The 57,671-nt window shown below is 65.9% G+C and carries 44 protein-coding genes (2 of these 44 running past the window's edge); 31 read left to right on the forward strand and 13 right to left on the reverse strand.

All coding sequences use genetic code 11. The features are described 5' to 3' along the window. The 6 genes from FHW58_RS14325 to FHW58_RS27945 form a co-directional block, all read left to right on the forward strand. A protein-coding gene (locus FHW58_RS14325) for a CpaF family protein (RefSeq protein ID WP_179673808.1) crosses the window boundary here: on the forward strand, positions 1-1,012 show its 3' portion. Its footprint begins 338 nt before the window's first position; 1,012 of the gene's 1,350 nt are visible here — the last part of the coding sequence; its start codon lies beyond the left edge, outside the window; its stop codon occupies positions 1,010-1,012. A gap of 2 nt (positions 1,013-1,014) precedes the next feature. Then, positions 1,015-1,989: a type II secretion system F family protein gene (locus FHW58_RS14330; protein ID WP_179673809.1), complete on the forward strand. Its 975-nt coding sequence runs from the start codon at positions 1,015-1,017 to the stop codon at positions 1,987-1,989. Positions 1,990-1,999: 10 nt separating this feature from the next. Beyond that, positions 2,000-2,938 (forward strand): type II secretion system F family protein, encoded by a 939-nt coding sequence (locus FHW58_RS14335; RefSeq protein WP_179673810.1) that lies wholly within the window; start codon positions 2,000-2,002, stop codon positions 2,936-2,938. A 17-nt stretch (positions 2,939-2,955) separates the two neighbouring features. Then, positions 2,956-4,893: an Ig-like domain-containing protein gene (locus FHW58_RS14340; protein WP_179673811.1), complete on the forward strand. Its 1,938-nt coding sequence runs from the start codon at positions 2,956-2,958 to the stop codon at positions 4,891-4,893. Between the two features lie 46 nt (positions 4,894-4,939). Then, a complete protein-coding gene (locus tag FHW58_RS14345; protein WP_179673812.1) occupies positions 4,940-6,967 on the forward strand; it encodes a methyl-accepting chemotaxis protein in 2,028 nt (675 codons plus the stop codon). Positions 6,968-7,107: 140 nt separating this feature from the next. Beyond that, on the forward strand, positions 7,108-7,677 hold the full coding sequence (locus tag FHW58_RS27945; protein WP_373996677.1) for an alpha/beta hydrolase: 570 nt from the start codon (positions 7,108-7,110) through the stop codon (positions 7,675-7,677). 202 nt (positions 7,678-7,879) lie between these two features. On the opposite strand, the gene FHW58_RS14355 is transcribed toward FHW58_RS27945, so the two are convergent. The 3 genes from FHW58_RS14355 to FHW58_RS14365 all read right to left on the reverse strand — a co-directional run bounded on the left by FHW58_RS14355 (position 7,880) and on the right by FHW58_RS14365 (position 11,740). Continuing rightward, complete coding sequence (locus FHW58_RS14355; protein ID WP_179673813.1) at positions 7,880-9,403, reverse strand: sensor domain-containing diguanylate cyclase; 1,524 nt, start codon at positions 9,401-9,403, stop codon at positions 7,880-7,882. A 64-nt stretch (positions 9,404-9,467) separates the two neighbouring features. Then, positions 9,468-10,511, reverse strand: coding sequence for a lipopolysaccharide heptosyltransferase II (gene waaF / locus FHW58_RS14360; RefSeq protein WP_179673814.1), 1,044 nt, complete (start codon positions 10,509-10,511; stop codon positions 9,468-9,470). After that, positions 10,508-11,740: an O-antigen ligase gene (locus FHW58_RS14365; protein ID WP_179673815.1), complete on the reverse strand. Its 1,233-nt coding sequence runs from the start codon at positions 11,738-11,740 to the stop codon at positions 10,508-10,510. The genes waaF and FHW58_RS14365 overlap by 4 nt, the downstream gene beginning before the upstream one ends. A gap of 52 nt (positions 11,741-11,792) precedes the next feature. Between FHW58_RS14365 and FHW58_RS14370 the strand changes: the two genes are divergently transcribed. Together FHW58_RS14370 and FHW58_RS14375 are read left to right on the forward strand one after the other, a co-directional pair. Beyond that, on the forward strand, positions 11,793-12,605 hold the full coding sequence (locus FHW58_RS14370) for a glycosyltransferase family 2 protein (protein ID WP_179673816.1): 813 nt from the start codon (positions 11,793-11,795) through the stop codon (positions 12,603-12,605). After that, entirely contained in the window at positions 12,602-13,684 is a 1,083-nt protein-coding gene (locus FHW58_RS14375) for a glycosyltransferase family A protein (protein ID WP_179673817.1), read from the forward strand. The genes FHW58_RS14370 and FHW58_RS14375 overlap by 4 nt, the downstream gene beginning before the upstream one ends. Before the next feature lie 82 nt (positions 13,685-13,766). Here the strand turns inward: FHW58_RS14375 and FHW58_RS14380 are convergent, their stop codons facing one another. After that, a complete protein-coding gene (locus FHW58_RS14380) occupies positions 13,767-14,381 on the reverse strand; it encodes a response regulator transcription factor (protein ID WP_229265324.1) in 615 nt (204 codons plus the stop codon). Further along, entirely contained in the window at positions 14,368-15,984 is a 1,617-nt protein-coding gene (locus tag FHW58_RS14385) for an ATP-binding protein (protein WP_179673818.1), read from the reverse strand. The genes FHW58_RS14380 and FHW58_RS14385 overlap by 14 nt, the downstream gene beginning before the upstream one ends. Before the next feature lie 234 nt (positions 15,985-16,218). Between FHW58_RS14385 and FHW58_RS14390 the strand changes: the two genes are divergently transcribed. Both FHW58_RS14390 and FHW58_RS14395 read left to right on the forward strand, forming a co-directional pair. Then, positions 16,219-17,193 (forward strand): VirK/YbjX family protein, encoded by a 975-nt coding sequence (locus FHW58_RS14390; RefSeq protein WP_179673819.1) that lies wholly within the window; start codon positions 16,219-16,221, stop codon positions 17,191-17,193. Between the two features lie 42 nt (positions 17,194-17,235). Further along, positions 17,236-17,469 (forward strand): DUF6139 family protein, encoded by a 234-nt coding sequence (locus tag FHW58_RS14395; protein ID WP_179673820.1) that lies wholly within the window; start codon positions 17,236-17,238, stop codon positions 17,467-17,469. An 83-nt stretch (positions 17,470-17,552) separates the two neighbouring features. Here FHW58_RS14395 and dnaE read toward each other — a convergent pair whose 3' ends face one another. After that, entirely contained in the window at positions 17,553-21,095 is a 3,543-nt protein-coding gene (gene dnaE / locus FHW58_RS14400) for a DNA polymerase III subunit alpha (protein ID WP_179673821.1), read from the reverse strand. A 125-nt stretch (positions 21,096-21,220) separates the two neighbouring features. On the opposite strand from dnaE, the gene FHW58_RS14405 reads away from it, so the two are divergent. Genes FHW58_RS14405 through FHW58_RS14440 form a run of 8 tightly spaced genes read left to right on the forward strand, consistent with a single transcriptional unit; the run spans position 21,221 to position 28,440 of the window. Beyond that, positions 21,221-22,840 (forward strand): hypothetical protein, encoded by a 1,620-nt coding sequence (locus FHW58_RS14405; RefSeq protein ID WP_179673822.1) that lies wholly within the window; start codon positions 21,221-21,223, stop codon positions 22,838-22,840. Beyond that, positions 22,840-23,265, forward strand: coding sequence for a GtrA family protein (locus tag FHW58_RS14410; protein ID WP_179673823.1), 426 nt, complete (start codon positions 22,840-22,842; stop codon positions 23,263-23,265). The genes FHW58_RS14405 and FHW58_RS14410 overlap by 1 nt, the downstream gene beginning before the upstream one ends. A 4-nt stretch (positions 23,266-23,269) precedes the next feature. After that, entirely contained in the window at positions 23,270-24,094 is an 825-nt protein-coding gene (locus tag FHW58_RS14415) for a glycosyltransferase family 2 protein (protein ID WP_179673824.1), read from the forward strand. Continuing rightward, positions 24,091-24,957, forward strand: coding sequence for a lysylphosphatidylglycerol synthase domain-containing protein (locus FHW58_RS14420; protein ID WP_179673825.1), 867 nt, complete (start codon positions 24,091-24,093; stop codon positions 24,955-24,957). Before FHW58_RS14415 ends, FHW58_RS14420 begins: the two co-directional genes overlap by 4 nt. A gap of 1 nt (position 24,958) precedes the next feature. Then, entirely contained in the window at positions 24,959-26,431 is a 1,473-nt protein-coding gene (locus tag FHW58_RS14425) for a hypothetical protein (RefSeq protein WP_179673826.1), read from the forward strand. Further along, on the forward strand, positions 26,415-26,813 hold the full coding sequence (locus FHW58_RS14430; protein WP_218892764.1) for a capsular biosynthesis protein: 399 nt from the start codon (positions 26,415-26,417) through the stop codon (positions 26,811-26,813). Before FHW58_RS14425 ends, FHW58_RS14430 begins: the two co-directional genes overlap by 17 nt. Further along, complete coding sequence (locus FHW58_RS14435) at positions 26,810-27,553, forward strand: glycosyltransferase family 2 protein (RefSeq protein WP_179673827.1); 744 nt, start codon at positions 26,810-26,812, stop codon at positions 27,551-27,553. Before FHW58_RS14430 ends, FHW58_RS14435 begins: the two co-directional genes overlap by 4 nt. A gap of 32 nt (positions 27,554-27,585) precedes the next feature. After that, the gene (locus tag FHW58_RS14440; RefSeq protein WP_179673828.1) at positions 27,586-28,440 is read left to right on the forward strand and encodes a sulfurtransferase; all 855 of its coding nucleotides are present in this window, start codon (positions 27,586-27,588) and stop codon (positions 28,438-28,440) included. Positions 28,441-28,442: 2 nt separating this feature from the next. Here the strand turns inward: FHW58_RS14440 and FHW58_RS14445 are convergent, their stop codons facing one another. Further along, positions 28,443-28,646, reverse strand: a complete 204-nt coding sequence (locus FHW58_RS14445) for a DUF6447 family protein (RefSeq protein ID WP_179673829.1) — start codon at positions 28,644-28,646, stop codon at positions 28,443-28,445. A gap of 131 nt (positions 28,647-28,777) precedes the next feature. On the opposite strand from FHW58_RS14445, the gene FHW58_RS14450 reads away from it, so the two are divergent. After that, complete coding sequence (locus FHW58_RS14450; protein WP_179673830.1) at positions 28,778-29,461, forward strand: transposase; 684 nt, start codon at positions 28,778-28,780, stop codon at positions 29,459-29,461. Here FHW58_RS14450 and FHW58_RS14455 read toward each other — a convergent pair. Beyond that, on the reverse strand, positions 29,414-31,462 hold the full coding sequence (locus tag FHW58_RS14455; protein ID WP_179673831.1) for an acyltransferase: 2,049 nt from the start codon (positions 31,460-31,462) through the stop codon (positions 29,414-29,416). The two genes, FHW58_RS14450 and FHW58_RS14455, sit on opposite strands and share 48 nt — an antisense overlap. Positions 31,463-31,626: 164 nt before the next feature. Here FHW58_RS14455 and FHW58_RS14460 point away from each other — a divergent pair, with 164 nt between their 5' ends. Beyond that, positions 31,627-32,721 carry an acyltransferase gene (locus tag FHW58_RS14460; protein ID WP_179673832.1) on the forward strand — a complete coding sequence of 365 codons (1,095 nt, stop codon included), beginning with the start codon at positions 31,627-31,629 and terminating at the stop codon, positions 32,719-32,721. A gap of 62 nt (positions 32,722-32,783) precedes the next feature. Here FHW58_RS14460 and FHW58_RS14465 read toward each other — a convergent pair whose 3' ends face one another. The 5 genes from FHW58_RS14465 to FHW58_RS14485 all read right to left on the reverse strand — a co-directional run bounded on the left by FHW58_RS14465 (position 32,784) and on the right by FHW58_RS14485 (position 42,301). Further along, positions 32,784-34,148, reverse strand: a complete 1,365-nt coding sequence (locus FHW58_RS14465) for a TolC family outer membrane protein (protein ID WP_373996678.1) — start codon at positions 34,146-34,148, stop codon at positions 32,784-32,786. Between the two features lies 1 nt (position 34,149). Next, positions 34,150-35,511 carry an HlyD family type I secretion periplasmic adaptor subunit gene (locus tag FHW58_RS14470; RefSeq protein WP_179673833.1) on the reverse strand — a complete coding sequence of 454 codons (1,362 nt, stop codon included), beginning with the start codon at positions 35,509-35,511 and terminating at the stop codon, positions 34,150-34,152. A gap of 2 nt (positions 35,512-35,513) precedes the next feature. Further along, on the reverse strand, positions 35,514-37,337 hold the full coding sequence (locus FHW58_RS14475; protein ID WP_179673834.1) for a type I secretion system permease/ATPase: 1,824 nt from the start codon (positions 37,335-37,337) through the stop codon (positions 35,514-35,516). A gap of 234 nt (positions 37,338-37,571) precedes the next feature. After that, complete coding sequence (locus FHW58_RS14480) at positions 37,572-40,589, reverse strand: DUF4214 domain-containing protein (protein ID WP_179673835.1); 3,018 nt, start codon at positions 40,587-40,589, stop codon at positions 37,572-37,574. 353 nt (positions 40,590-40,942) lie between these two features. Continuing rightward, a complete protein-coding gene (locus FHW58_RS14485) occupies positions 40,943-42,301 on the reverse strand; it encodes a FecR domain-containing protein (protein ID WP_179673836.1) in 1,359 nt (452 codons plus the stop codon). 247 nt (positions 42,302-42,548) lie between these two features. On the opposite strand from FHW58_RS14485, the gene FHW58_RS14490 reads away from it, so the two are divergent. The 11 genes from FHW58_RS14490 to FHW58_RS14540 all read left to right on the forward strand — a co-directional run. Beyond that, positions 42,549-44,411, forward strand: a complete 1,863-nt coding sequence (locus tag FHW58_RS14490; RefSeq protein ID WP_179673837.1) for a CHASE2 domain-containing protein — start codon at positions 42,549-42,551, stop codon at positions 44,409-44,411. Further along, on the forward strand, positions 44,408-45,619 hold the full coding sequence (locus tag FHW58_RS14495) for a tetratricopeptide repeat protein (RefSeq protein ID WP_179673838.1): 1,212 nt from the start codon (positions 44,408-44,410) through the stop codon (positions 45,617-45,619). Before FHW58_RS14490 ends, FHW58_RS14495 begins: the two co-directional genes overlap by 4 nt. Before the next feature lie 102 nt (positions 45,620-45,721). Continuing rightward, positions 45,722-46,471, forward strand: coding sequence for a Crp/Fnr family transcriptional regulator (locus FHW58_RS14500; protein ID WP_179673839.1), 750 nt, complete (start codon positions 45,722-45,724; stop codon positions 46,469-46,471). Positions 46,472-46,597: 126 nt separating this feature from the next. Continuing rightward, positions 46,598-47,398 carry an ABC transporter permease gene (locus FHW58_RS14505; RefSeq protein ID WP_179673840.1) on the forward strand — a complete coding sequence of 267 codons (801 nt, stop codon included), beginning with the start codon at positions 46,598-46,600 and terminating at the stop codon, positions 47,396-47,398. Continuing rightward, complete coding sequence (locus FHW58_RS14510) at positions 47,395-48,630, forward strand: ABC transporter ATP-binding protein (protein ID WP_179673841.1); 1,236 nt, start codon at positions 47,395-47,397, stop codon at positions 48,628-48,630. The genes FHW58_RS14505 and FHW58_RS14510 overlap by 4 nt, the downstream gene beginning before the upstream one ends. Further along, positions 48,627-49,919, forward strand: a complete 1,293-nt coding sequence (locus tag FHW58_RS14515) for an FkbM family methyltransferase (RefSeq protein ID WP_179673842.1) — start codon at positions 48,627-48,629, stop codon at positions 49,917-49,919. The genes FHW58_RS14510 and FHW58_RS14515 overlap by 4 nt, the downstream gene beginning before the upstream one ends. Positions 49,920-49,928: 9 nt before the next feature. Then, complete coding sequence (locus tag FHW58_RS14520; protein WP_179673843.1) at positions 49,929-52,853, forward strand: glycosyltransferase; 2,925 nt, start codon at positions 49,929-49,931, stop codon at positions 52,851-52,853. Beyond that, a complete protein-coding gene (locus FHW58_RS14525; RefSeq protein WP_179673844.1) occupies positions 52,843-54,042 on the forward strand; it encodes a glycosyltransferase family 1 protein in 1,200 nt (399 codons plus the stop codon). The genes FHW58_RS14520 and FHW58_RS14525 overlap by 11 nt, the downstream gene beginning before the upstream one ends. Positions 54,043-54,154: 112 nt before the next feature. Further along, positions 54,155-56,212 carry a hypothetical protein gene (locus FHW58_RS14530; RefSeq protein WP_179673845.1) on the forward strand — a complete coding sequence of 686 codons (2,058 nt, stop codon included), beginning with the start codon at positions 54,155-54,157 and terminating at the stop codon, positions 56,210-56,212. Further along, positions 56,212-57,162, forward strand: coding sequence for a glycosyltransferase family 2 protein (locus tag FHW58_RS14535; protein WP_179673846.1), 951 nt, complete (start codon positions 56,212-56,214; stop codon positions 57,160-57,162). The genes FHW58_RS14530 and FHW58_RS14535 overlap by 1 nt, the downstream gene beginning before the upstream one ends. Positions 57,163-57,166: 4 nt before the next feature. Next, positions 57,167-57,671, forward strand: partial view of a GNAT family N-acetyltransferase gene (locus FHW58_RS14540; RefSeq protein WP_179673847.1) — the 5' portion only. Its footprint extends 230 nt past the window's final position; 505 of the gene's 735 nt are visible here — the first part of the coding sequence; the start codon lies at positions 57,167-57,169; its stop codon lies off the right edge, out of view.

Raw genomic sequence — 57,671 nt, forward strand, 5'->3', positions numbered from 1 at the left:
GGTCAACACCTACCGCCAGATCTACGTCGAGCGGCGCGGCAAGCTGGAGCTGACCGACGTCACCTTCAGCGACGACGCCCACCTGATGAAGATCATCGACAAGATCGTGTCGCGCGTCGGCCGCCGCATCGACGAGTCCAGCCCGATGGTCGACGCCCGCCTGCCGGACGGCTCGCGGGTCAACGCCATCATCCCGCCGCTGGCCATCGACGGGCCCATCATGTCGATCCGGCGCTTCTCGGCCGACCCATTGCGGCTGGCCGACCTGGTGGCCTACGGCAGCATGACGGCCGACATGGCCGAGGTGCTGCAAGGGCTGGGCAAGGCCAAGGTCAACATCGTCATCTCCGGCGGCACCGGTTCCGGCAAGACCACCATGCTGAACGTGATCTCCGGCTTCATCAGCCCGTCCGAGCGCATCGTCACCATCGAGGACGCGGCCGAGCTGCAGTTGCAGCAACCTCACGTGGTACGGCTGGAAACGCGCCCGCCCAACATCGAGGGCAAGGGCGAGGTCACGCAGCGCGCGCTGGTGCGCAACGCGCTGCGCATGCGGCCCGACCGCATCATCCTCGGCGAGGTGCGCGGCGCCGAGGCGCTGGACATGCTGGGCGCCATGAACACCGGCCACGAGGGCTCGATGGCCACCATCCACGCCAACACCCCGCGCGACGGTCTGACCCGGCTGGAAAACATGGTGTCGATGGCGGCCGCCAGCCTGCCCACCAAGGCCATGCGCCAGCAGATCAGCAGCGCGGTCGGCGTGGTGATCCAGGTGTCGCGCCTGACCGACGGCAAGCGCAAGGTGATGTCGATCCAGGAAGTGACCGGCATGGAGGGCGAGATCATCACCATGCAGGAAATCTTCGCCTTCAAGCAGACCGGCCTGTCAGACGACGGCAAGGTACTCGGCCACCACACCGCCACCGGCATCCGCCCGCGCTTCATCGAGCGCCTGCGCAACTTCGGCGTCAACATCGGCTCGACCGTGTTCGACCCGTCGGGGCACTGATCATGGACCTGCGGCTGCTGCTGTTCATCGTGCTGATCTTCGCCGCCGTGGCGCTGGCGGTGTGGGGCGCCTACACCGGCTGGAACAACGCCCGCGGGCCCGAGGCCGAACGCATCGCGCGCCGGCTGCGCAACGCCATCGGCGACAGCGGCAGCGAGCTGGCGGTGTCGATCACCAAGGAGCGCACGCTGGCGCAGGACCCGTCGATGCAGCAATTCATCGCCGCCCTGCCGGGCATCCAGAAACTCGACCGGCTGCTGTTGCAGACCGGGCGCAAGATGAACGCCGCGCAGCTGGTGGCGCTGATGGGCGGCTGCTTCCTGCTCGGTTTTATCATCGCCAGCGCGCTGGCGCTGCCGTGGTTCGGCCGGCTGATGATTGGCGCGCTGGCGGCCGCGCTGCCGGTGCTGGAAGCCATGCGCGCCAAGCGCAAGCGCATCCTGCGCATCGAGACGCTGCTGCCGGACGCGCTGGACATGATGGGCCGCGCCATGCGCGCCGGCCACGCCTTCCCCACCGCCTTGAAAATGGTCGGCGAGGAAATCCCCGATCCGCTGGGCGCCGAATTCCGCATCGTCTTCGATGAAGTCAATTTCGGCGTGTCGATGCCGGACGCGCTGATGAACCTGGCGCTGCGCGTGCCCAGCACCGACCTGCGCTACTTCGTCATCGCCGTGCTGATCCAGCGCGAGACCGGCGGCAACCTGACCGACCTGCTGGCCTCGATCAGCGCCATCATCCGCGACCGCCTCAAGCTGCTCGGCCAAGTCAAGGTGATGTCGGCCGAGGGCCGCATGTCGGCCTGGGTGCTGGGGCTGATGCCGTTCGCCGTCGGCGGGCTGGTGTCGGTGGTCAATCCGGGCTCGCTGCAGATCCTGTTCACCGATCCCGGCGGGCGCAAGATGCTGGGCGTGGCGGCGCTGCTGATGGTGATCGGCATGCTGGCCATCCGCAAGATCACCACCATCCGCATCTGAGGGGCTGGCCATGACCATCATCCAGATCATGTTCCTGGTCGTCGTTTTCATCGCCGTATTTGGCGGCGTGGTGCTGGCGATCCGGCTGTTCACCGTCAACCCGGTCAAGGACCGGCTGGAGGCGCTGCACGAACGCAGCCAGGTGACGCGCAAGAGCGCGGTGTGGCTGGAGTCCATCGTCAACCTGGCGGCGCCGCTGGCGCGGCTGTCGCTGCCCACCGAGGGCTGGGAAAACTCCCCGGTGCGCATGCGCTTCATCAACGCCGGCTGGCGCACGCCGTCGACGCCGGCGCTGTTCTTCGCCGGCAAGACCGGGCTGGCGGTGCTGCTGCCGCTGATCGTGTTCCTCTACCTGAGCAGCAAGGCGGTGGCCACCGACGGCAACGTCAAGCTGTTCTGGATGGTGGTGGCCGGCGGCCTTGGCTACTACGTGCCCAACCTGGTGCTCAACCACGTGGTCAAGACGCGCCAGCGCGACATCTTCGAATCGTTCCCCGACGCGCTCGACCTGATGACCGTGTGCGTCGAGGCCGGGCTGGCGATGGACGCGGCGCTGGCGCGCGTGGCCAACGAGATCGGCCTGAAAAGCGTGGTGCTGGCCGAGGAGATGCAGCTGGTGACGCTGGAGCTGCGCGCCGGCAGCGCCAAGGACAAGGCGCTGCGCAACCTGGCGCTGCGCACCGGCGTCGAGGACGTGGACGCGCTGGTCACCATGCTGATCCAGGCCGATCGCTTCGGCACCAGCATCGCCGACTCGCTGCGCGTGCAATCCGAGCAGCTGCGCACCAAGCGCCGCCAGCGCGCCGAGGAGCACGCCGCCAAGATCTCGCTCAAGCTGCTGTTCCCGCTGATCTTCTTTATCTTCCCCAGCCTGCTGGTGGTGCTGCTTGGCCCGGCGATACTGAATTTGTATCGCAACCTGCTGCCCGCCATGGCCGGCACGAATTGACCAACCCAGGAGTGACCATGACTGCACGCCGGATCGACTGTTTGACGCATTATCTGCTGGCCCTGTTGTGTGCGGCGCTGCTGGCCGCCTGCGGCGGCGGCGGCAGCGGCGGCGGCGGCTGCACCACCATCGATCCCAACCGCGACCCGGCGCTGCCCGGCTGCGGCACCGGCGGCAACGGCGGCGGCACCACCGGCAAGGCAGCCATCACGCTGAGCATCACCGACGCCAGCGGCGCCGCGCTGACCACGCTGCCCACCGGCGGCAGCGCCACGCTGACCGCGCAGCTGAAGGACGCCAACAACGCTGCCGTGCCCAACACGCTGGTCACCTTCACCAGCACCGACAAGAACGCCGTGTTCTCGGCGGCCGGCGGCGCCGTCGTCAGCGACGCCAGCGGCAAGGCCACGGTGCAGCTCAGTCCCGGCGCCGCCAGCACCGCCGGCAACTACGTGATTACCGCCAGCGCCAACATCGGCGGCAGCGCCGTCAGCGCCAGCGCCAACTACACCCAGGGCGCCGCGCCCGGCGCCAGCGCCAGCCAGCTGACGTTCGTCTCGGCCACGCCGCAAAACATCGCGCTCCGGGGCACCGGCGGCGCCGGCCGCCAGGAGACCGCCACCGTCACCTTCCGTGTGCTGGACAGCGCCGGCAACCCGGTCGGCGGCCAGCAGGTCAGCTTTGCGCTCAACACCAGCGCCGGCGGCCTGACGCTGGCGCCAGCCAGCGCCATCAGCGGCAGCACCGGCCTGGTCACTACCATCGTCTCGGCCGGCACCGTCAACACGCCGGTGCGCGTGACCGCCACGCTGAACGGCGGCATCAGCGTGCCGTCCGACCAGCTGGTGGTGTCGACCGGCGTGCCGGAGCAGAACAGCTTCTCGCTGGCGGCGGTGATCCGCAACGTCGAGGGCGGCCAGTACAACGGCTGCACCGCGCCCACCGGCACCACCGTCACCGCGCGCCTGGCCGACCACTTCCACAACCCGGCGCCGGACGGCACGGCGGTCAGCTTCACGGCCGAGGGCGGCAGCATCGACGCTTCCTGCCTGACCGGCCTGATCCAGACTACCCAGCCGGACGGCAGCGTGGTCACCAGCAAAGGCACGCCGGGCGAGTGCACGGTGCGCTATTGCGCCGGCAATCCGCGCCCGGCCGACGGCCGCGTCACCATCCTGGCCTACGCGCTGGGCGAGGAAAGCTTTAGCGACACCAACGGCAACAACCGCTACGACGCCGGCGAACCGTTCACCGACCTCGGCGAGGCGTTCCGCAACGACCGCGCGGTCAGCGACGCCAATGCCAACGGCGTCGACGACGCCAACACCAGCGGCAACGCGGTGCGCGCCGCCGGCGAGCAGTACATCGACTCCAACGGCAACAGCGCGTGGGACCAGAACGGCAACGGCATCTACAACGGCGTGTTGCAGGCCACGCCCAACATCAGCGGCGGCAACACCGTGCACGTGCGCCAGGCGATGGTGATGGTGCTGTCCAACAGCACCGCCGCCGTCAGCCTGCTCGACAGTCCTAGCGGCAGCGGCACGCTGGCGCTCGACCGCTGCGTCAACAACGTCGCCTTCAACAACACGCTGCGCACGTTCAGCTTTGCCATCCGCGACAACAACCCGACCGTGTTTGCCACCAACCGCCGCAGCGCCCATCCGGGCGACCCGCTGTGGCTGTACGACCGGCCCGGCAACCCGCTGCCGGCCGGCACCCAGATCAGCTTTACCACCACCAACGGCATCCTGCAAAGCCCCGCCAGCATCACCGTGCCCAACACCAGCAGCGCCGATTCCAGCGCCTGGGTGTACACGGTGGCGCTGCTCAGCGACGCCAGCCAGAATAGCGGGCTGATCTGCACCAACCTGCAGAACAGTGGCGTGCTGACCATCACCGTCACCACGCCCAACGGCACGGTGACGCAATTCAGCTATCCAGTGGCGGATTAAGTGCTACATTGAAAAGTCGTGACTTGCTCATGTGGAGGCTTTCACCATGCGATTCTCTGATCTTGGCATCACCCGCAAACTGTATCTGGGCTTTGGCGCGGTGGTGGTGATCCTGGCGCTGTTGCTGGGCACCGCTTACACCAATTTCTCGCGGCTGGCCCAGGCCAACGGCTGGAACACCCATACCCACCAGGTGATCACCGAAACCAAGTCGCTGCTGGAAAGCCTGCTGAACATGGAAACAGGCGAGCGCGGCTATGCGCTGACCGGCGAGGCGGCGTCGCTGGCGCCGCTCAAGGCCGGCCAGGCGGCGTTTGCCGAGCACCTGAGCAAGACGCGCGCGCTGACTGCCGACAATGCGGCGCAGCAGGACCGGCTGCGCAAGCTGGAGCAGGCGCAGCAGGCGTGGTATGGCGACGCGGTGGCGCCGGTGCTGGCACTGCGCGCCAAGGCCAACGACGGCGCCAGCATCGATCCGCTGCTGCAGTTCGAGCGCGAGGGCCGCGGCCGCGCCGGCATGGACGCGATGCGCGCGCTGCTGCGCGAGATCGGCGGCGCCGAGGAAGCCTTGCTGGCACAGCGCGCGGCCGACGCGGCGTCGCTGCAGAGCCTGACCGCCAACACCATCATCATCGGCGGGCTGCTGACGGTGGCGCTGGCGGCGGTGCTGGCGTGGATACTGAGCCGCAGCATCGTCGGCCCGCTGAGCGAGGCGGTGCGCATCGCGCGCACGGTGGCGTCGGGCGACCTCAGCAGCCGGATCGAGGCGCGCACCCGCGATGAGACCGGGCAGATGCTGCAGGCGCTGGGCGAGATGAACCAGAGCCTGCTCAACATCGTCGGCGAGGTGCGGCGCGGCACGGACACCATCGCCACCGCCACCGGCGAGATCGCGCGCGGCAACCAGGATTTGTCGAGCCGTACCGAGCAGCAGGCCAGCTCGCTGGAGGAAACCGCGTCGTCGATGGAGGAGCTGACCGGCACCGTGCGCCAGAACGCCGACAATGCGCGCCAGGCCAACCAGTTGGCCGCCACGGCTTCCGAGGTGGCCAGCAAGGGCGGCGCGGTGGTGGCGCAGGTGGTGCAGACGATGCAGTCGATCAGCCACTCGTCGCAGAATATTGTCGAGATTATTTCGGTGATCGACGGCATCGCTTTTCAGACCAATATCCTGGCGCTGAACGCGGCGGTGGAGGCGGCGCGCGCCGGCGAGCAGGGACGCGGCTTTGCAGTGGTGGCGTCGGAGGTGCGCACGCTGGCGCAGCGCTCGGCGGCGGCGGCCAAGGAGATCAAGGCGCTGATCGATGATTCGGTCGGCAAGGTGGAGGCCGGCGGCAAGCTGGTGGAGGAAGCCGGGGCCACCATGCAGGAGATCGTCGGCAGCGTACAGCGGGTGACGGCCATCATGCAGGACATCGCCTCGGCCAGCGAAGAGCAGATTGCCGGTATCGAGCAGATCAACCATGCGATCAGCCAGATGGACCATGTGACGCAGCAGAACGCGGCGCTGGTGGAAGAGGCGGCAGCGGCGGCAGCGGCGCTGCAGGAGCAGGCGGCCAGCCAGGCCGGCGTGGTCAGCGTGTTCACGTTTGACGAACGCGCCCTGGCGGCGGCAGGCGCCACGTCGACGGCGGCGGCGCCGCACGCCACGGCCAGCGCGCCAGCCGCGCGACTGACGGCCACCGCGTCGCGGCCAGCGATCGGCAACCGTTCGTCGGCCAGCCGGCACCGCGCGACCGCGGCCCCATCCGCCGCCGCGTCCGCTACCGGCACGTCCGCGACCGGCACGTCCGCTACCGGCACGTCCGCTACCGGCATGTCCGCGACCGGCACGTCCGCTACCGGCACATCCTCGGCAGCTTCGCCCCCCTCCACGGCGGCCGCATCCGCCGGCGCGCGCGTGACGGCGGGCGGCGCAACGGCCAGCGCGGCCATGGCCCACGGCGCGGCGACAGCCCGTGCGGCCACGACGGCCACGACAGCCGTCGGCGCGTCCCAGTCGGGCGCCAGCCGCGCCAGCGCGCCGCGCGCGACGCCGGCCGCCGCCATTGGTGACGACTGGGAGGAGTTCTGAACACGCCCGCGTCCTACGCCGACGGCCGCCTGCACGCGCGGCCCGATCTGCTGCGCCTGATTCCGCACCAGCGCCACGCGGCGCTGGATTGCGGCACCCACCAGCTGGCGTTCGCCGATGGCCGCAAGGCGGTGCTGCACGTGCCGCCGCACCTGGACTCCGGCGCCGGCGCCAGCGGCGCGCCGCTGCACCTGCTGGTGCTGCTGCACGGTGCCGGCGGCCAGCACGGCGGCGGCGACCATATCGCGCTGGCGCACGCCATCCGCCACGGCGCGCTGCTGCTGATTCCGGACGCGCTGTCGACCAGCTGGGACTTCCTGCGCGGCGGCTTCGGCCCCGACCTGGCCTTCCTCGACCGCGCGCTGTTGTGGACCATGCAGCGCTACCAGGTCGACGAGCAGGCGATGGCGCTCGCCGGCTTTTCGGACGGCGCCTCGTACGCGCTGTCGGTGGGCTTGATGAACGGCCACCTGTTCAGCGACATCCTGGCGTTCTCGCCGGGCTTCATGGCGCCGCTGCGGCGCGAGGGGCAGCCGCGCATCTTTGTCGCGCACGGCAAGGAGGATCCGGTGCTGGCGGTGCAGCGCGGCCACGACATCGCCCAGCGGCTGACGCAGGAGGGCTACGATGTCAGCTACGAGGAATTCGACGGTGCCCACATCGTCTCGCCGCCGGTCGCCCGCGCGGCGCTGCAACGGCTGGAAACCTGACCGTCGTACCGGCGCAGGCCGATACCTGACTGTCGTACCGGCGTACGGCGATACCTGACTGTCGTACCAGCTCAGGCCGATACCTGACTGTCGTACCAGCTCAGGCCGATACCTGACTGTCGTACCGGCGTACGCCGGTACCCATGCTGAGTCGGCTGTGCAGGCGTTCTATGGGTACCGGCCTGCGCCGGTACGACGGGATTCAGGCCGGGCTGACGCGGTTGCGGCCGGCCGACTTGGCCGCGTACAGCGCCTTGTCGGCCGCCTCCACCAGCATGCCGGCCACATGCTCGCCGCGCCTGGGCGCCAGCGTGGCCACGCCCGCGCTCAGCGTCACCACTCCAAATCCACTGCCGTTGTGCGGCATCTGCAGATGCTCCACCGCCGCGCGGATGCGCTCGGCCACCGCCCGCGCGCCGGCCAGGTCGGTGTTGGGCAGCAGAATCCCCACCTCCTCGCCGCCGTAGCGTGCCGTCAGGTCGCCCGGCCGCTTGGGCGTCAGCGCGCGGATCAGCTTGCTCACCGCGCGCAACACCTCGTCGCCGGCGCTGTGGCCGTACAAATCGTTGTACTGCTTGAAGTAATCGACGTCGATCATAATGAAGGCCAGCGTGCTCTGGTGCCGCGTCGCTCGGCTGAATTCATTGGCCAGCGTAACGTCGAACTGGCGCCGGTTGGCCAGCCCGGTCAGGCCGTCCGACATCGCCTGCCGCTCCAGCGTGCGGTTGGCGCTTTCCAGCGCGTCGCGCGCCTGGCGCAGCTCGGCCTCGGCACGCTCGCGCAGCTTGATCTGGTCCACCAGCCGCTTGCCGAAAAAGCCCAGCAGCGCCGCCAGCACCACCACGCCGACCGAGCGCGTGAACGTGTCGCGTCGCCAGTGCTCCAGCATCTCCTCGCGCGACAGCGCGGCGGTGACAAACAGCGGGTAGTGCGCCAGCGGCCGGTAGCTGTTGAGCCGCACCGCGTTGTCGTGGAACGAGCGGAAGAAACCGCTGCCGGTGCGCGCCGGTCCGGACAGCCGTGCGTAGTGGCGGAACAACTCGCTGTCGCGCATGCTGCTGCCGACGCGCGTGGTGTCGAACGGCTGGCGCAGCATCAGCACGCCGCCGTCGGTCATCAGCGCCACCGCGCCGTGCTGGCCCAGCTCGAAGCTCTGGTAGAAGCGGCGGAAGTAGTCGATGTCCAGCGTGGCCAGCACCACGCCGCCAAAGCTGCCGTCCGGCTTGTCGAGGCGGCGCGACACCGGCATGATCCACTTGCCGCTGGAGCGGCTGATGACCGGATTGCCGACGTGCGGGCCGCGTCCGGCGTGGGTGCGGTGGTAGATGAAGTATTCGCGGTCGGCGTTGTTGTAGGCCTGGTTCAGCACGCCGCGCGAGTTGACGATCCAGCGGCCCGTGTCGTCGTACACGAACAGGCCCACCAACTGCGGCAGGTTGGCCACCTGCGCCGCCATCTGGCGCTGCAGCCGCGCCAGCGCGGCGGCGCCCTGCCCGTCGGTCTCGATGCGCTCGACGATGTCGGCCAGCGCGATGTCGGCCGCCTTGATGGTGTCGTCGGCCTGCTGCGCCATGGCGCGCGCCAGGTTGGCGCCCTGGTGCGCCTTTTCCGCCAGCTGCTCGCTGCGGGCGTTCAGGCTGCGCCAGACGTCCACGCCGACCAGCGACAGGCACACCACCGTGACAAACACGGTGGCCCAGAAGGTGATGGAAAATCGCTTGAACATGCGCTGGAAGCAATCGTTGCCCTGACTGCTTTATACCGTAAATCCGCCCGCCCTGCAGCCTGGATCAGCCGGCCTCCAGCATCGGCCGCAGCCGCTGCCAGGCCAGGTCCGGCGTCAGCTTGACCATGCAGTCGTGGTGGCCCAGCGGGCACTCACGCTGCTTGCACGGCGCACAATCGAGGCGCAGCGAGATCGACGCCGCCAGGTCGGAGAACGGCGGCGCGTGGTCGGGATCGGTGGGGCCGTACAGCGCCAGCACCGGCCGGTTCAGCGCCGAGGCGATGTGCAGCAGGCCAGAGTCGTTGGCCACCACGGCGGCGGCGCCGGCGATCAGCGCGATCGCCTCGGCCAGGCTGGTGGCGCCAGCCAGGTTGAACACCGCCGCGCCGTCCGGCAGCCGGGCCGCCACCTCGGCGCAGGCGTCGCCGTCCTTGGGCGAGCCGAGCAGGACGATCTGGGTCGCCGCGTCGCGCGCCAGCACCGCCGTGGCCAGGCCGGCGAAGTGCGCCGCCGGCCAGCGCTTGGCGGCGCCGAACTCGGCGCCCGGCGCCAGCGCCACCAGCGGCCGCGCCGGATCGATGGCGTGGCGCCCGAGCACCGCCGCCCGCTGCGCCGCGTCGACCGTCAGGCGCGGACGCGGCAAGGCGGCGCGCAGGCCCGGCCCCTGCACCGTCACCGGTGGTTTGGCCAGCGCCGCATAGAACGGCACCATCGGCCGCGGCGGCACCTCGTCGTGGTGCATCACGTTGATCAGGCCGTAGCGGCTCTCACCCTTGTAGCCGACCCGCCGGCGGACGCCGGCCAGCCACGGGATCAGCGCGTACTTGATGGTGTTGGGCAGGATGTAGGCGTCGGCGTAGCCGCGCTGGCGCAGCAGGCGGGCGAATTGCCAGCGCTGCCGCAGTTGCAGGGCGCCGTGGCGGAACGGCGTTTCCAGCACCTCGTCCACCTCGGCCACCTGGCGCCACACCGGCGACACCGCCGGCGGCGCCAGCACGTCGATCGGCCGCTCCGGGTGGGCGGCGCGCAGCAGTTGCAGCAGCGGCTGTGCCATCACCGCGTCGCCGATCCAGTTGGGCGAAATAATCAGGGTGCGCGGCTGGCTCATGGCTGCTCCTCGCGCGCGTTCAGGCACAGGCCGGCCAGCAGGAACAGCATCATCGCGTAGAACATGCAGCTGCGCACCGACCAGAAGATCACCTCGGTCAGGCCGAAGCTGAAGTAGCTCAGCACCAGCAGCATGCCGGCCAGCGCCGGCGCGTTGCGGGCGCCGCCGCCGTGCCGCAGCTGGCCGAGGAAGAACAGGAACGGCGCCACCAGCATGGCGCCGAACACCAGCAGGCCGAGCACGCCGCCGAACACCAGCGACTGCAAAATGTCGTTATGGAAGTGCTCATACTCCAGCACGTACGGGTGGGCCCGCCCCTGCGCCACCAGCTCCGCCATCTCGCGCTTGACGGTGGGGATGCTGGCGCCCAGCAGCGGGCGGCGCTCGATCAGCTGCAGCGCGCTGCGCCACAGCTCGAAGCGCACGCCGACGTTGGTGAAGGTGTTGCCGCCGCTGACATACTGCTGGACGTCGCTGATGCCCTGGTCGATGCGGGCGCGGGTGCCGGTCTGCGGAATGAAATAGGTGCTGACCAGCAGCGCCAGCGCCAGCAGCGCCAACACCTTGCGCCAGCGGCCGCGCAGCACGTGGCCGTAGCGTCCCAGCAACAGCGCCGCCAGGATGATGGCCACCCAGCCGCCGCGGGTGCCGGTGGCCACCGAGCCGGTCAGGCCGGCCAGCGCGCCCAGCGCCGGCCAGATGGCGCTGCGGCCGGCGAAGTCCAGCGTGGCGGCCAGGCACATCAAGCCCATGCACAGCATGATGTCGCCGAAGGTGATCGAATTGATCAACCCGCCGGGGCGGTCGAGACCGATCACCCAGCGCTGGTAGGCGATGAACACCGCGCCGGCGGCGGCGCCGGCGATCAGGCCCCACCACAGCGCCTTGCGGCTGGGGCGGCAGGCCAGCACGGTCAGCATGACGGTGGCCGAGGCCAGCATGCGCGCCGGCTTTTCCAGGTCGCGCAGGCGGCTGTCGCCGCTCAGCGCGAACCACAGCAGCGCCAGCAGCAGGACCGCGCCAAACGCTATCAATACCCCGCGAATCTCAGTAAGATGGCGCATCAGCACCGGCCAGCCGGCGCGGCGGTAGACGATGGCCGCCAGCAAAAAGGCGAAACTGCACAAGCCGACCCCGAAGCGGGTGATCAGCAGCAGAAAGGGAAACAGAAAGATCAGGCTGTGGATAAAGACAGTGCTGGCAGTGGACTGGGCTGATGTATTATTCATTCATGTTATCGTTTATTGCAAAGAAGCAATCCGCTACAGCAAGTTGCCTACCATGTCACCCGTGCTCATTTCCGTCATCGTCACCACGTACAACCGGCCGGACGCGCTGAGCGCCGTTGTCGAGGCGTGTTTTGCCCAGGATGACCTGGGTTTCGAAATCATTATCGCTGATGACGGCTCGGGCCACAACACGCAACAGGCGGTAGCGGCGCTGCAGGCGCGCGCGCCGGTGCCGCTGCGCCATGTGTGGCAGGAAGACCTGGGCTTCCGCGCCGCCCGCGCCCGCAACCTGGGCACGCTGGACGCGCGCGGCGACTACATCGTCTTCCTCGACGGCGACTGCGTGCCGCAGCGCAATTTTATCAGCCAGCACCGCAAGCTGGCGCAACGCGGCCACCTGGTGCAGGGCAGCCGCATCCTGCTGGACGAGGCCGCCACGCGACGGGTGCTGGACCAGCACATCGACCTCGGCGCGCTGGACGCCGCCACCAAGCTGGCGTGGCGCCGCCAGGGCGGCCTCAACAAGGTGCTGCCCCTGCTGCTGACCTGGCCGGACCTCGGCCGCACCAGCAAGCGCTTCAGCTGGCGCCGCATCAAGAGCTGCAACCTGGCCGTGTGGCGCGACGACCTCGAGCGGGTCAACGGCTTCGACGAGAGCTTCCTCGGCTGGGGCCACGAGGATTCCGACCTGGTGGTGCGGCTGTACCACGCCGGCGTGATGCGCAAGGACGGCGCCTACGCCACCGAAGTGTTCCACCTGTGGCACCGCGAGAACCCGCGCGACCAGGAAACCAGCAACCGCGCCACCGTGCTGCGCCGCCACGCCGAGCGCGCCACGCTGGCGGTGAAAGGATTGCGCGCATGAAACCGTTCGTGCCGGACAGCGGCCTGCTGCTGAGTATCCTGGTGCCCGCCTACAACGTCGAGCGCTACATCACCGACTGCCTGGAGCACATCCTGGCGCAGATGGACGCACGCCACGAGCTGATCGTGGTGGACGACGGCTCCACCGACCAGACGCTGGCGCGCATCCGCGCGCTGCAGGCGGCCTGGCCGCGCTGCAACTTCACGCTGATCGAGCAGCGCAACAGCGGCATCGCCGACGCCCGCAACCGCGCGCTGCAGGAGGCGGGCGGCGAGTACATCCTGTTCATCGACAGCGACGACCGGCTGCTGCCGCGTTCGCTGGAAGTGCTGGGCCAGGCGATCGCCCGCGACCATCCGGACGTGATCGCCACGGCGCTGCGCATGTGGCACCCGCACGCGCCGCACAAGGACCGCGACATCTTCATGAGCTACGCGCCGGAGCGGCCGATCACCTGCCAGGACGCGATCCTGACCTCGTTCTTCGACGACCGCCACATGTACGTGTGGTGCAAGGTATTCCGCCGCGCCATTTACGCCCAGGCCGGCACGCCGGTGTTCCCGTCGCAGCGGGTGTTCGAGGATGTGGCGGTGGTGCCGCTGCTGCTGCAGCGCTGCCGCAGCCTGGTGTACGTGCCGCACGTGCTGCTGGCCTACCGCCAGCACCCGGTCAGCATCACCAAGCTGGTAAGCGAGCAGTGGTGCGTGGATTTCGTCTCGGCGCTGGCCACCGTCAAGCCGCAGCTGGAGCGGGCCGGCGTCAGCGCCGCGGTGCGGGCGCAGTTCGACGTGGCGGTGTGCCACTTCTACCTGAGCATGATCAAGAGTTCCTACCAGCTGCCGCGCGCGGCCGGCGCGGTGGTGCGACGGCGGGTGCATGACATCTTCCTGACCAGCCTGTTCTCGCCGCCGCAGCAGGTGCTGTCGGCGATGGCGCGCAACCTGCGCGACGCCCGCACCGCCTTGCAGGTGCAGCACGTCATCGACGGCAACCGCTGGTTCCACGTGCGCCAGAGCGTGGTGCGCAAGTTCAAGCTATGGCGCCGCCTGCGCCAGACCCGCGCCCTGCCGCGCAGCTGAACAAAACCGGCAAAACCGGGGTCAGTGCCGACATTCGGACATTTCGCGCGCGAAATGTCCGAATGTCGGCACTGACCCCGGTTTAGTCTTCCTGGTCCAGCATGCTGATGCGGACCAGATCGGCCACGTTGTCCACGCCAAGCTTGGCCATCAGGCGCGCCTTGTGCACTTCCACCGTGCGTACGCTGATGCCCAGCTCGGGACCGATGTCGCGGTTGTGCCGGCCCAGCACCACCAGCTGCATCACCTCGCGCTCGCGCGGCGTCAGCTCACTCAGCAGGCTGGCGCTGCGGTGGCGCCGCTGCTGCGCGCTCTGGGTGGCGCGGGCGCGCGACAGCGCCTCGTCAATGGCGGCGATCAGCTTGCCGTCGTCCAGCGGCTTTTCCAGGAAGTCCACGGCGTCGGCCTTGAACGCCGCGCGCGCCGTGCTGACGTCGCCATGGCCGCTCATGATGATCACCGGCATGGCGCAGCCGCGCCGCAGCAGCTCTTGCTGCAGCGCCAGCCCGTCCATGCCGGACATGCGGATGTCGATCAGCAGGCAACCGCTCCAGGCCGGCTGCCACGCCTGCAGAAAGGCCTCGGCGCTGGCGAACACCGCCGTGCGGTAGCCGCGCACCCCCAGCAGCAGCCCCAGCGCGTCGCGCACGGCCGGATCGTCATCGACAATGAATACGGTTAAATCATGCTGCAACATAGTTCTCCTGCCCTTCCACTGCGTGGCGCGCCAGCGGCAGCGCCATTTTAAAAATGCCGTGATCGCCCACTTCGGCCCAGAGCGAGCCGCCGTGCGCTTCCATGATGGCCCGGCTCAGCACCAGGCCCAGTCCGAGGCCGGTGGCCTTGGACGAGACAAACGGTTCAAACAGGCGTCCCAGCACCTCGGCCGACACGCCCTTGCCACTGTCCTCCACGCACAGCTGCAGGCAGCTGCCCTGGCCGTGCTTCTTGCTGTCCAGCAGCTGCGCCGTCACCGTGATGCGGCGCTCGCCCTCGGGCCGCTCCTGCACCGCGTCCAGCGCGTTGGCCACCAGGTTGCGCAGCACCAGCTCGATCTGCAGGCGGTCGGCCAGCATCGCCAGCGCCGGCATGTCGCCCACCTCCAGCAGCACGCCGTGCTGGCGCAGCTGGGTGAAGAACTGCTGGCTGACCGACGACACCAGCTGGCCGGCGTCGACCGCCTCCAGCTTCATGGCGCCGGTGCGGAAAAAGTCGCGCAGGCGCCGCACCACCTCGGCCGCCCGGCCCGACTCGGCGATCATGCGCTGCACCGCGCTTTTCAGCATCTCGCCGCTCTCGCCACGTTCGACCAGGAATTCGCACGCCTTGCCGTAGGCGCTGAGCGCCGTCAGCGGCTGGTTCAGCTCGTGCGCCAGCGCGGCTGCCATCTCGCCGGCCGCCGCCAGCCGCAGCGACTGCTTGAGGTCGTTCGACACCTGGCGCAGCTCGTCCACCACGATGCCCAGCGAAAAACCGACCAGCGTCAGCATCGCGTCCAGCATCTGCAGCTCCGGCACTTCGATGTTGACGGCGTTGTTCCACTTGACCAGGCCGCCGATGCCCAGCTGCAGCACGAACACCATCAGCGCCGTGCCGTACAGGCCCTGGCGCGAGGCGGCCCAGATCACCGGCAGGAACAGGAAGTAGAAGTGCTTGAACTCCGACGTCTCGATGGTGCCGAACACCAGGTACAGCACGCAGATGGCCAGCGCCAGGTACCCCAGCGTCTCGTAGCGCCACACGGTCTGGCGCAGCCGCTGGCGGCCGTCGGCACTGGACAGCATCCAGATCAGCGGCATCGACACCAGCACCCCGACCATGTCGCCGATGCCGAAGCGCAGCACCACCGCCACCCACTCGCCGGACGGGATCAGCCCGGCCAAGGATAGCAGCGACATGTAGACCACATCGTTGAGCAGCGTACCGACCAGCACCATCAGCACCCACTGGAACAGCCGGTGGCGGCTGTCGAACAGCCCGGCCTGGCCGAAGGTGCGCCGCAGCACCGCCCCCAGCAGGCCGTAACCCAGCGTCAGCCACAGCGACAGCAACAGGCTCAACGGCAACCCGGCCGGCATGCCGCGCACCAGCCACTCGCCCAGCACCAGCGCGGCAAACCACGGCAGCGCCGTGCGCCAGCCAAAGCGCAGCCAGCACACCAGGCCGAGCGCCGGATCCGGGTTCCACGGCGTGATGTTCAGCCCGTACAGCGGGTCGATATACGTGGCCCAGTCAAACAACACATACAGGCCGATAAAGACCGGAAAGACCAGATAAGGGGATGGGGAAGGCGTGCTCATACAGCGTTGTTTGTATCGCAATGTAACATTATGCATTGCCCATGGTCATCTTGTTCTGTCTTTTTGCAACTAGGGGCTTCCCTTATAACTTAGGCATCGCATCTATACAACAGCCGGGTTACCCGAGGTGCAATTATTAAGGGAAATTCTTAGTTCTTTACCCGAATTTACATTGCGTTACACGACCACTACCATCGCGACTTGCCATCAGGCCCCTTTTTGGAAGAGTTCACGATGCAGTCCATCACCATCCGCTCCGGCGTTGCCGGCCTCACGGGCCTGAAGCAGCTGCGCGAGACGCTCAAACTGTCGCTGCGCGCCCGGCTGCACCGGCACGCCACGTTTGGCTGGCTGGAACTGCTGAACTCCCACCCGATGTTTGCCGAGCTGGTCAAGGCGCGCCCGCGCCTGGTCTACAAGATCTACCGTCCCTACCAGAGCGACACCATGGACGCCAGCCAGCGCCTGGCGCTGCTGCGCAGCCACTACCGCCACATCTTCCGCCATGGCATGGGCCCGCTGACGGTGCAAGCGGCGCGCGGCGCCGTGCCGCTGGCCACGGTCGAGGGCAAAAGCGGCCTGCCCTACCAGCTGCAACTGCGCGCGATCGAGCCGATGGAGCGCGAGGGCGAGCTGGTGCTGCAACTGGTGCAGAACGGCGACCTGGTGTACAGCGCGGCGTTTTCCTTCCGCGAGGGCGATGGCGCGGGCCGCGGCGGCATGGCGCTGGGCATCGGCTGCATGCAGGGGCCGAAGGGCGAGCGCGGCCTGCAACTGATCAAGGATGCCACGCGCGAGTTGCACGGCCTGCGGCCAAAGAACCTGATGGTCAAGCTGCTGAGCCAGATCGCCTACGATCACGGCTGCGGCGAGCTGCGCCTGGTCGGCAACGCCAACCGCGCGGTGTGCGGCGCCACCCGCCAGGGCAAGGTGCACGCGGACTACGACGCGCTGTGGCTGGAACTGGGCGCGGTCCAGCGCGGTGACGGCGACTACACGCTGGCCAGTGAGCCGATCTGCGCGCCCGACCTGGCGGCGATCGCGTCCAAGAAACGCTCGGAGGCGCGCAAGCGCCACGAGACGCTGTGCGAACTGGCGCAGGCGGTGGCGGTCAGCCTGCACGCGCCGCGCATCGAGGCGGTGCCGGTGCTGACGGCGCCGGTGTTGGTGCCCTTGGATAACGACACGGAGCAGTACGCCCTGGCGTAAGAAAATCCGTTACCATGGGCTTTTCGTCAGAGGAGAGATACCATGCGTGTGGATATTTATTGCCGAGATGAAGCACAAGGCAAGCATAGTTATTTGGCCGTGCCGGAAGGCAAGCCGATTCCGCAGGAAGCCACCAGTACCGACTGGCACCCCGAAGCCCAGCACGTGGAAGTGGATGACGACCACGATGATTTGTCCAAATACCATATTGAGCAGCCGCTGGCGCAGATTGGCGCCAAGGGGTATGCCATTACCGGCGTCAGCGCGCAGTTTTAACTGCGGACGGCACCCCCACAACCCGCACACCGCCGGCGCCAGGGTCAGACCCCGCACGGGGTCTGACCCTTCTGTCCGGGGTACTAATATTCGACCGCGACTTCCTTGGCGCCCAGCACCTGCTGCAGCGCCAGCTGCAGCTCGTCGGACGGCGCCACCCGCCACCCCTCGCCAAACTGCACCACGCAGCTGACGCCCTGAGGCTGGATGCGCGCCGAAATCGGCAGCCCGTCGGCGTGACGATGCGGCGCCAGCACTTCCGCCACCTTCTTCGCGTCCACCGTGGTCGGCAGCGCCATGCCCAGTTGCTTGCCGTGCTTGACGCGCGAGCTGACGATGTCGAACACCTTCTCCGCCGAAATCCGCAGCCCGCCCGAGAAGCGGTCTTCCGACACCTTGCCGATCACCGCCAGGAATTCATCTTCCTTGAACATGTGCTTGTTCTCCTCGAACACCTCGGCGTACACGGTCACTTCCACCACCGCGCTCTTGTCGTCCAGCGTGACGATCAGCAGCTTGCCGCGCTGGGTCATCTGCGGCCGGATGCCGGTGATGACGCCGCACAAAATGCGCGGATCGCGCGACGGCTCCAGGTCGGCCAGCTTGGTGCGGGCGAAGCGCCGCGCTTCCGGCGCGAACGAGTCGAACATGTGGCCGGACAGGTAGAAGCCCAGCGCGATCTTCTCCTCGGCCAGCTTCTGGCGGTCGGTGAATGGCGCCGCCTTGACGTAGTCCGGCGGCGGCTCCAGGTCGGAATCGTCGCCGCCGAACAGGCTGACCTGGTTGGCCGACTTGGCCTGCTGGTCGGCATATTCCATCGCGAAGCCGACCGACGCCAGCAGCACGGCGCGGTCGACGCCGAAGCAGTCGAAGGCGCCGGCGCGGATCAGCGATTCGATGGTGCGGCGGTTGATCTGCTTCTTGTCCACGCGCTTGCAGAAATCGAACAGGCTGGTGAACGGGCCGTCGGCATTGCGGGCGGCGATGATGGCCTCGATGGCGTTCTGGCCGGCGCCCTTGCACGCGCCCAGGCCGTAGCGGATCTGCGTCACCTTCTTGCCGGTGACCGACGGCGGCGGGCCGTCCGGCACAAAGCGGAAGTCGGACTGGTTGATGTCCGGCGGCAGGATGGTCAGGCCGCAGACGTCGATCGCGTCCTCGACCAGGATCTTGACCTTCTCGGTGTCTTCCATCGCCAGCGACATATTGGCCGCCATGAACGCGGCCGGATGGTGCGCCTTCAGGTAGGCCGTGTGGTAGGACAGCAGCGCGTAGGCGGCCGCGTGCGACTTGTTGAAGCCGTAGCCGGCGAACTTCTCCATCAGGTCGAAGATCTCGTCGGCCTTCTCGGTCGACAGGCCATCCTTGGCGGCGCCGGCGCGGAAGATGGCGCGGTGCTCGGCCATCTCCTCGGCCTTCTTTTTACCCATCGCCCGGCGCAGCATGTCGGCGCCGCCGAGCGAATAGCCGCCGACGATCTGCGCCATCTGCATCACCTGCTCCTGGTACACCATGATGCCGTAGGTTTCCGACAGAATCGATTCGGTGCGCGGATCGGGATAGTCGAACTTCTCGCCGTGCTTGCGCTTGCAGAAGTCCGGGATCAGGTCCATCGGACCCGGACGGTACAACGCCACCAGCGCGATGATGTCCTCGAAGCGGTCGGGCCGCGCGTCCTTCAGCATGCCCTGCATGCCGCGCGATTCAAGCTGGAACACCGCGACCGTCTTGGCCTTGGTCAGCAGGTCGTACGACGGACGGTCGGTCAGCGGCAGCTTGGCCAGGTCGAACTCGGCCTCGGCCGGATCGAGCGCCTTGATGTAGCGCACCGCGCGGTCGAGGATGGTCAGCGTGGTCAGGCCCAGGAAGTCGAACTTGACCAGGCCGACCGCCTCGACGTCGTCCTTGTCGTACTGCGACACCACGCCGGAATCGCCGGACTGGGTGTACAGCGGGCAGAAGTCGGTCAGCTTGCCCGGCGCGATCAGCACGCCGCCGGCGTGCATGCCGATGTTACGGGTGATGCCCTCGACCTGCTGCGCCAGGTCCAGCAGTTGCGCCACCTCCTCCTCGTTCTGCTGGCGCTCCTTGAGCATCGGCTCCTCCTCGATCGCCTCGGCGATCGACACCGGCTTGCCGGGCTTGAACGGAATCAGCTTGGAGACGCCGTCGCAGAAGTTGTAGCCGAAGTCCATCACGCGGCCGACGTCGCGGATCGCGCCCTTGGCCGCCATGGTGCCGAAGGTGGCGATCTGCGACACCGCGTCGCGGCCGTACAGGTCCTTCACGTGCTGGATCACCAGTTCGCGCTTTTCCTGGCAGAAGTCGATGTCGAAGTCGGGCATCGAGACGCGCTCGGGGTTCAGGAAACGTTCGAACAGCAGGTTGTATTTCAGCGGATCGAGGTCGGTAATTTTCAGCGCATACGCCACCAGCGAGCCGGCGCCCGAGCCACGGCCCGGACCGATCGGCACGCCATTGTTCTTGCCCCACTGGATGAACTCCGCCACGATCAGGAAGTAGCCGGGGAACTTCATCTTGATGATGGTGTTGTTCTCGAACTCCAGCCGGTCCTCGTAGCGCTTGCGGTTGGCCTCGCGCTTGTCCGGATCGGGGAACAGCTGGATCAGGCGCTCTTCCAGGCCCTTCTTGGTTTCCGCCACCAGGAACTCGTCGATGGTCATGCCCGGCGTCGGGAAGTTCGGCAGCTGCGGCTTGCCCAGGGTCAGCGTCAGATTGCAGCGCTTGGCGATTTCCACCGAATTTTGCAACGCCGCCGGCAGGTCGTGGAACAGTTGCTGCATCTCGGCCTGCGTCAGGAAGCGCATCTGCTCGTTGAACTTGCGCACGCGCTTGGCGTTGGCCAGCATCTCGCCCTCGGCGATACAGATGCGCGCCTCGTGGGCGATGAATTCATCCTTGGACAGGAACTGCACCGGATGGGTCGCCACCACCGGCAAGCCCAGCTTGGACGCCAGCGCGACCGAATGGCGCACCTGCATCTCCTGGTTGGCCTGGCCGGCGCGCTGGATCTCGATGTAGAAGTGGCCGGGGAACAGCGCCGCCCACTTGCGCGCGTTGGCCTCGGCCAGCGCCGGATTGCCGTTCTCGATGGCCATGCCGATGTCGCCGAAATGGGCGCCGGACAGCGCGATCAGGCCGTTGGCCGGGCTGTCGTCCGGCAGCAGCGGGTAGGACTTGGACGTCAGCTCCTGCAGCCACTCGGTGCGGATCTCGGCGCGGCCCTTGTACTGGTTGGTCAGCCACGCCTGCGACAGCAGCTCGCACAGCTGCAGATAACCCATGCGGTTCTTGGCGAACAACATCAGCCGCGACGGCTTGTCGCGGTTTTCATCGTTGGTGATCCAGCAGTCGACGCCAACCACCGGCTTGATGCCCTTGCCGCGCGCGGCCTTGTAGAACTTGACCATGCCGAACATATTGGCCAGGTCGGTGACCGCCAGCGCGCCCTGCTGGTCCTTGACCGCCGCCTTGACCAGGTCGTCGATGCGGACCAGGCCGTCGACGATGGAATACTCCGAGTGCACGCGCAGATGGACGAAGGACGGTCCCGCCGGCACGACGGCACCGCCGGCCACTGCTTGTTCATTTGCTACCATATTCATACGCGACTCGGGGCTGGTTCAATAACCCCCTATTTTACCGCGCAGCGGCCCGGACCGGGAGCGGCCGTGCCGTATAATACGCGCTTCGCCGAGTTAACTGGAAAGCAATCTTTACCATTTCACTAATGAGCACGGATAAAATCAAAACCCTGCTGGCCTGGCTGCTGCTCGCGCTGAGCGCGTCGCTGCTGCGCTTCCAGACGGTACTGCAAAGCGACAGCCTGTTCCTCGACGATTTATTCAGCGACCTGCTGCATCATGGCGGCCATTGGACGGAGTGGAAGTTTGCGTCGGCGCCCGCCTTCGTGCCGGACATGCTGTTGTACTGGCTGGCCATGCCGCTGTTCGGCGAAGTCACCGCGCGCATCTTCTTCGTGTCGGTGGCGCAGGTGTTCTTGCTGGCGTCCGCGCTGCTGTGGTGCGCGCGCCAGATCCATCCGGCGCTGAGCAAGTCGGCGCAGGCCTCCATCGTGCTGCTGCTGGCGCTGTTCACCGCGGCGGCCGGTCGTTCCAGCATGTGGCTGTATTTTTACAGCACCAACAACCACCTGGCCGTGGTCTTGTTCGGACTGACCGGCATAGGCCTGATGCTTAACCATCTGGAGCGCCCGCGCGCTGTCAGCGCCGCGCTGCTGGTGGCAGGGTCGGCGGCCGCGCTGCTGTCGACCCAGCTGTTTGTGCTGGGCTTCATGCTGCCGGCGCTGCTGCTGCTGGCGACCGCTTGGCTGACGCTGGGGCCGGGCCAGGCGCTGCGCCGTCCGCTGGCGCGGCTGATCGGCCTGCTGCTGCTGGCGCAGGTGCTGGCCACGCTGCTGGGCAAGCTGCTGATACGCTATCCGGCGCGCGAGGGCCGCATCCACCCGTCGCCGGATACCGCCGGCGCGGCGCTGCGCAATTTCATGAACGCGGTGACCACCGCTTTCACGCCGGACAATCCGCTGACCTTTCTGTGCGCGCTGCTGGTGCTGCTGGCGCTCGGCTTCCTGGCGCTGCGCCTGCTGCGCGCCACCGCGCTGCGCCAGCAGGGCCTGAGCATCGCCACCGGCGACTGGCGCTTCGCCGCCGCCGCCGCGCTGCTGGCCGTGGGGCTGACCATCAACCTGCTCGGCGTGATCCTGTCCGGCGGCTTCGGCGACCCGTTCGCGCTGCGCTATCTGGCGCTGCCGATCGCGCTGGCGCTGCTGCTGGCGGTGATCCGGCTCGACCTGTCGCCAATCCAGCGGCCCATGCGCGCCCTCGCCATTGGCGCCGCGCAGCTGGCGCTGTTCGCCGTGGTGCTGGTCAGCGCGGCGCGCCTGACGCTGCGGCCGCCACCGCCCATCGTTGACGCCTCGGCGCTGGCGGCCGGCTGCCTGGCGCAACTGGAAAGCGCCGGCTTTCCGCTCAAAGCCGGCATTGCCGACTACTGGAACGGGCGCGGCGTGCGCTACCAGCTGCCGCACCGCAATCCCATCCTGGTCACCACCAACACGCTGGCGCCGGACTTCCACGTCTCGACGCTGGGGCCGGTGATGCGGCCACGGGACTATCCCGAGCATGTCTACAACTTCGCGGTGCTGTATGGCGCGGCACAGCCGGCCAACCCGCAATACACCGCCGCCGCCATGCGCCAGGCGCTGCCGGCGCCGGCGCGGGTGGCGAGCTGCGGCAACGGCCGGCTGGAGATCTGGCTGTACCAGGATGACAGCCTGGACCGCGCGGTCAAACAGGCCGGCGCCGACTGGCTGCGGCAGGGCAAGCGTTGATGCGCGCCGTGCCGCCCAACCTGCGCGCCTTCCTCGGCTTCCTGCTGCTGTCGGGCCTGGGCTGGCTGTGCGACATGCTGACCTACACCGCGCTGGTGCGGCTGGCCGGCGTGGCGCCGTTTGCCGCCAACGTGGTGTCGTCCTACGTGGGCGTCAGTTTTGTCTGGTTCACTTCGCTGGGCACGGTGTTCCGCCGCAGCGGCGCCGGCTCCGGCCGCTTTTTGCTGCTCTACTGGGGCTACCAATTCCTGTCGATCATGGCATACTCGCAACTGTTGCAACTGACCGCGGCCGCCGTGGCCAGCCACGCCGGCGTGCCGGCGCTGCACAGCGCGCTGGCGGCCAAGATCATCGTCACCCCCTTCAATCTGGTCACCAACTTCCTGTTTATGAAAGTCCTGACGCGCCATATGCGCGCCGCCTGAAACCATGTCGCCCACCCAGCCCCGCATCCTCGTCTTCATTCCCGCCTACCGTTGCGCGCCGCAGATCGTGCGCGTGCTCGACCAGTTCGACGAGCGCGTCCAGCGTGCCATCGACACCGTGATGGTGGTCGACAACCGCTCGCCGGACAACACGCTGCAGGCGGCCATCGAGCGCGCCAGCAGCCGCCTGACCCACTGCAACTTCATCGCCTGGACCAACGACGACAACTATGGCCTGGGCGGCTCGCACAAGGCGGCCATGCGCTATGCCATCGAGCAGGGCTTCGACTACCTGGTGGTGCTGCACGGCGACGACCAGGCCGACATCCGCGACCTGCTGCCGCAGCTCGACAGCGGCGCCCATCTCGGCGCCGATTGCCTGATGGGCGCGCGCTTCATGCCGGGCAGCCGCCTGATCGGCTATTCGCTGCTGCGCACCGTCGGCAACCGCGTCTACAATCTGCTGTTCTCGCTGGGCGCCGGCCGCCGCATCTACGACCTTGGCTCCGGGCTCAATATGTACCGCCTGGCATCGCTGAAGCCGTTCTACTACCAGACCTTCCCGGACGACCTGACCTTCAATTACGTGATGCTGCTGGGCAGCTACCACCACGGCCAGACGGTGCGCTTCTTCCCGATCAGCTGGCGCGAGGAAGACCAGGTCTCGAACGTGCGCCTGTTCCGCCAGGCGTTCAAGGTGCTGAGCCTGCTCGGCGCCTACGTGGTCCAGCGCGGCCGCTTCCTCGCGCGCGAGCTGCGCGGCAAGCGCTTCGAGGCCTACAGCGGCAAGATCGTGGCGCGCCACGACGCCGCCCAGCGGGAACAATGAGCCGCCCGAGCCGCATCTACCTCGCCGTGCTGGCCGCGCTGCTGCTGGCGTGGCTGGCCCTGCAGGCCCTGACGCCCGACAGCCTGCTGCGCCGCGGCGCGCCCGCGCCGCTGCTGCCGGTGCTGCTGCTGTACTTCAGTTCCCACCTGTTCCGGCTGGCGCGGCTGGCCATGCTCAGCCTCGACCAGCGCGCACATGTGCCGGCGCTGCTGGCGGCGCACGGCCTGACCGCCTTCCCCAGCAGCCTGTTGCCCTTCAAGATAGGCGAGATCCTGCGCCTGGCCGCCTTCCTGCGCGTGTTCGACGACCGCCGCAAGGCGCTGGCCGTGTGGCTGGCCGAACGCTGCGCCGACGTGCTGGTGCTGGCGGCGCTGATGCTGGCCCTGTCGCTGTTCCAGGTCCAGTTGCCGCCGGCCACCCGCACCGTGTTCCTGGTGTTCCTGCTGGTGAGCGTGTTCGGTCTGCTGGGGCTGTTCACCGTGGCCAGGACCTTCGTCTACCTGAACCGTCACCTGGTACTGAACAGCAGCAGCGCGCGCGGCCTGCGGCTGCTGCGCGCCAGCCACGCGCTGCGCCAGCTTGAACTGGCACTGAAGCGTTCGCTGGAAGGCCGGCTGACCGGCCTGCTGCTGCTGTCGGCGCTGATCTGGCTGCTGGAAATTTCCGCGCTGGCGCTGTTCCTCGAACACCTGGCGCCGTCCAACAGCAGCTTCGCCGCGCTGTTCGCCAACGGCCTGCTGAACAACCTGAGCGCCAGCCCGCCGGCGGCCAGCCAGTACCAGTCGCTGGTGCTGGCCGCGCTGGCGGTGCTGTCGCTGGGCGCGCTGGGCCTGGCGCGCCGCCTCCACCAAGGAAAGTCCTGACATGCCAAGCCACCATGACCATCTGCTGATCGTGATCGATGACCGCGAACTGGCCGCCGGCGACGTGCGCGGCGTGGTCGGTCCGCGCCGCTACGGCGACATCCTGTTCCAGCGCCGCACGCTGTTCGAGCGCTGCCGCGCCAGCCTGCCGGCGTGGGCCCGGCAACGGCTGGTGCACCTGCGCAGCCACGAGCAACTGGCCGAACTGCGCGCCGCGCTGGAAGCCAGCGGCGACGATGCCGCGCTGTGCGTGATCGCCGGCCGCGCCGGCTTTCCCGACACCGGCCAGCTGTTCCAGCTGATCGAACGCCTGCCCTACGCCGAAGACAGCTTCAGCGACCGCCTGTACCAGCCGCTGCTGGTCTTCCTGCGCAACGCCCACTGGCTGGTGCAGCGCTGGCCGGCGTTCGAGGCGGCGCCGCTGCACAGCTGGGAGCCGCCGTGGCAGGAATTGCAGCGACTGCAATCGCTGCAACCGCTGGACCTGGCGCAGCTGCAGCAGTTCCTGACGCTGACCAGCGGCTCGACCGCCACCCGCCACTTCAACCAGGTGCACGTGGACGACTACTACTACACCAAGAGCTCCACCGACCAGCGCAAGATGCGCGCCGAATACAGCTTCTACGCGCTGGCGCCGGAAGCCATGCGGCCATGGCTGATCCAGCCCTTCGACTACCGCGAGCACGACGGCCGCGCCTCGTACAAGATGATGCGCTACTACCTGGCCGACGCCGCGCTGCAATGGGTGCATGGCGCGTTCGAGACCGACACCTTCCAGTCCTTCATCGAGCGGCTGCTGTTCTTCGTGGCGCAGCGCCCGCGCCGCGCCTGCTCGCGCGAGCAGGCGCAGGCCGAGGCGCGCAAGCTGTTTGTCGACAAGGTCCAGCAGCGCGCCGAGGCCTTCCTGGCGCAAACCGAGGGCCGCCGCATCGACACGCTGGTGGCGGCCTCGGCGCCGTCGCTGGCGCTGGGCGCGCAGTTGCAACGCTACCTGCGCCTGTATGGGCGCCACGAAACAAGCTTCGCCCTTGATTACCAGGTGGTCGGCCACGGCGACCCGTGCTTCTCCAACATCCTGTACGACCAGCAGCGCCACCTGATGAAGCTGATCGACCCCAAGGGCGCGGTGGACGAAGCCGAGCTGTGGACCCACCCGCTGTACGACCTGTGCAAGATCTCGCACAGCGTGCTGGGCGACTACGACTTCATCAACAACGGCCTGTACCGGGTTGGCTTCGCCGACGACAACACGCTGCAGCTGCAGCTGTCGCTGGATCGCCAGGCCGGGCTGAAGCCGCTGTTCGCGCGGCAGCTGGCGCGCCTCGGCCACGACCCGCGCGTGGTGCGGCTGGGCGAGGCCTCGCTGTTCCTGTCCATGCTGCCGCTGCACATTGATTATCCCAACAAGGTGATGGCCTTCCTGCTGAAGGCCAACGCCATCCTAGACGAGGTGGAATTTGGACAAGCAACTTAACGACGACGACGCGCTGCTGGTGGTCGACATCGACGGCACGCTGTGCGACATCAAGACCGCCGAGCAAAGCTACGCCGACCTGGTGCCGCGCGCCGACATGGTCAGCAAGCTGCGCGAATACCAGCAGCGCGGCTACCGCATCCTGCTGTACACCTCGCGCAACATGAAGACCCACAACCACAACCTGGGCCTGATCAACAAGCACACCGCGCCGGTGCTGCTGGACTGGCTGGCGCGCTGGGACATTCCCTACGACGAAATCCTGTTCGGCAAGCCGTGGCCGCGCAGCAAGGGCTTCTACATCGACGACCGCGCCATCCGCCCGGACGAATTCCTCAAGCTGAGCGAAGCGGAAATCCACCAACTGCTGGGGCAAGCATGAGCAATACGATCGTCATCACCATGGCCGGGCGCGGCTCGCGCTTCTACCAGGCCGGCTACACCGTGCCCAAGTACCAGATCGAGGCGCACGGCCACAGCCTGTTCTACTGGTCGATGCTGTCGCTGCAACACTTCATCACGGCCGACAGCCGGCTGGTGTTCGTCTGCCTGAAGGAAAACAATTCTGGCGACTACGTGCGCGGCCAGTGCGCCGCGCTCGGCATCGGCGACGTCGAGATCATCGATCTGGAGACGCTGACCGACGGCCAGGCCACCAGCGCCTACCTGTCGCGCGGGCTGTGGCGCGACGACGGCCCGCTGATCATCTACAACATCGACACCTACGTGGAACCGGACGCACTGCGGCCGGACACCATCCGCGCCGGCGCCGACGGCTGGGTGCCCTGCTTCCAGGTGCCGGGCACGCACTGGAGCTTCGTCAAGCTGGGCGACGACGGCTGGGCCACCGAGGTGGCGGAAAAACGCCGCATCTCCGACCACGCGTCGATCGGCCTGTACTGGTTTGCTCGCGGGGCCGACTACGTGGCCGCCTACGAGCGCTATTTCGCCGACCCGGCCCACCTGGTCGGCGGCGAGCGCTACGTGGCGCCGCTGTACCAGCAACTGCTGCGCGACGGCAAACAGGTGGCGATCGCCGACCTCGATCCGGCGCGGGTGCACGTGCTGGGCACGCCGGCCGAACTGGCCAACTTCCTGGCGGCGGCGCCGGCGCGTTTATAATACCGCCTGTTTAATTTATTCCGAGCCGCACCATGCAAGCTACCGCCACCGGCGCCGAGTACGTCAATATCGCCGCCTACAAATTCATCACCCTGGACGACCTGGAAACCCTGCGTCCGGCCTACCAGGCCATCTGCGCCGAGCAGGGCCTGAAAGGCACCATTCTGCTGACGCCGGAAGGCATCAACATGTTCCTGTCCGGCACCCGCGCGCAGATCGACACCTACCTGGCATGGGTGCGCAGCGACGCCCGCCTGGCCGATCTTGAAGTGAAGGAAAGCTTGTCCGCTGAACAATCGCACAAGCGCATGCTGGTCAAGATCAAAAAAGAAATCATCACCATGCGCATGCCGCTGATCAAGCCGGAAGAAGGCCGCGCGCCGTTCGTCGAAGCGCACACGCTGAAGCGCTGGCTGGACAATGGCGTCGACGACAACGGCAAGCCGGTGGTGATGGTCGACACCCGCAACGACTTCGAAGTGGACGTCGGCACCTTCAACAACACGGTCGACTACCGCATCAAGAAATTCACCGAATTCCCGGAGGTGATCGCCGCCCACAAGGACGACTTCGCCGGCAAGACGGTGGTGACCTTCTGCACCGGCGGCATCCGCTGCGAGAAGGCCGCGATCCACATGCAGAACATCGGCTACGACAACGTCTACCAGCTGGAAGGCGGCATCCTCAAGTACTTTGAAGAAGTGGGCGGTGCGCACTACACCGGGGACTGCTTCGTGTTCGACTACCGCACCGCGCTGAATCCGCAGCTGGAGCCGACCGAGACGGTGCAATGCTTTGCCTGCCGCGCGGTGGTGACGCCGCGCCAGCAGCTGTCGCCGGAATATGTCGAAGGCGTATCCTGCCCGCACTGCCACGGCAAACAATAAGGCTATTGCGGCGCGCGCGGCACCAGTTGCTGCAGCGCCGCCTGGTAAGCGTTGCGCGCGGTCTGGTACACGGCCAGCTGGGCATGGAGCCTGGCCATCTCCGTATCGACAAACTGCAGATTAGTGACCTGCACTTGCGCCTCGGCACTGAGCTCGCCGACCTTATAGGTGATGCCATCCACCGTCACCTCCAACTCCTCATCCATTCCCCACCCCCTCTGGGGACAGACCACGTTTTTGCAACAACGCGTCTTGTCCGCTAATCGTTTGATCTACTGCCATGTACCGGCCCGGCGCATAGTCTACAGTCGCTCATCCATTAGACCAAGTGCAAACTATGCCCCGCCGCGCCCGCCTGATATTGCCTGGTGCCCCGCTTCATATCATCCAGAGGGGCAATAACCGCCAAGCGTGCTTTTTCCAGGAGCGGGATCGCAGGCGCTATCTGGACTGGCTAACCGAGTATGCCGACGCCAGCGGCTGCGATGTCCATGCCTATGTGTTGATGAGCAACCATGTCCACCTGCTGCTCACGCCCGCGTTCACACGCTCCGCCGGCGATTTGATGAAGGCTGTCGGCCAGCGCTACACGCAGTATGTGAATCGCAACTATGGCCGCACCGGTTCGCTGTGGGAGGGACGCTTCCGATCCTGCATCATCCAGGACCGCCATTATCTGTTGAACTGCTACCGCTATATCGAACTCAACCCGGTACGCGCCCAGATGACCACGCATCCAGCCGCCTATCCCTGGTCCAGCCATCGCAACAACGCTTACGGCGCCCACAGCGAGCTGTTGCGGCCCCACCCCTTATACCTGGCCTTGGGCGAGGACCAGCCCGCTCGCCAGAGCGCCTATCAATGCCTGTTTCAGCATGAGCTGGCATCGGACGTTATCGACAGCTTCCGCCGCTCCACCAACGGCAACTTCGTCTTGGGCGATACCGATTTTTCGCTCGGGGTGGAAGAAGCGCTAATGCAACGTGCTAGCCCCGGGCGAGCCGGCAGGCCAAGAATTTGAAAATCGTGGTCTGTCCCCAACGAATTTTTGCAGGGCGTGGTCTTGCTGGAAGACGCTGGGCAGGTGGCGAATAAGAAAGGCGGAGGTGAGGTGATTCCAATCCGTTATGAACGGCACACCATCGGCACTCGTTGGGCACGTCAGGTTTTGCGCCGGACAGATGATCCGGCCAAAATCAACATAGGAAAATTTGATGTCTTTGGGGTACAACGGCTCCGACTCGATGCTCTTGCCCGCTACCGGGTAGGTCGCGTACTGCAGGCATACCTCCGCGCCCTTTTTCGCCTTGACCATCAGCTTTTCACACGACGGAAAATCCTTGGGGTTGAGCTGGAAGTAATTCCCAAAAATGAACACTTCCATTTTCGGATTTTTGTTCGTCAACAATTTGATCAGATCAAATCGGAAGGTGTTGGCGCCGTACTCAAAGGGCCTGTGGCTGACGAGCATGAGTGCCGTCGCATTGTTGACGACAGCAGGATCGTTCAGCAACGTTTCGAACGCGCTGCAATTTTTATCGTGCTTCTCGGCGGTGGATTTTGCGACTATGCGGCCGCCATCCAGGCTGACAGCGCAGCCCAGGTACGATACGTTGACCAGGTTGTACCGGGTCAGATCAATGGTATGGCTCAATCCCACGCCCCAGTTGGTCACATAGGAGTCCCCCATGACCAACACCACCGGCTTGTTGATGTCGGGACTGCCGTAGAAATTGCGGAAACTGTCACCCAGGCTTAACTCGTAAGCCCGGGCCGCAGCCGGGAACAAGTTATTGACCCGCTTCTGAATTGGCCGAAAATACAATCCACCGCGCGCATAGGTGCTGTAGCCAACCGCTGCCACTACCGCCATCAGCACAATCAGCACCACAAGCTTCACTTTGCCATTGCCACCAAAACGCATGGGACGCTCAACCAGCCAGTACGTCAGCCACGCGAGTACGACAGCGACCACCACGGCGGCAATCCGCATGTCACGGCTCGGCGCGTCGACCTCCACCATTCGGAGAAACGACAGCAAAGGCCAATGCCACAGGTAGAGTGGAAAGCTGATCAAGCCAAACCAGACAGCGATCTTGTGCGACAAGATGGCGCGGTTGATCCAGGCGTTGGCGCCCGCCAGAATCATCAGCACCGCGCCCGCGACCGGTATGACAGCCCATACGCCCGGAAAATCCGACTCTTTATTGATCTGCCAAAATCCGTAGCCTAGAAGCAGCGCCCCTGCAAATGAAACGACATTGGCCAGCGCCTGTCCGTCCGCCGCTTTAGCGTCCCGGTAAATGACCCGGCCAAGAACACCGTCTATCCGGGTGACGATATTTGTATAGCGTCCCTTTTGGTAGACCGCATACCAGGCCAGCAGACTGCCACTCAACAGCTCCCAGAATCGCGTTTGCGGAGAATAAAAGGTGGCCGTCGCATCCGGCTTCACGCCTTCGATATTCAGATAAAACGACACGCTGGCAACCAGGATGGTGATCGTCAGCAGATTAAATTTGCGCTTCCAGGCAAGCCACAACAGCAGCGGCCACACCACATAAAATTGTTCTTCAATACCCAAGCTCCACAAGTGCAGCAGCGGCTTGGTTTCAGAAGTATTGTCGAAGTAACCGGCTTCATTCCAGAGGACGAAATTTGACACGAAGCCCGCACCGGCCGCCATGTGCTTGCCCAACTGCTTGAATTCGTCCGCCAGCAAGGTCTGCCACCCCAAAACAAAACAGGCGACAAGCACGACGATGAGCGCCGGGAAGATCCGCTTGATGCGACGGGCATAGAATTCGGCAAAGCTGAACGTGCCCCGATCCAGATTCTCAAAAATGATCGTCGATATCAGATAGCCCGAAATCACAAAGAAAATATCGACGCCAATAAAGCCGCCTTGTATCCTCACCGGAAAGGCGTGAAAAGCCACGACCGCCAGAACAGCAATGGCGCGTAATCCGTCAATGTCGGGACGGTATTTGGGATGGGATAGATGAGGGTGCTGAACTGTCATAAAGCTCTTGGAGGAAGTCGATCGTCGCTATCGCAGAGCAGGGATTATACCGTCCTCATGGCGGCAACCGTCCCGGGGGAGTGGCGACCTCCGCAAGGACCATGAGCGCGGCCATACTATAATAGCGCGCTAAGCCGACCTACCATCAACCTCGCCGCGCCACCATGCAAAAATACATCTTCGCCAATCAGTTGCGCGGCATCGCCGCCATGCTGGTGGTCATGACCCATTACTTCGGCACCTTCTTTGCCGAGCAGGATCTGCTGGCGGCGCGGACCTTCTCGCCCAATCTGCACCTGTTCAAGGGGTGGTGGGTGCACTTCTTCGAACTCGAATACCAAGGCCCGTTTGGCGTCGGACTGTTTTTCCTGATCAGCGGCTTTGTGATTCCCTTCAGCCTGCGCAAGACCAGCATGGCCGGCTTCCTGGTCAACCGCGCGCTGCGCATTTTCCCCACCTATGCCTGCTGCCTCGCGGTGGGGACGCTGGCTGTCTACCTGAGCTCGCGTTACTGGGGTCAACCGTTCAGCTACGACGCCAAGGTGCTGGCGGCCAACGCGCTGCTGGTGCATAACCTGCTCGGCTTCCCGTCGATGGACGCGGTCAACTGGACGCTGGCAATCGAGATCAAGTTCTACCTGCTGATGGCGCTCGGCGGCACCGCCGTGCTGCGCCCGTCGCCCACGTGGCTGATCGCCTTCGTGGCGGCGGCGCTGGCGCTGACCTGGAACGGCGAGCACGGCATCGGTATCGCCACACCGCTGCTGATGGAACTGAACTTCATCGTCTTCATGCTGACCGGCTGCGTGTTCTACCAGCACGCCGCCCAGCTGATCTCGACCCGCGCGCTGGTGGTGCGCGCGCTGCTGATCGTGGCCGCCTTCAGCGGCACGTGGTCGATGGGGCCGCAAAAAGGCATGTTCCCCGGCGTGACCGTCTGGTACTACTGCGCCTTCATCGTGTTTGCGGTGTGCTATGCGCTGCGTGACCGCTTCCGTCCGGTGCGGGTGCTGGACTTCCTGGCCGCCATCAGCTATCCGCTGTACTGCGTGCACGCGCTGTTCGGCTACTGTGCGCTGAAGATCCTGATTGATTTGGGCTGCCGCTACGGCGTGGCGATGCTGATCACCCTGCCCTGCACTTTCGCGCTGGCCTACCTCGTGCATCGCACGGTGGAAAGCGCGACCATCACGCTGGGCCACCGCTGGGCGGCGGCGCTGTCGCGTCACAAACGGCCGGTGATGCCGGCTGCGGTATAAGCTCCTCCCCCCCCAAAAAAAAAGGCAGCCATACGGCTGCCTTGGGATCGCTGCGTCATCGCTCAGTGGAAATAGTTACCAACCTCACGTATGTCGTCCACGCTAATGACGCCCGCTGCCGCGCGCAACCGCAGCGAGGCCATCAGATAGTTATAGCGTGCCTGGGCCAGATCGCGGTATGTCGTATTCAACTGTGCCTGTGCATTCAGCAAGTCGAGATTAATACGAATACCACCTTTGATACTCTGCTGCGTCGCTTTCAACAGTAATTCGCCGGAGACGACCGCCTGATCCAGAGCACGAATGCGAGACACGCTGCTGATCACCGTCGTGTATTGCTTGCGCAAATCGAGCATCACTTTGTCGGTACGTATTTGCAGTTCGTCACGCGCCTTTTCCAGACCGGCTGCGGCCTGGCGGGTACTGGCACTTACCGCACCGCCGGAATATAAAGGAATGTTAATCTGCACACCAATAGCCCGTATGGTCTGATCCTGATTGTAGGTATTCAGCGTGTCCGAATTCGCCTTGGTATAGCTGGCGACAAAATCGACACGTGGAGTATGACCAGCGCGGTTCTTGTTCACCTCCTGTTTTGCCGCCTCGATGGCGTAAGTCTGTGCCTCGATATTGGGATTGTGTTCCAGTGCCGTCTTGACCCAGGTTTCCAGGCCGCCCTCAGGCATGGGGGCGATACGGAAATTAGGCGCTAACGCGTCGATCTCAAAGTCCTGTTGACCAATGATTGTTCCTAGCGTGGCGCGCAACACTTGCAAATTATCTTGGGCTTCCAACAACTGGGCTTCCGCCAGATCAAGCTTAGACTGGGTTTCCAGCATATCGGTGCGGGTACCCTCGCCTTTTTCGAACATGCGGTCATTGACCTTTTTTTGCTCGGCATAGGCGTCACGCTGGGCGGCCGCAAGGCGAACCTGCTCCGCAGCGAACAACACGTCGACGTAAGCGCTGCTGACCCGCAGCATGGTGTCCTGCAACTGCGCGGTATAGGTCGAATCACTATAGTCGGTTTGCGCTTTCCCCTGTTTGTAGCGCGCCCATGCATCCAGGCTGAATACAGGTTGACGCAGCGTCACGCTGCGTGAGCGGCTGTAATATTCAGGGTGGTCGGCAAAACCCTGCCCAGCGGAATTATAGGTAACCTGATCCGCGCGGTTCTTGCTGGCCGCATAATTGGCAGATATGTTCGGCAACAAGTTGGAACGACCCAGCACCGCATATTCCTTGCCCCCTTGCGCGTCGTGCAGCGCACTGCGGTAGGTCGGATCATTGTTCAGCGCAGCCTCGTAAGCCTGCATCAGGCTGATAGCAGAAGCGTGGCCACTGACTAGCAGTGCGCCAGCGGCCGCCATGGCACCAACCACACCGCGTAAGGCGGGCAGCCGGGAAATTGCTCGCTTAATCTTCACGTCAATCCTCCACCATCGCCGACTTGGCGCGGTCGAATACAGGCTTCAGCAGATAGCTAGCCATCGTGCGCTCCCCGGTCTTGACGAACATTTCCACTGGCATACCGGAACGAATATTGAGGTTCTTGGCAGCGATCAGCTTCTGGCCCTCCTTGGTTACACGGGCACGGACCTTGTAGTAAGGCTGGCCGGTGTGTTCGTCCACGGTGCGGTCGGCAGATACCTGGATCAGTTCACCCGGAATATGCGGCGTGCGGTTGGAATTAAAGGCGGAGAACAACAGTTCCACTTCCAGCCCGGTATGAACACGGTCAATCAAATTCACCGGCAACTGGCCTTCCACCACCAGCGCATCGTCGCTCGGTACGATATCCATCATTCGCATGCCAGGCCCCACCACGCCGCCCTTGGTGAATACCGCCAGGTTAACGACGGTCCCGTCCACCGGTGCCTTGACTTCGGTGGCCGCCAGCTCATAGTCCTGTCCTTGCAGACGACTATCCAACGAGTCGGCTTCGCGTTGTACATCGGACAGCTGAGTTCGTACTTCTTTCTGGTAATCAGAGGCGCGCTGTTGACGACGGAGTGTGGTTTCAGCGATCTGACGCTGAATGCGGCCGATGTTGCCATCGTCCTCCGAGATTGATCCGTTCAGCTGCACAAACAAGCGCTCGACTTCCTGCATCCGGCTACGCGCCACATAACCGTCCTTCGCCAAATCCCGCATATTGTCGAGCTGATCTTTAACAATGGCGTTCTGGCTTTGCTTGCTGGCGCGGGAATCTTTGAGGCCGGCAAGTTGCGATTTAAGGCCGGCGATATTCTCGTCGTACGCTTGCAACTCGCTGCTGAGCGAGGTACGGCGCGAGTTGAACAATTGCGTTTGCAGTTCCATGGCTTCCGCGACACGCGGATCCGACTTTTCTTTTAGCAGGACGTCAGGAAACGTCAGCTTGGTCAGGCCATCACGCTCGGCCAGCAGACGAGCTTCGCTCGCACGGGCCACGATGAATTGCGCACGCGAGGTTTCTGCCTGCGCTTTGGCAATGGTCGGATTGAGGCGCACCAGCACTTGACCAGCTTTCACCACATCACCATCCTTGACCAGGATGTCCTGAATCGTGCCGCCAGTCTGATGCTGGATCGACTTGCGGCTGCCCTCTTTCGCTACCGTGCCCTGCATCGGCACGCCTTTGTCCAGCGGCGCGAGCGATGCCCACAGAATGAAACCGAGTACACCGACCAGCACAATCACCCAGCCGATACGGGCGTAGGCACTGGCATCGGTATTCACATCCATCGGTGTCACATCGTGTGCGACGACTTCGGTGGCTCCTTTGGTATTAACACTCAAATTACTCATATTTACTCCTGTTCCTTCGCGCGGGCCGTAGCGGCAGCCTGCATCTCGGCCAGTACTTGGGCTTGTGCCTGCGCCTGTGCCTGGGCTTGCGCCTGAGCCTGGGCTTGCGCCTGGGCTTGAGCTTGCTGCTGTGCCATCTTCTGGTTGGCCTCGTTCAGCGCATTGAGCACATCCTGGGTACCGCCAAACATATTGACCGTACCATCTCGTAACAACAGCAACTTGTTGGTGGCAGCAATCGCGGAGGTCCGGTGGGTAATCAACACGATCGTCTTTCCGTGCTGTCGCAGGTCATTCACGGCATTGATCAGCGCCGCCTCGCCGACATCATCCAGATTGGAATTGGGTTCATCCAACACGATCAGAGAGGGATCGCCGTACATTGCGCGTGCCAGGCCCAGACGCTGTTTCTGGCCGCCGGACAAGCCCGCGCCGCCGTCGCCCAGACGGGTGTCGTAGCCATCCGGCAGATGCAGAATCATGTCATGCACGCCGGCGCGCTTGGCGGCCTCCACCACCTTGTCCGCGTCAATCTCGCCAAACCGGGCAATGTTTTCGCTGACGGTACCACCAAACAATTCGATCTCCTGCGGCAGGTAACCAATATGCGGCCCCAGTTCGGCCTTGTTCCATTGGTAGATGTCGGCGCCGTCCAGGCGCACTTTGCCGACCGCGCTAGGCCAGACGCCCACCATCAAACGCGCTAGGGTCGACTTGCCGCAGCCGCTGGGGCCGATCACGCCCAGCACATCGCCCGGCTGAATGCCAAAGGTAATGCCTTTCAACACCGCCATATTTACGTTCGGCGGAGCGGCGGTCACACCTTCAACCGTCAGCACACCTTGCGGCTTGGGCAGTTCCATGCCGGCCGGGCGCTGAGGATTGTTGCCCAGCAGCGCCACCAAGCGCTCGTACGCACTGCGTGTATTGCTGTAGCTTTTCCAGACGCCGATTACTTGCTGCACTGGTGCCAACGCACGACCCACCAGGATCGAGGCCGCAATCATCATACCCGAGGAGATTTTGCCTTCGATAACCAGCAGCGCGCCGAAGCCCAGCACCAGCGACTGCAGCGACACCTGCACGAACTTGGTGATCGACTGGATCCAGCCAGCCTTCTCGCTGGCATCCGCCTGCAGGCGCAGGAACAAGGAATGCGTCTTGAACCAGCGGTTCAACAAGCTCGGCAGCATCCCCATGGATTCGATCACTTCGGCATTGCGCAAGTTATTCGTCGCCAGCGCGCTGGACGTAATGGCCATCATATTGGCTTCTGCCAGGGGTTTGTGGGTAACGCGCTCGTTTACAAAAGCCAGAATGATCAGCACGATCGTACCACCCAAGGCGAACAGCCCCAGCGATGGCTCGAACAGGAAAATCACAATCAGGTAAATCGGGAACCATGGCGCATCGAAGAAGGCGAACAATGCGTTGCCCGTCAGGAATTGTCGGATGTTGGTCAGGTCCTGCAGCGCTTGGCCGGCATTGCCGCCAACACGCTTCAAGTTCTGCTCAAATGCAGCAGTGTACACACGCTTGTTCAATTCAATATCGAAACGGGCGCCGATGCGCACCAAGACGAAACTACGCACGAGTTCCAACCCGCTCATCAGCAAATACGCGCCCAACATGATGATGGTGAGCATGACCAGCGTCAACTCGTTGCGACTGGCCAGCACCCGGTCATATACCTGCAGCATATACAACGAGGGCACCAGCATCAGCAGATTGGTGATGGCGCTGAATACGCCCACGGTCACAAAGGTCTTTTTAAAAGATGAAAGGACCTGAATGATCTCGTTTTTGGGTTCTAGAAGTTTTTTCATGGAAGGCGTCACAAGGCAGGTTGAACGCGGGCCGCTCTGGCAGGCCGCTACTCGTCACTTACGAGAATTGACAGGATGCAGCATTATCGCTCAAAAGCATTACAAAATGTGATCTGTGTCACATTTTTTACACTTGCATCGTGTGGCAGGGTCACAAAATAAAAAATCCCGCCCCAAAGGGCGGGATTCGAAGACCTCAGACAGGAGGTTGCCCTCCCGTCATCAGACCGTTAATTAAACAACGGTCAGGGCGCCAGCCGTGGTCAGGGTCGAGTTGCTCAGATCGTGGATACCGGTCAACTTGATCAGCAGGTCACTGCCGGCGGTGAAGGTACCAGCAGCGGCGTTATCCTGAACAACGTAGGTGTCGCCGTTGAATTGGAACCAGGTCACAGCGTGGCCAGCGTTACCAGCAGTAGCGGCATTCAGCAGCGAGAAGATGTCGCCGAATGGGCTGGTGATGGCAGCGCCCAGTTTCGCGCCGCTCACCCATGCAACGCCGTTGATGTCGTTGGTCACAGCAGCGAACTTGACGGTATCGCCAGCAGCCAGGTCCTTGATGGTCGAGAACACGGTTGCGGTGCTGGTTGCAGCCGAAGCGTCAACCACGTCTTTGCCGCCACCCAGGGTAACGGTGTTTGCCAAGCTGCTCAGCTTGACGGTGTCAACACCCGAACCGCCCAGGTAGGTAACAGCGGCAGCGGCAGCCGACAGGTCCACTTTCACGCCGCCGGTTGCAGCCGAAGCGTCAACCTTGGTCACAGCGGTCAGGGTCGAACCGGTCAGGTCCAGAGCCACGTTGCCGGTAGCAACAACGGTGGTAGCAGCCGCAGCGTTCACTGCTACGGTGTTGACGTCAGCAGCGATCTTGGCAGCGGTGGTGTCACCGGTGGTCGAGTTCACGTTGACGGTTTCCACGTTCGCAGCAACCACGGTGCCGAAGGCGTTCGCTGCGCCAGCAGCGGTAGCGTTCAGCTTCACGGTCAGCACGTCTGCGGTGTTCGACGAGGCGTTGTTCACAGCAACGATGATGTTACCTGCGCCGGTGGCAGCGCCGTTGAATTCGACGGTACCGTTCGAATCCAGCGAAGCGATGGTCAGGTCTTTACCAGCAGCAGCGGTGGTGATGTTGCCCAGGATATCGATGTACGACTTGGTGCCGAAGTTCACCAGGTTGATGGTGCCAGCGGTGGTCGAGGTGTCGATAGCGCCGCTCACAGCCAGCTTGCTGAAGTTCACCAGTTCGGTGTGCGCGTCGGTGTTGCTGCTTGCCAGGGCGTAGGTGGTCTGCACGGTGTTGGTGCCAGTGCCGCCATCGATGGTCACGCCGTTGGTGGTAGCCAGGGATTGCAGGATGATGGTGTCATCGCCGGCGCCCAGGGTCACAGCCTTCAGAGGAGCAGCTGCGGTCAGGGTAACCACGTCCACGCCAGCGCCGCCTTTGTAGGTGGCTTTGGTTGCGTCCACGATCACGGTGTTTTTGCCGGTCGAAGCCGAGGCGTCAACGCTGGTGACGTTCGCGCCGCTGAAGTCACCTTTCACGCCAGCTGCGCCGGACACGGTAACGGTTTTCAGGGCGGTCAGGGTCGAGCCGCTCATGTCAACGGCGTTGGTGCCCGAGATTGCCAGGGTCTGAACGATCGCGCCGGTCACTGCCAGAGCGGAGTCTTTGGTTGCGGTGGTAACGTTCAGGGTCTTGTAAACCTGGTTAGCGGCGTTAGCGCTGTTTTCCAGATCCAGGGTACCAGCCGCGTTGTTCACGGTCAGGTTCAGGGTGGTTGGAGCAGCAACAGCGGCGGCGGCGTTAGCGATCACGGAGATCGTAGCGGCGGCGTCCGAGTTAGCCAGGGTCAGCGACGTCAGAGCGTTCGACTGAACCGACGAACCAGTCTTGTAGCCGTCAACGGTGGCGGTGGTGATGGTGCCAGCGGTGGTAGCCGAATTGAAGTTTGCGTCCTTGATGGTCACAACGCCGGTAGCGATCGAGCCAACGGTGCTGGTGGCAGCAGCCGAAGCGGTTTGCTTAACCGAAACGGTGGTGGTGATGCCGGTGCCGTTGACGTTGATTGCGCCGCCAGCCACGGTCTTGGTGGTGTCAGCGGTCGAACCGGTCAGGTTTTCGGTCACGGTCACGGTTTTGCCACCGTTCACGGTCACGGTACCAACCGAGGCGTTAGCCGCACCAGCGGTAGCTGCAGCGGTCACAACTACGTCGCCGGTCACGCCACCAACGGTGATGGTGCCAGCAACAACTTTGGAAGCCGACACGTTAGCCGACGAGCCACCCGAGATAACGATCGCGCCGCCAGCCAGAGCCGAGTCAGTTTCAGCAACTGCGGTGGTGGTAGCAGCGGTCAGGGTCGCGCCGCCAGTCGATACCACGTTGGCGTTGGTCAGGCCGGTCCAGCCCGAAACGTCAGCGGTCACGGTGTTGCTTGCCGAGGTGATGTTGGCGATTTCGATGTTTTGCACTTTGGCCGATGGGGCCACGGTGAAGCTACCGCCAGTGCTGGTGTCGATGATGTTCAGGGTGTCGATACCAGCGCCGCCGTCCAGGCTGTCCAGTGCCGAGAAGGCTTGTACGCCGCCGGTCAGGGTGCTGGCGTTGAAGGTGTCGTTACCAGCGCCGCCAACGAAGGCCGAACCGGTGTCCACGCCTGCGGTCAGGGTGATGGTCAGTGGGTTGTTGACGGTGTTGTCGTGAGCAGCGGTCGCAGCGGTCGACACGGCTTGCAGCGCGGCGTCGGTGGTCGCGGTTGCCAGGTTGGTCGGGTTGGTCACGGTAGCCAGCCACTGTTTTACCACGGCGTTGGCAGCAGCGCCGTCGTAGCCACGGATTTCAGCGGCGGTGTTCAGCGAGGTGGTGAAGGCGGTAGCAGCCGACACTTTGCTGGTGATGGCGGTCAGGTCGTTGTTGGTGCCGTCGTCTTGCGCGTTTTTAGCGATGGTCAGAACGATCGAAGCGAAGGTGTCTTGACCAGCTTGCAGGCGGCTTGCCCAGAACAGCAGGCCTGCTGGCTCGGCGTGACGACCGAACAGGTTCATGTAGATCGAGTCAACCAGGTCCAGCGGGGTCTTGCCAGCGTAGGTGGCTTTGTATTCGTCGGAACCCGAGAAACCGTTGGCGATGGTCTGGATCGACGCACCGCTGTTGAGCCACAGCTGCAGGCCCAGCGGATCTGCTGGACGATTGAAGTACGCTACGTACAGGGTTTGGATATCAGTAGCGGTAGCGGCGGTAGTGGTAGCCATTCAGTAAACTCCTAAGGATTAATAAATTTCTGCGCTATACAGCAATCAGCTTGCAGTACTACGGCAGCCATCATGGCAGAAGGTTGCGTAGTTTTTTGTGACGGACGTCACACGAAACTGCGAAACCTCCCTTTTTTTACGATTTTTTGTATAAAAAAGTGCGAGATGCATTATGCGAGAAGCTTATGGCGAAATCAATAGTGCTGACTGCTTAATGTTTACGCAGCGATCACAATCACACGACAAGTTAATAAGGGGTTTTAGCATATTAAAAAATAGAATATCGGCGCGCACGAATCATAGGGACAAAAAAAATGCCGCTTAACGCGGCATTTGTTAATTCAGCGACTAGTTTACTTGGTCCAGTAGGTCACGCCATTGGCGGTGCGCTTATCGTCCAACCGTGTGGAGAATATATAGGCCGCATTATTGTTGGCGCCCAGCGAACCACTAACATTCATATTGGTCGGCTTAACGAATTGGCTGTTACCACTGAGATCGCCATTGGCGCCAACGAAACCCGTGGCTTGCAATTTAAATGTTTCAGTGCCAGTCAGTAAATCGAAACCGGTGCTGAAAGTTTTCTTATCGAAGTCCACCTGCAACTGGCCGTTTTGCAGCGCGGCGGCACTCGCCAACTGGGTGACATTGTTCATCACAAACGCCTCGCTGTCGCGCAGGACGAAGCCAACCGAACCCTGTTGCGGAATTTCCCAATCGGCGCCCTTGGTGCGGACAATGGTGTAGTACGAGTTGTATGCCACGCGCTTGCCACCGGCCGCCAGCAGCGGCGTGGCGTCGATGGTCGGCGCCTGGTCGGCCACTGCGGCCCAACGGCCCCACACCAGCTCGCTCGCGGCAGGCACCACGGCTGGCGGGTTGACCACCACTTCCGGCGGCGTGACGGTGATCGGCGGCGCATCATTCTTGCCGACATTGCGCACCTGCTGCAGCAACAGCGCCGACTTTTGCACGTCCAGCGCAGGCTCGTTCAGCGCCTGACCGCCACCGGCGCTCTTGGCGGACGGCTCATCGCTGCGCGGCGGCGACACGGCGTCCGGCGACGAGCTGTTGCTGTTCAACAACTGGGGCGCCGCCTCGCCGCGCTTCACGCGCAGCATCTGGCCGCTCTGACCGGCCGCCAGTTCGCGGCTGGCCTGGTGTTCGCACGGGCCGCCGCCAGTCGGCAGGCAGTTGCCGCCAAAGCCGCTCATGACAATCGCGCCGGACAGCACGGTGACGCTGGAGCTGTCCTGGTCGGTAAATACGGTGAAGTCGGTGCCGCGCACACCGATGGCGGCCACCGGCGTGTTGAAGCGGAAATTCTGGCGCGCTTGCTTGACGGCGGTGCCCGAGACGCTGCGCGCCACGCCCGACAGCAGTTCCAGCTTGACGCGCGTGTTGGACGGCACGGCGCGGTCCACGTGGTAGGAAACGATGCGTGCGCGGCTGGACGGGCGCAGGATCAGCAGGCCATCATCCACGGTTTTCAGATAGACAAAGCCATCCTTGCCGGTGCTCAGCTCCTGGCCTTCCTGGACGGCGTCGTTCAGCGCCACCCGGCGGTTATCGGCTTGCACCTCGCCGGTGACGAACACGATGCGGCCGGCCTCGCCCGCATGAGCGAACGCCCCGCAGGCCAGCAATGCCGCGCCCGCAGCGAGGCGGCGCCAGCTGCGCAGCGTATGATTCGGCGAAAATTGAGACCACATATCCATTACTCCTTTGGGCACCATTGTGCGGCTACTGCAAAATAATTCCTGTGATGCACGTCACATTCGCACGCAGACACTTGACTCTAGGATACACTGTAGTCTGTCGTAGCCGGACTAGCCACGCCTGTTACCCTTTTTCACTTTTTGTTACACCTCACGGCCGCGCCCTGCCCGGCCTCCGGCCCGCCCAACCACAACCTACTTTACCGCGCATGCCGTCTCTGCCTTGATGAAGTTGCCTTATTTGCCACACGTCATATCCACAGCAGCCGCGCGCCGCCTGATCGCGCTGGCGGCGCTGCTGCTGGCCGTCTGCAGTCAGTGGCCGCAGACCGGCCTGGCGTGGACCGGCGCCGACGAGTGGCTGCGCGACCAGTTCATCCGCCGCCAGGCCTCGGCCCGGACCGAGCAGCGGGTGGCGGTGATCGACATCGACGAAACCAGCCTGGCGGCGGCGGGGCCGTGGCCGTGGCCGCGCGAGCGCATCGCCACCATGATTGAGCAATTATTAGGCGAGTATGGCGCGCGCGGCGTGGCGCTCGACCTGGTGCTGCCGGAAAAAGCCGACGTCGGCGGCGACGCCCGGCTGGCGATGTTGAGCCAGCACGGTCCGCTGGTGCTGCCGCAAGCCTTTGATTACAACGGCAACACGCCGCTGCGGGTGGGCCAGCTGACCGGCGGCCAGCCGGCGCCGCGCCAGGGCGAGGCGGTGGCGGCCAGCGGCTACATCGCCAACCACGCCGGGCTGGCCCAGGCCGCCCACATCGGCAACATCGGTTTCGTGCCGGATGCCGACGGCGTCATCCGCCGGCTGCCGATGCAGACCTGGTTTGCCGGCCGCGCCTACCCGACGCTGTCGCTGGCGCTGCTCAATTGCTGTGGCGGCGGCGCAACAGCCGCCCCGCTGCGCGGCCCCACCGGCGGCATGCAGGAGGGCGACGGCCTGCGCCGCCTGCCCTACCGGCTGCAATGGGAAGCCTATAACGTCATTCCGGCCAGCATGATCCTCGACCTCAGCGCGCCGGCCGCGCTGCTGCGCGACAAGCTGGTGCTGATCGGCTCGTCCTCGCTGGGACTGGCCGACCGCGTGGCCACGCCGCTGTCGGCCTCGACCAGCGGCCTGCTGGTCCACGCCGCCGCCCTCACCGCCCAGCTGGACGCGCGCGCCGGGCTGGCGCCGGCGCCGTGGCCGGGCCGGCTGATCGCGGTGCTGTACGCCGGCGCCACCATCGCCCTGTGCAGCTGGACGCTGCGCCGCACCGCCGCGCTGGTCAACGTGGCGGTGCTGGCGGCGGCCGCCGCGCTGTGGCTGGCGCTGGCCTGGCAGATGGCGCCGCACGACGCCCTGTTCAGCCCGAGCGGCCCGCTGCTGGCCCAGCTGTTCCTGCTGGCGGTCGGCGTGCCGTTCGCCTGGCAGATGTCGCAGCGGCAGTCGCGCCGCCTGCTCGACACGCTGCGCCAGTACGTGGCCGACGCCGTCGTCGATGAATTACTGCGCAGCAATCTCTCCGACCCGCTCAAGCCCAGCCATTGCGAAGTGACCACGCTGATCGCCGACATGCAGGGCTATACCGGCCACGTGGCGGCGCTGCCGCTGGAGCAGGCGGCCGAGCTGACGCGCGCCTTCCTCGACTGCCTGACCGGCCCGGTGCTGGCGGCGCACGGCACGCTGGACAAGTTCACCGGCGACGGCCTGGTGGCGTTCTGGGGCGCGCCGCTGCCGGTGCCGGACCACGCCGACCAGGCGCTGGACGCGGCCGCCGCCATCCTGGCCGCGATGGCCAGCTTCAACGCCGCGCGCCAGCGCCAGGGCCAGGCGCCGATCCGGGTCCGCATCGGCATCGAGAGCGGGCGCGCGATGGCCGGCGATTTCGGCTCGGCGGCGCGCAGCATTTATACTGCGGTCGGCGACAGCGTCAACGTCGCCTCGCGGCTGGAGACGGCCGCGCGCGACCTGCCGCACGACGTGGTGATCGGGCCAGGCACGGCGGCGCTGTGCCGGCGCCACCCGCTGCAGCGCATCGGCGAACTGACCTTGCGCGGCAAGCAGCACCCGACTACCCTGTACACCCTGGTGGCGAGCCTGCCGCAACAAGGAGTTTTGTGAAGAAATACCTGTTAGCCCTGCTGAGCGGCATGCTGCTGGCCACAGGGGCCTCTGCGCAGCAGGCGCCGGTTGACGAAGACCTGTACCTGAGCGCCATGCAGTCGATCGCCGAGGGCCGCCGCGCCGACGCCAGCCTGATCCTGGAGCGGCTGATCGCGCGCGGCCCGCAGCACGCCGGCGAGTGGCTGGACCTGGCCATGATCCAGTGCGCGCTGGGCAACGACGCCGATGCCGAGGCATTGTTCCTGCGCATCGAGCGCGAATTCCAGCCGCCGCCGGGCATCCGCGACATCATCGCCCAGCAGCGCGCCCAGGGCTGCTACCGCTGGAAGGCGCAGGTGCTGTGGGGCCTGAACGCGGCGCGCGGCTACGACAGCAACGTCAACCAGGGCGCCAGCTTCCCGATCTTTACCGATAGCAACGGCGTGCCGCTGGAGCTGCTGCCCGAGTACAAGCCGCACAGCGACCATTACAGCGTGGTGTCGGGCGACTACCTGCGCGACCTCGACGCCGATGGCGACCTCGCCTTCGCGCAGGTGCACCTGCGCCAATACGACCACCTGTCGGCGTATAACTCGGCGTCGCTGTTTGTCGGCGCCGAGCACCCGTGGCGGCTGGCGCGCTGGCAGATGCGCAGCTCTGCCCTGCTGGGGGCGCTGACGCTGGGCGGGGTGTTGTACCAGCAGCAGGCGCAGCTGCAATTGCGCGCGGCGCCGCCACTGAAGCTGCCCAAGGGCTATGATTACAGTGTGCTCGGCAGCGTGACCCGCACCAGCTACAACACGCTGGCGCATTTCGACTCGACCACCCTGGAACTGCGCAACGTGCTGGGCTACCAGAACGACACCAGCCAGGCCCAGGCCGCCATCGGCTACCAGCGCGACTTCGGCAACGCCGCCCGCCCCGGCGGCGACCGCAGCGGCTGGTCGGCGCGGCTGTATGGCCGCCGCATGCTGCGCGACTCGCTGCAGGCCGAGCTGGAACTGACCGGCCAGCGCTGGCGCGGCGAGACGCCGTATTCGCCCGGCCTGATCGATGTCACGCGCAAGCAGAACAACGTGGTGCTGCGCAGCGTGCTGAGCTACGCGGTGCGGCGCGACCAGACCGTGCAGTTCGAATGGCGCCAGGTGCGCAACCGGGAGAACATCTCGCTGTTCCAGTACGATGCGCACCAGATCCAGCTGAGCTGGCGCTGGTCCAACCTGTGACAGCTGAAACAAACTGCAACAATCTGCGTCGAACGCGGCAAAATTGTGTATAAGTAATGTTTTAGGCCGGGCGGCACAGCCGCCGCGCCGTGAGTACAAGCGATGAATAAACCGACCACCACCGAACAGCTGGCCCAGCCTGCCGCCGAAGGCAACGAGGCGTCCGCACAGAATGTGCAGGTGCACCTGCGCCGCATTCCGCTGCTGGCCGGGCTGAGCGATGAGGAGGTGCAGCGCCTGAAGCCGGAGCTGCGCTTCCGCCAGTACGCCAAGCGCGACATCGTGCTGCAAAAGGGCGCGGCCGGCGACGGCCTGCTGTTCCTGCTGTCGGGCCAGCTGCAGGTGATCGACGTCACCGAGGACGGCCGCGCGATCGGCCTGCGCATGCTGGCGCCGGGCGACTTCTTCGGCGAGATCGCGGTCATCAACGGCAGCCAGCGCACCGCCTCGGTGGTGGCGATGAACTCGGTGCTGGTGGCCTTCCTGCCGGCGCCGGCCGCGCTGCACCTGTTCTCGCACTCGCCGTCGGTGGCCAACATGATGCTGCGCCACCTGGCCGAAAAGATCCAGCGCGACTCGGAATTCCGCTCATTGCTCAGCATCAACAACACCACGCGCCGCATCTACACCTATCTGGTGCAGATGAAGTCGCCGTCCGAGCAGCCGGGCGCGCCGGAGGTGGTGAAAAACCTGCCGACCCACCAGGACATCGCCAACATGATCAACACCAGCCGCGAGAGCGTGACGCGGGCGCTGACCGCGCTGGTGCAGCAGGGCATTATCCAGAAGGGCAGCCAGGGACTGGTGATTGTCGATCCGCAGGGATTGCAGAAGCTGGTCGAGGGGCCGTGATGTGCGCCTGACAACATCCTCGGCGCGTTATAATTGCGCGCTTTTTTTTCGCCGCCCGCGCGGCGTCACTTTGTCCCAACCCATGACATTACACAGCCTGTTCCACCGCCCGCCGGGAGCCCGACCATGATCGTCCTCGGCCGCCTGCAGAATCTCGCCAACTACCGCGGCTTCATCCTCGGCAGCGTGCAGCGCGAATTCCAGTCGAAATACCGCAACTCGATCCTCGGCGCCGCCTGGACCGTGCTTAATCCGCTGGCCATGATCGTGGTGTACACGGTGATCTTCTCGCAGGTGATGCACAACCGCCTGGCCGGCGCCAGCTCGGCCTTCGCCTACAGCATCTACCTGTGCGCCGGCGTGCTGACCTGGAACCTGTTCGCCGAGATCACCACCAAGGCGCAGTCGGTCTTCCTCGATAACGCCGGCCTGATCAAGAAAATCAATTTCCCGCGCCTGTGCCTGCCCATCATCGTGGTGTGCAACGCCGGCGTCAATTTCGCCATCATCTTCGGCCTGTTCACCGCCTTCCTGGTCATCTCGGGCAACTTCCCCGGCTGGGTGTTCCTGGCGGTGTTCCCGCTGCTGGCGCTGCAGGTGCTGCTGGCCATCGGCCTCGGCATGATCCTCGGCGTGCTCAACGTGTTTTTCCGCGACGTCGGCCAGTTCTTCTCGATCAGCCTGCAATTCTGGTTCTGGTTCACGCCGGTGGTCTACCCGGCCAGCGTGCTGCCGGACGAGGTGCGCCCGCTGCTGGCCTACAATCCGATGGCGCCGCTGATCCAGGGCTACCAGGACATCCTGGTGCATGGCCACCTGCCGCACTGGCGCGGCCTGCTGCCGGCCGCCGTGCTGGCCGTCATCCTGTGCCTGCTGGGCATGCAACTGTTCCGCCGCCGCGCGGGAGAAATGGTGGACGAACTGTGAACGGCAGCATTCAAGTATCGCATCTGGGCAAGGCCTACAAACGCTATCCCAGCCACCGCGCGCGCCTGCTCGAATGGCTGCTGCCCTCGAAGCCGCGGCACCAGGACATCTGGGTGCTGCAGGACATCAATTTCAGCGTCCAGCCCGGCCAGGCGCTGGGCATCATCGGCATCAACGGCGCCGGCAAGAGCACGCTGCTGAAGCTGATCACCGGCACTGCCGCGCCCACCACCGGCAGCGTGACCATGCACGGCCGCGTGGCCGCCATGCTGGAGCTGGGCATGGGCTTCCACCCGGACTTCACCGGCCGCCAGAATGCCTACATGGCCGGCCAGCTGATCGGCCTGAGCGCCGACGACGTCACCCGCCTGATGCCGGAGATCGAGGCCTTTGCCGAAATCGGCGAATACCTGGACCAGCCGGTGCGCGTGTACTCCAGCGGCATGCAGATGCGGCTGGCGTTCGCGGTGGCCACCGCCCGCCGTCCCGACGTGCTGATCGTCGACGAGGCGCTGTCGGTCGGCGACGCCTATTTCCAGCACAAGAGCTTTGAGCGCATTCGCGCCTTCCGCGCCGAGGGCACCACGCTGCTGATCGTCTCGCACGACAAGGGCGCCATCCAGTCGATCTGCGACCGCGCCATCCTGCTCGACAAGGGCCGCGTCAGCAAGGAAGGCTCGCCGGAGGAAATCATGGACCTGTACAACGCCATGCTGGCCGAGCGCGAGGGCGTGGACGTGCGCCAGGAAACGCTGGACAGCGGCAAGGTGCAGACCATCTCCGGCACCGGCGAGGCCACCGTGCAGTCGATCGCGCTGCTGAAGGCGGACGGCACGCCGGCCGAGGTGCACGGCACCGGCAGTCTGGTCGACCTGTGCATCGAGGTGGCGGTGCATGCCGACATTCCCGAGCTGACGCTGGGCTTCCGCATCAAGGACCGGTTGGGCCAGGCGGTCTTCGGCACCAACACCTTCCACAAGCTGGCGCCGCTCAACGGCATGCGCGCCGGCCAGCGCTTCCGCGCCCACTGGCGCTTCCCTCTGCTGCTGGGGCCCGGCAGCTATTCGGTGGCGACCGCGCTGCACAGCAGCGACAACCACCTCGGCCAGAACTACGAATGGCGCGACCTGGCGCTGGTGTTCGAGGTGATGAACCTCCAGCACAGCTACTTTGAAGGCACCGCCTGGCTGAACCCTGACATCGAGATCGAACACGGAGTTGCGCAACCATGAGCATGACCTGCTACGCCCACAATTGTGAAGACGTGCTGCTGATGCGCGCGCTGGGCCACATCGAACGCGGCCAGTACCTCGACACCGCCGCCGGCGACCCGCTGCACAGCAACGCCACCCAGGCGTTCTACGCGCGCGGCTGGCACGGCGTCAACCTGGAGACCGCGCCGGCGCTGCTGCGCCGCCTGCGCATCGCGCGCCCGGCCGACATCAACCTGGCGCTGGCCGCCGCCGCCGCGCCCGGCGAGCGCGCCTGGTACCAGGTCGACGCCCCCGGCGCCTCGACCTTTGACGCCGCGCTGGCGCAGCAACAGCGCGCCGCCGGCCGCGAGGTGGTCGCGCACCAGGTCGAACTGCAGACGCTGAACGCCATCTGCGAGCAGCACCTGGACGGCGCGCTGCATTTCCTGCGCCTGGTCGACAGCGCCGCCCTTGGCGGGCTGGACCTGCAACGCTGGCGGCCGTGGATCATCGTGCTGCGCGGCGACGGCGTCACGCCGCTGGACGCGCTGCAGGCGGCGCGCTACCGCCTGGCCCACGCCGACGGCTACAACCAGTTCTACGTGGCCGAGGAACAGGCGGCGCTGGCCGCCGCGCTGGCCCTGCCGCCGCACCCGGCCGACGACTTCGTGCTGGCCGAGGACCATCACTACAGCCACCCGCTGGCCGAATGGCGCCGCCGCACCGCCGAGGCGGAAGCGGCGTCGCAGGAGTCGCGCATCTGGGCCCAGGCCCACGTGCGCGAATGGCGCGAGAAATTCGAGCGGCTGGACGCCGAGCAGCAGCGCGCCAACCGCGCCGAGCAGCAACTGGCCGAGATGAGCGGCCGCGCCCACCGCGCCGAGGCGCAGCTGCCGCACCTGAACGCGCGCGCGGCCGCCGCCGATGTGGCCGAGCAGACCCTGGGCGCGGTGTACGCCAGCCTGTCGTGGCGCATCACCCGGCCGCTGCGCGAGGGCAAGCTGCGCCTGAGCCGCCTGCGCGCCTGGCTGCGCGCGCTGCCGCGGCGCGCCCGCGGCGCCGTGCTGCGCCGCGCCAAGGGCCTGGCCGGCCGCGCCATGCGCTTCGTGGTGGCGCGCCCCCAACTGTCGTTCTTCCTGCGCCGCCTGGTATCGCGCGTGCCGTTCCTGGTGCAGCCGATGCGCGCGCTGAAGATGCGCCTGCAACTGAACAACACCCACGCGGACGCCGCTGTGCCCGCGCCCGCCGACCTGGACAGCCTGCCGGAAGCGGCGCGCCAGGTCTTCGACGACCTGCGCCGCGCCCGCCGCCAGGCCCCTCATTCCTGACCGACCACTATGCGTATCGTAATCGACCTGCAAGCCTGCCAGGGCTCCAGCACCAACCGCGGCATCGGCCGCTATTCGATGGCCCTGCTGCAAGGCATGCTGCGCCAGGCCGGCAACCATGACCTGCGGGTGGTGGTCAACCACCACTTCCCGGACGCCGTGGCCAAGCTGCGCCAGACGCTCGGCCAGTTCCTGCCGCAAAGCCACATCAGCGGCTACACGCTGCCGGCGCAGATCTGGGAGCACCAGCCGCTCAACCACTGGCGCCTGCGCGCCGCCGAGCAGCTGCGCGAGCATTACCTGGCCAGCCTGAAGCCGGACGTGGTGCACATCTCCAGCCTGTTCGAGGGCCTGGGCGAGGACGCCTGCACCTCGGTGCTGCACAGCCGCAACCAGTTCGACACCGCCGTCACGCTGTACGACCTGATCCCGCTGATCCGCAAGGAAACCTACCTGACCGATCCCAACGTCGCCAACTGGTACTACCGCAAGCTGCAAAGCCTGAAAAACGCCGAGCTGCTGCTGGCCATTTCCGGCCACTCGCGGCGCGAGGCGATGGACGCGCTGCAGCTGCCGGGCGAGCAGGTGGTCAACATCTCGTCGGCGGTGGACGACATCTTCGTGCCGCGCCAGCTGAGCCCGGACGCCGAGCAGGCGCTGCGCCAGCGCTACGGCCTGACGCGCCCGTACATCATGTACACCGGCGGCATCGACTACCGCAAGAACATCGAGGGCCTGATCGAGGCCTACGCCCAGTTGCCGGCCGCGCTGCGCCAGCAATACCAGTTGGCCGTGGTGTGCAGCATCCGCGAGGAAGACCGGCTGCGCCTGCTGGCGCTGGCCGACAAGTTCAACGTGCCGGCCGGCGACGTGGTGCTGACCGGCTTCGTCTCCGACGACGACCTGGTGTCGCTGTACAACCTGACCGCGCTGTTCGTGTTCCCGTCGCTGCAGGAGGGCTTCGGCCTGCCGGCGCTGGAGGCCATGTCGTGCGGCGTGCCGGTGATCGGCTCCAACAACAGCAGCATTCCCGAGGTGATCGGCCGCGCCGACGCGCTGTTCGATCCCAACAAGGTGGCCGACATCAGCGCCCGGATGCAGCAGGTGCTGACCACGCCGGCCTTTGCCGACGACCTGCGCGCGCATGGCCTGGAGCAGGCCAAGCTGTTCTCGTGGGACGCCAGCGCCAAGACCACGCTGGCCGCTTTCGAGCAGGCGCACGAGCGGCGCCAGCGGCAACAGCGCACCAGCGTGGCGTTGGCGCCGCGGGCGCCGGCCACGCGCCGGCCACGCCTGGCCTATGTGTCGCCGCTGCCGCCGGAACGCACCGGCGTGGCCGACCAGAGCGTCGAGCTGCTGCCCGAGCTGGCGCGCTACTACGACATCGAGGTGATCGTCAGCCAGCCGGAAGTCCGGGAACGCTGGGTCGAGGCCAACTTCCCGGTGCGCGCCAGCGACTGGTTCGACGCCAACGCCGACCGCTACGACCGCGTGCTCTACCACTTCGGCAATTCCGGCTTCCACGCCCACATGTTCGCGCTGCTCAAGCGCCATCCGGGCGTGGTGGTGCTGCACGACTTTTACCTGAGCGGCGCGGTGCACTACCTGTCGTCGCTGAACCGCGAGGCCAACACCTACGCCCACATGCTGTACCAGTCGCATGGCTACGGCGCGCTGCTGCACGAGCAGGCCGAGGGCCGCGAGGCCTCGTACTACCAGTATCCATGCAACCAGCCGGTGCTGCAACACGCGGCCGGCATCATCGTCCACTCCAGCTACTCGAAGCAGCTGGCCAACCAGTGGTACGGCCCCGGCAGCTCGGACGACTGGCGCTACATCCCGCTGCTGCGCGCCCTGCCCGGCCCGCTGGACCGCGCCGCCGCCCGCGCCGCGCTGGGCCTGACCGACCAGGACTTCCTGGTGTGCTCGTTCGGCCTGATCGCCATGACCAAGTGCAACGAGCGCATCCTGGAAGCGTGGATCAACTCGACGCTGGCCAGCGACGCCCACTGCCGCCTGGTGTTCGTCGGCGAAAACCATGTCGGCCCGTTCGGCAACGCGCTGGCGGCGCGCATGGCCGGCCAGCGCAATGTGCAGATCACCGGCTTCGTGTCGATGGACATGTTCCGCACCTACCTGGCAGCGGCCGACTGCGCGGTGCAGCTGCGCAGCCGCTCGCGCGGCGAGACCTCCGGCACCATCCTCGACAGCCTGGCCTACCGCCTGCCGACCATCATCAACGCCCACGGCTCGGCGGCGGAAATGCCGGACCACGTGGTGCTCAAGCTGCGCGACCAGTTCAGCGACGACGAGCTGAGCGCGGCCATCCTGCGCCTGCGCGACCAGCCGGCGCTGCGCGCGCAGCTGATCGACAACGCGGTGGAATACATGCAGCGCGTGCACCATCCGGCCGCCGTCGGCGCCGCTTACCACGAGGCGATCGAACAGTTCGCCCAACACAGCCCGCATGCGCAGTACCGGCAACTGGTGGACCGCCTGGGCGACATCGCCACCGCCGCCGCGCCGTCCGAGCAGGACTGGGTGACGGTGGCCGGCGCGCTGGTGGCCAACGCGCCGGCGCCGCGCCGCCCGCAGTTGCTGGTCGACGTCAGCGGCGTCGAGCAAGATGAGGCCGCCCGCGCGCAATGGCTGGCGCTGCTGCAGACGCCGCCAGCCGGCCAGCGCGTCGAACCGGTGCGGCGCGTCGACGATGTCTATCACTACGCGCGCAACAGCACGCTGGCGCTGATCGGCCGCGACGACATGACCATGGACGACGCCGTGGCCGACATCAAGCCGGGCGACAGCCTGGTGGCGCTGGACCCGCAAGCGGCGCCGCCGGCGCCGTGGCTGCGCAACCGTGGCGTGACCATGCTGGCGCACGCCGACCTGGCGGCGCTGGCGCCAGCCGCCGGAGCCGCCGATGCGCGCTAAGGCCCCGCCCCAACTGCTGGTCGACCTGTCGGAACTGGTGCGGCACGACGCCCGCTCCGGCATCCAGCGGGTGGTGCGCGGCATGCTGCAGGCGCTGCTGGCGGCGCCGCCGGCCGGCTACGCGGTGCGGCCGGTGTACGACGCCGGCGGCTATTACGCCTACGCCGAGCTTGGCCAGGATGAGCAGGGCCAGCCGCGCTACGCGGCGGCGGCGGCCGGCCATGAGCAGCCGCTGCGGGCCGGCGCCGGCGACCTGTTGGTCGCCATCGACCTCAGCCTGGACAGCGTGGTGCGCAACCGCGCCGTGCTGGCCAGCCTGCGCCAGCACGGCGTGGGCCTGTACTTCATGGTCTATGACCTGCTGCCGGTGCACCAGCCGGGCTGGTTTGCCGACGGCATGGGCGAGGCCTTCACCGGCTGGCTGCACACGGTGGCCGAACTGGCCGACGGCCTGATCTGCAACGCCCGCGCCACCGCCGACGAACTGATGACGTGGCTGGAACAGCATCCGCCCCGGCGCGCGCTGCCGCTGCACCTCGGCTGCGCCGCGCTGGGCGCCGACCTGGCGGCAACGCTGCCCACCAGCGGCATCGCCGCCGCCGACGCCGCCCTGCTGGCGCAGCTGGCGCAGCGGCCGACGCTGCTGATGGTGGGCACGCTGGAGCCGCGCAAGATGCAGGGCCAGGCGCTGGACGCGCTGGAGATGCTGTGGCAGCAGGACACCGAACTGAACCTGGTCATCGTCGGCAAACCCGGCTGGCGCATGGCGGCGCTGGAGCGGCGCCTGCGCCAGCATGCGGAACTGGGGCGCCGCCTGTTCTGGCTGGAGCGCGCCAGCGACGAGCTGCTGCTGCGCTTGTACCGCGACAGCAGCGCCCTGCTGGCCGCCTCGCGCGGCGAAGGCTACGGCCTGCCGCTGATCGAAGCGGCCCAGCACGGCCTGCCGGTGATCGCGCGCGACCTGCTGGTGTTCCGCGAGGTGGCCGGCGCGCACGCCTGGTATTTCACCGCCGCCGACGGCACCGAGCTGGCCGCCGCGCTGCGCGCCTGGCTGGCCTTGTTCCAGGCCGGACAGGCGCCCGCCTCGGCCGGCATGCCGCGCCTGGACTGGGCCGCCAGCACCGCCCAGCTGCTGGATTGCGTGCTGGGCCAGCGCTGGTATCGCCGCGCGCCGGTGAAACTGCCGTAACAGCCTTACAAATTCTCACAAATCCCGGCCGCCCAACGGCGGCCGCGGCGTTGCCGATTTCGCAATAGTGCTTTATACTGCGCGGCACTTTTACCTTAATTTACATATCCCTATGCTGCGACCCCTGGCCCCTAACGGGAGGCTGCTTGAGCGCGGCTTATCGCTGCTCATCGGCGTCAATGTCCTGCTGCTGGCCTTCTACCTCGTGATCGACTATCAGTTGGTGTATCACTCGGACTCGGCCGTCAAGAATCTGCTGGCGCAGGAAATTCTGGATACCGGCCAGTACTTCCCGCGCGACTGGAACTACGTCAACGGCGACCTGTGGGTGCTGAACACCCACACCTTCATCCTGCCGCTGCTGCACTGGATGCGCAACGGCTTCCTGGCGCACGCCGCCTCCGACCTGATCTCCGCCACGCTGATCCTGCACAGCAGCTGGCTGCTGACCGGGCTGCTGGAACAGTCGCGCCGCGCGCGCCTGGCGGGCATGGCGGTGCTGTCGGCCGGCATGTCGCTGATCATGGCCGAGCACATCTACGGCCAGGCGGCCTATGGCTCGCTGTACTACATGGCCTGCTACCTGCTGGTGGCCTACTGGTCGCTGAGCCAGGCGCGCGGCGGCCGCGCGCTGCCGTGGGCGCTGGCCACCGCCGTGCTGACGGCGCTGGTGTTCTGGACCAATCCGCAGCGCGCGCTGCTGTTCTACGGCCTGCCGCTGCTGGCCGCCGGCGCGCTGCAACAGGCGCTGGCGTGGCGCGCCGCGCGCGCGGCCGGCCAGCCGGCGGACTGGCGCCAGGCGCGCGCCATGGGCGTGGTGATGCTGGGCCTGGTGGCCGGCACCGCGCTCAGCGTCTACACGCTGCGGCAGGTCAACAACCACGTCGGCCTGACCGCCATCCGCTGGCTGGACTTCAACGGCATGACGCACAACCTGCTGGCGGTGCTGGAAGGCGTGATCGGCCTGTTCGACGGCTTGCCGCGCCTCGACGGCAAGGTCGTCTCGCTGGCCGGCGCCTACGCGGCGCTGCGGCTGCTGGGCGCGCTGCTGCTGGCCGGGCTGCTGCCGTGGGGCCTGTACCGCGCGCTGCGGCCGCACACCGGTCCGCGCCAGCTGGTGGTGGTGTTTGCCGCCGTGGCCTTCGCCGCCAACCTGTTCATGATGCTGACCACCTCGCTGGCCGACATGAGCGCGCCGACCGCGTCGGTGCGCTACCTGGTGCCGTCGCTGCTGCTGATGCTGCTGATCCTGGTCAGCCTGCTGGTCGACCGCCACGCGCTGGCGCCGCCGGCGCGCTACGCCGGCCTGGCCGCGGTGGCGCTGCTGGCCACCAGCGCGCCGACCTCCTACCTGTTCCCCTACAACGAAGTGGCGGGCATGCCGCACCATGGCCTGATCCTGAAGACACCGGACCAGCAGTTGGGCGAGTTCCTGCAACAGCAGGGCCTGCAGTATGGCTACGCCAGCTTCTGGAACGCCGGCAAGATCACCGTGCTGAGCGGCGGCAAGGTGCGGGTCCGCTCGGTGGTGGTGGAACGCGAGCTGCCGATGCCGATGCACAAGCTCAATTCCAACCGCTGGTACACGCCGGCCGCCTGGCAAGGCCCGACCTTCCTGATGCTGCGTGACAGCGAACTGGCCAGCGTCAACCAGCCGCTGCTGGCCAGCTACGCCGGTACGCCGCGCGTGCTGCGCTACCAGGACGTCACCATCCTGGTCTACCCGCGCAACCTGGCGGCGGCGCTGCCGGGCTGGGACATCGACGTGCGGCAGGCGCAACACTACCCGATGGACCAGCGCGCGCTGCACCAAACGGGCACGCTGCGGGACGGCGCGATGATCGCGGCGCCGGGCGAAAACGGCACCCTGCATTTCGGCCCGATGCGCATCCTCGGCCCCGGCACCTACGCGGTCAGCTTCAACCTCGACATCAGCGGCGACGCCGGCGACGGCGATTTCGGCATGGTGGACGTGGTGACGCAGGCCGGCACCATGGTGCACGCGCGCCAGGCCATCACCCGCGCCGGCCAGCAGCGCGTGACGCTGCGCTTCAGCACCGACCACCTGCTCGACATGGTCGAGTTCCGCGCCTTTACCAGCGGCCGCGGCCGCTTTGCGCTGAGCGGCATCGACGTCGCCCGCATCCCCACCGCTCAGGAGAACCAGTAATGCCCGCAACCCCCTTGATTTCCGTCGTGATCCCGGTCTACAAAGCCGAAAAGATCCTCGACGAGCTGTATCGCCGCCTGCGCGACGCGCTGGAAACCGTCAGCCCGCTGTTTGAGATCGTGCTGGTGGAGGACTGCGGCGGCGACCGCTCGTGGGAGGTGATCGAGCGCCTGTCGCAAGCCGATCCGCGCGTGGTCGGCCTGCAGTTCTCGCGCAATTTCGGCCAGCACTATGGCATCACCGCCGGCATGGACCACTGCCGCGGCGACTGGGTGGTGGTGATGGACTGCGACCTGCAGGACGCGCCGGAGGAAATCCCGCGCCTGTACGCCAAGGCCCAGGAAGGCTACGACGTGGTGCTGGCGCTGCGCGGCAAGCGCCAGGATCCGCCGCTCAAGCGCGCGGTGTCGTGGTTGTACTACCGCACCTTCAGCTACCTGGCCGACCTCGACATCGACGGCGACAGCGGCAACTTCCGCATCATGTCGCGCCAGGTGGTGAAGAACTTCGTGCGCATGCGCGAGCAGCTGCGCTTCTTCGGCGGCCACGTGCAGTGGATGGGCTTTCCCACCACCGGCATCCCGGTGCAACACGCCGCCCGCGCCGAGGGCAAGTCAACCTACACCTTCGCCAAGCTGTGGCGGCTGGCGATGGACACCATCCTGGCCTATTCCGACAAGCCGCTGCGCATGGCCGCCAAGCTGGGCCTGACGATGGCGGCGCTGGCGCTGCTGTTCGGCGTCTACCTGCTGCTGCGCTCCTGGCACCAGGGTTCGCCGGTGCCGGGCTGGAGCAGCCTGATCGTGTCGCTGTACTTTATCGGCGGCCTGATCATCGGCATCCTCGGCATCCTCGGCATCTACCTGGGCAAGGCCTTCGATGAAACCAAGAAGCGCCCGCTGTACATCGTGCGGCGCGCCACCCCCAACACCATCATCCGCGAGGACTGAGCCGATGGACATATCCCTTTCCCCCCTGGACCTGCAGCGCTTTGGCGTGGTCACCGCCAAGGCCGCGCTGCAGCCGCAGGACAGCGCTGCCGCGCTGGCCGACTGGTGCCGCGCGCAATCGGTGCAGATGCTGATCGCGCGCGTGCCGACCAGCGCCGTGACGCTGGTGCAGCAACTGGAGCAGCAAGGCGCCTTCCTCACCGACACGCTGCTGTACTACAGCCGCAAGCAGCTGGCGCCGCAGGCCGCCGACCTGCCGGACGGCTACCGCTGGCGCCTGGCCAGCGCCGCCGACGCCGACGCCGTCGGCGCGCTGGCGGCGCTGACCTTCACCGGCTACGCCGGCCACTACCACGCCGACCATCGCCTCGACCAGGCCGCCGCCGACGCGGTCTACGCCGCCTGGGCCGCCAACGCCTGCCGTCACCCGAAGGTGGCCAACGCCGTGCTGCTGATCGAGCACGCCGACCAGCTGGTGGCGTTCGCCACGCTGCAGGACCGCGCCCACG

Source organism: Duganella sp. 1224, from assembly GCF_013408245.1.
GTDB lineage: Bacteria > Pseudomonadota > Gammaproteobacteria > Burkholderiales > Burkholderiaceae_D > Rugamonas.

Bases quoted from the DNA above. Each gene is read 5' to 3' on its own strand.
- FHW58_RS14330 (WP_179673809.1), top strand. From the start codon at position 1,015: ATGGACCTGCGGCTGCTGCTGTTCATCGTGCTGATCTTCGCCGCCGTG.
- FHW58_RS14335 (WP_179673810.1), top strand. From the start codon at position 2,000: ATGACCATCATCCAGATCATGTTCCTGGTCGTCGTTTTCATCGCCGTA.
- FHW58_RS14340 (WP_179673811.1), top strand. From the start codon at position 2,956: ATGACTGCACGCCGGATCGACTGTTTGACGCATTATCTGCTGGCCCTG.
- FHW58_RS14345 (WP_179673812.1), top strand. From the start codon at position 4,940: ATGCGATTCTCTGATCTTGGCATCACCCGCAAACTGTATCTGGGCTTT.
- FHW58_RS14355 (WP_179673813.1), bottom strand. From the start codon at position 9,403: ATGTTCAAGCGATTTTCCATCACCTTCTGGGCCACCGTGTTTGTCACG.
- waaF (WP_179673814.1), bottom strand. From the start codon at position 10,511: ATGAGCCAGCCGCGCACCCTGATTATTTCGCCCAACTGGATCGGCGAC.
- FHW58_RS14365 (WP_179673815.1), bottom strand. From the start codon at position 11,740: ATGAATAATACATCAGCCCAGTCCACTGCCAGCACTGTCTTTATCCAC.
- FHW58_RS14370 (WP_179673816.1), top strand. From the start codon at position 11,793: ATGTCACCCGTGCTCATTTCCGTCATCGTCACCACGTACAACCGGCCG.
- FHW58_RS14375 (WP_179673817.1), top strand. From the start codon at position 12,602: ATGAAACCGTTCGTGCCGGACAGCGGCCTGCTGCTGAGTATCCTGGTG.
- FHW58_RS14380 (WP_229265324.1), bottom strand. From the start codon at position 14,381: ATGTTGCAGCATGATTTAACCGTATTCATTGTCGATGACGATCCGGCC.
- FHW58_RS14385 (WP_179673818.1), bottom strand. From the start codon at position 15,984: ATGAGCACGCCTTCCCCATCCCCTTATCTGGTCTTTCCGGTCTTTATC.
- FHW58_RS14390 (WP_179673819.1), top strand. From the start codon at position 16,219: ATGCAGTCCATCACCATCCGCTCCGGCGTTGCCGGCCTCACGGGCCTG.
- FHW58_RS14395 (WP_179673820.1), top strand. From the start codon at position 17,236: ATGCGTGTGGATATTTATTGCCGAGATGAAGCACAAGGCAAGCATAGT.
- dnaE (WP_179673821.1), bottom strand. From the start codon at position 21,095: ATGAATATGGTAGCAAATGAACAAGCAGTGGCCGGCGGTGCCGTCGTG.
- FHW58_RS14405 (WP_179673822.1), top strand. From the start codon at position 21,221: ATGAGCACGGATAAAATCAAAACCCTGCTGGCCTGGCTGCTGCTCGCG.
- FHW58_RS14410 (WP_179673823.1), top strand. From the start codon at position 22,840: ATGCGCGCCGTGCCGCCCAACCTGCGCGCCTTCCTCGGCTTCCTGCTG.
- FHW58_RS14415 (WP_179673824.1), top strand. From the start codon at position 23,270: ATGTCGCCCACCCAGCCCCGCATCCTCGTCTTCATTCCCGCCTACCGT.
- FHW58_RS14420 (WP_179673825.1), top strand. From the start codon at position 24,091: ATGAGCCGCCCGAGCCGCATCTACCTCGCCGTGCTGGCCGCGCTGCTG.
- FHW58_RS14425 (WP_179673826.1), top strand. From the start codon at position 24,959: ATGCCAAGCCACCATGACCATCTGCTGATCGTGATCGATGACCGCGAA.
- FHW58_RS14435 (WP_179673827.1), top strand. From the start codon at position 26,810: ATGAGCAATACGATCGTCATCACCATGGCCGGGCGCGGCTCGCGCTTC.
- FHW58_RS14440 (WP_179673828.1), top strand. From the start codon at position 27,586: ATGCAAGCTACCGCCACCGGCGCCGAGTACGTCAATATCGCCGCCTAC.
- FHW58_RS14445 (WP_179673829.1), bottom strand. From the start codon at position 28,646: ATGGATGAGGAGTTGGAGGTGACGGTGGATGGCATCACCTATAAGGTC.
- FHW58_RS14450 (WP_179673830.1), top strand. From the start codon at position 28,778: ATGCCCCGCCGCGCCCGCCTGATATTGCCTGGTGCCCCGCTTCATATC.
- FHW58_RS14455 (WP_179673831.1), bottom strand. From the start codon at position 31,462: ATGACAGTTCAGCACCCTCATCTATCCCATCCCAAATACCGTCCCGAC.
- FHW58_RS14460 (WP_179673832.1), top strand. From the start codon at position 31,627: ATGCAAAAATACATCTTCGCCAATCAGTTGCGCGGCATCGCCGCCATG.
- FHW58_RS14470 (WP_179673833.1), bottom strand. From the start codon at position 35,511: ATGAGTAATTTGAGTGTTAATACCAAAGGAGCCACCGAAGTCGTCGCA.
- FHW58_RS14475 (WP_179673834.1), bottom strand. From the start codon at position 37,337: ATGAAAAAACTTCTAGAACCCAAAAACGAGATCATTCAGGTCCTTTCA.
- FHW58_RS14480 (WP_179673835.1), bottom strand. From the start codon at position 40,589: ATGGCTACCACTACCGCCGCTACCGCTACTGATATCCAAACCCTGTAC.
- FHW58_RS14485 (WP_179673836.1), bottom strand. From the start codon at position 42,301: ATGTGGTCTCAATTTTCGCCGAATCATACGCTGCGCAGCTGGCGCCGC.
- FHW58_RS14500 (WP_179673839.1), top strand. From the start codon at position 45,722: ATGAATAAACCGACCACCACCGAACAGCTGGCCCAGCCTGCCGCCGAA.
- FHW58_RS14505 (WP_179673840.1), top strand. From the start codon at position 46,598: ATGATCGTCCTCGGCCGCCTGCAGAATCTCGCCAACTACCGCGGCTTC.
- FHW58_RS14515 (WP_179673842.1), top strand. From the start codon at position 48,627: ATGAGCATGACCTGCTACGCCCACAATTGTGAAGACGTGCTGCTGATG.
- FHW58_RS14520 (WP_179673843.1), top strand. From the start codon at position 49,929: ATGCGTATCGTAATCGACCTGCAAGCCTGCCAGGGCTCCAGCACCAAC.
- FHW58_RS14525 (WP_179673844.1), top strand. From the start codon at position 52,843: ATGCGCGCTAAGGCCCCGCCCCAACTGCTGGTCGACCTGTCGGAACTG.
- FHW58_RS14530 (WP_179673845.1), top strand. From the start codon at position 54,155: ATGCTGCGACCCCTGGCCCCTAACGGGAGGCTGCTTGAGCGCGGCTTA.
- FHW58_RS14535 (WP_179673846.1), top strand. From the start codon at position 56,212: ATGCCCGCAACCCCCTTGATTTCCGTCGTGATCCCGGTCTACAAAGCC.